This window comes from Paenibacillus sp. S150 (genome assembly GCF_019352175.1).
Classification (GTDB): domain Bacteria; phylum Bacillota; class Bacilli; order Paenibacillales; family Paenibacillaceae; genus Paenibacillus_AQ.
Window position 1 is genome coordinate 229,942 of record NZ_JACBYI010000004.1, and the last position, 57,671, is coordinate 287,612.

The window sequence follows — 57,671 nt, forward strand, 5'->3', positions numbered from 1 at the left end:
ACACTGCGCCGGCGGCTGCAGCCGGGGAACGGACAACCGTCTTTCTGGAGGATGGCAACGGCCTGCTCGCTCCGGTGTCCCTCAGCCTGCCGGAAGGCGATGCCGCCGCGATGCTGAAGGATTCGCTGACCGCGCTGGTCAGCAAGGGGGAATATGCCTCAGCATTGCCGGAGGGCTTCACGGGAGTGCTGCCTGCCGGAACGGAAGTGAAGAATGTCTCCGTAGACCAAGCGAAGCTGGCAGTAGTGGAGTTCAACTCGAGCTTTAATGATTACGATCCTGCAGATGAACGCAAAATACTTGAAGCGATCACCTGGACGCTGACCGGCCAGGAAGATATCCAGGGGGTACAGCTGTGGGTGGACGGCAAAAAGCTTACGGAAATGCCCCTTCAGGGCACTCCGCTGGACCGCCCGTTAACCCGTACCCTCGGCATCAACCTGCCGAAGAATGGTCCGCTGCTGATGAATTCGAGCGCGGTTACGGTGTATTTTTCCGCTGCTTCGCCTGACGGGACTCATCAGTATTATGTTCCTGTGACCCGCTTTGTACCCGCAGGGCAGGACACATTGGAGGCGGCGCTGAATGAGCTGATTACCGGTCCCGGCTCGGAGAACGGGCTGGAGATGGTGATGACCCAGGACACGGTGCTGGACTCCGTGGAAGCGGGCCAGAACGGGGTGGTTACCGTTTCGCTGACCGACGATATGTTCGAAGACGGCAAGGGAGTGCCTGCGGAAATGCTTGAATCCGTCGTGCTTACCGTTGCTCAGAATACGGATGATGCCCTGGTGCAAATCCGCATGAACGGGCAAAAGACTGTAACAGGCACCAATAATGTAGACTATGGCCAGCCGGTATCGGCGCCGGAATATTTGAACGTGCTGCCGCTGTAGAATCGAAAGCAAGGGCAAAAGATGCTTTTGTGCCTGCTCTTTGGTAGAATAAATCTTGCCAAGAAGAAACGGCTGCCGCTTGTGAAGACGGAATTCTCCCCAACCGGCTGTTATGCCGCAAGCGTTGCCGGCAGCTGTGGCTGAGGGAACAAGAGCAAGCCATAACGCGGGCCCTTCCCGAATCTTATATTTGAATCCAATTTGCGATGCCGTCCTGTTCTATTCGGGGACGGCATCCCTTTCTGCGTAAGAGGTAAGAGGACGGAATGCCGGTGGAGCTTGTTTTCCCTGTAGACATGCATGCCCGCTGGGAGATTGACTGGCAAGGCGGGCTGGCGCAAGGACAAGCGGAATTTACACAAACTTAGAGCAAGAGATGTAGGAGGCAGAAAAGATGAGATCAGACGGGCGCAATGCAGATCAGCTCAGGCCGCTGACGATAACGACCCAAACCAATAAATACGCCGAGGGCTCCGTAATCATTGAGATGGGAGACACCAAGGTTATTTGTACAGCAACCGTGGACGAGAAGGTTCCCCCGTTCCTGAAGGGACAGGGCAAAGGCTGGGTAACCGCTGAGTATTCCATGCTTCCCCGTGCTACGCAGACGCGCAATCAGCGCGAAGCGGCACGCGGCAAGCTGACCGGGCGGACGATGGAAATTCAGCGTCTGATCGGCCGGGCGCTGCGTTCCGTAGTGAACCTGCACGCTCTGGGCGAGCGCAGCATTACGCTGGACTGCGATGTCATTCAAGCGGATGGCGGCACACGGACGGCTTCCATTACGGGCGCTTTTGTGGCCATGGCCTTTGCGGTTAACAAAATTGCGCTGCAGCATAAGCTGGGCGTATTTCCGATCACGGATTATCTGGCCGCGATCAGCGTCGGGGTTGTCGGCGACCGGACGCTGCTTGATCTGAACTATGAAGAGGATTCCAAAGCGAAGGTCGACATGAATGTGGTGATGACCGGCGGCGGGGCTTTTGTCGAGGTGCAGGGCACCGGCGAAGAACGCCCGTTTTCCAGGCAGGAGCTGGACCAGCTGCTGGGTCTGGGCGAGAGGGGAATTTACGAGCTGATTGCCGCGCAAAAGGAAGTGCTGGGCGCGATTGCGCTCAAAATTCCTTCCGGCCAGCCGGGCCAAGAGGTGTAGCATGAAATACGGCAGCGGTATTCTGATTGTGGCGACGAAGAATAAGGGCAAGGTGCGGGAGTTCCAGCATGCTTTTGCACCGCTCGGCCTTACCGTTAAGAGCATGTTCGATTATCCTGACCTGCCCGATGTGGTGGAGGATGGAGCGACTTTTGCCGAAAATGCGCTGAAGAAGTCCCGGGCGGTCGGGGATGCCCTCGGCCTGCCTGTTCTGGCGGATGACTCCGGCCTCTGTGTGGATGCCCTGGATGGAAGACCGGGAGTCTACTCGGCCCGTTATGCGGGAGAAGATGCGGACGACAAGGAGAATAATCTGAAGCTGCTGAACGAGCTGGAGAAGCTTAAGCAGGGCGAGGACACAGGCCAGCCGCTGCTCAGCACAGCCCGTTTCGTCTGCGCTTTATCCCTGTATGATCCTTCTGCCGGACAAGAATGGACCGCTGAGGGAACCGTGGAAGGCTGGATTACCTCCGAGCAGGCGGGTGCAGGCGGCTTCGGCTACGATCCCCTCTTTTACCTGGCGGAGTATGAGAAAACAATGGCCGAGCTTACGCTGGAAGAGAAGCAGGTAATCAGCCACCGGGGCAAGGCGCTGCAGCTGCTGACCGAGAAGCTGGCGGAACAGCAGGACCAGCGGGGCAGGTAGAAGATTAAAATCAGGCGTTTGTTGCAGCGGCCTGGCCATATTTTCAAAAAAGTCTGTCCGTGTAGCTGCGGGCAGACTTTTTTTGCGGTTTTTGCGGTTTACCTTGAACGTGCTTTCCGCCTGCCGAAATAACTGGAAATTAGATGATATTCCCCCCTGACTATGGAAATTTACCCCTAGCGTAATCATGTGCTTTGTATGAGAATAAGAATTGCCTTCATCCTTTCTTTTGACAACAATTCCCTACTCCATGTACACCGCCATCCCTCCCAACCGTTTTGAGGCACAAGCATTGCCGGACAACAGCGCACAAAACGCACTTCTGAAGTACAGGATCATTTCCGCACACCGGACAACATTACTGGCACAAATGATTATTTGCCGTGCGCTTTTTTTGTGTACTTAATCTATCATCCTGTTGTTATGAATCTGCTAGAGACACAGGGTGAAGGTGAATCCGAACCGGGGGGTGACACGAGGATCTTTGCCAGTGAAGCAGGATTACAAGCATGCATAGAACTGAGGAGGTAATTGAAAATGAGGCCGAAATACAGCAGATTTCGTAAAGCCTTTGCGCTTGGCATGGCCGTTGCACTGATCATTGCACTTTTTTCAACGCTTGGAACCAGTGTCAAAACCGCAAATGCGGCTGCGGGCTACAAGCTCGTCGGTTATTATGCTTCGTGGGCTGCCTATGGGCGGGCCTATAATGTAACGGATATCGATCCTGCCCAAATGAATGTGATCAACTACGCCTTTGCCGATATTTGCTGGAACGGGGTTCACGGCAATCCTGACCCGACCGGGCCGAATCCGGCCACCTGGACCTGCCAAAATGAGCAAGGCCAGACCATCAGCGTCCCGAACGGCACGATTGTGCTGGGCGATCCCTGGATCGATGCCCAGAAAAGCTTCGGGGATGACAAATGGGATGACCCGATTAAAGGCAACCTGAAGCAGCTGTGGAAGCTGAAAGAAAAGAACCCGAGCCTTAAGACGGTTATATCCGTCGGGGGCTGGACCTGGTCGAACCGGTTCTCGGATGTTGCCGCCACGGCAGCGACCCGTGAGGTATTCGCCAATTCCGCAGTCGATTTCATCCGCAAATATCAAATGGACGGCGTCGATCTGGACTGGGAATATCCGGTCAGCGGAGGCCTCGCAGGCAACAGCTACCGTGCGGAGGATAAGCAGAATTACGTGCTGCTGCTGCAGAAAATCCGTGAGAAGCTGAATGCCGCCGGTACGGCCGACGGTAAAACCTACCTGCTGACCATCGCTTCAGGCGCAGGTCCCGCATATATTCAGAACAATAACCTTAGCGCAATCGCCGCGGTTGTCGACTGGATCAATATTATGACCTATGACTTCAACGGCAGCTGGAATACGACTACAGGACATAACGCCCCGCTCTACTACGATCCGGCGGCAGCCTCGTCGGGTCTGACCGATCCGGCCAATTACAATATCGACAAGGCCGTTACCAGCTATCTGGAGAATGGAGTCCCGGCGAATAAGCTTGTGCTGGGGATGCCGTTCTATGGACGCGGCTGGGGCGGTGCGCCGAGTACAGGGAACGGACAATATCAGGTCTCAGCCGGTATTTCGAACACAGGCACATGGGAAAAGGGAAGCTATGACTTCTATGATCTCGAAGCCAATTACATCAACAAAAACGGCTATACCCGCTATTGGAACAACACCTCCAAGGTTCCTTATCTCTATAATCCGTCTAACCAAACCTTCATCAGCTATGATGACGTAGAATCCTTCGGCTACAAAACCAGCTATATCAAAACCAAAGGGCTGGCAGGAGCGATGTTCTGGGAGACCAGCGGCGACCGCAACAAAACGCTGCAAAACAAGCTGAACGCCGATTTGGGCAGCGGGGTGGTGCCATCGCCTACTCCGACGGCATCCCCAGCCGCGACAGCAACCCCGAGCCCGACGCCTACAGCTACGGTTACGCCAACGGCAACCCCAACTTCGACTCCGGGGCAGTGTACGGCAGCGGCCTGGAATGCGGCAGCCGTCTATACAATTGGCATGCAGGCTTCGTATGGCGGTGTGCTCTATGAAGCCAAGTGGTGGACACAGGGAGAGCGTCCTGACCTGAGCGGTGCTTCCGGGGTCTGGAAAGTGATCGGGAGCTGCGGCAACACCACGCCGGCGCCAACGGCTACGGTAAGCCCGACCACAACACCGGTGCCGACCGCGACCGTAAGCCCGACCGCCACAGCAACTCCCGGGGTATCCGCCTGGGCTGCCGGAGTGGCTTATAAGGTTGGCGATAAAGTGAGCTACAGCGGCAAAACGTACACCTGCCTCCAGGCCCATACCTCACTTCAGGGCTGGGAGCCGGCGACCACACCGGCCCTATGGCAGCTGAATTAGAACAATAGTTCAGGCATCCCGCTAAAACAACGGCGTTCCCCCCGCAACTCTTCCTTCCGGCTCTGTTTTGACGGTACAGAATTTGCGCATGGAGCGCCGTTTCCGTATTTGGAAGAATGGCATGAACTGAAAATGGAGGAATGTGAGATGAAAGGGAACACAATTTCCAGGCGTAATAATATGCCCCGGATGCTTGCGGCGGTTATGAGTCTGCTGCTGCTGCTGCCCCTGTATACCGGACAGGGAACCGGCAAGGGCCACGCGGCAACCGCCGCAGGAGCTGCGCCTGCTGCTCCCCTGCCCGCTGCGGATCACCCCCGCAAGATCGTGGCTTATTTCCCTGAATGGGGCGATCAGGAGAACAAGGGCTTCTATACCGTAAGCAAAATTCCGTGGAGCAAAATCACACATATCAACTATGCTTTTGCCAAAGTCAACGCCCAGAACAAAATCGATTTCCTGGACCGCACAGCCGCAATTGAAAAGGATTATGCCGGACAGCTTGACGATGTTCCGTTCAAGGGCCACTTCAACCAGCTGATTAAATACAAACGGCTCTATCCGGATGTGCGCACCCTGATTTCTGTAGGCGGCTGGTCAGCCTCGGGCGGCTTTTATAATATGGCGAATTCGGAAGCAGGCCGGGAGACCTTTGCCAACAGCGTGGTGGATTTCCTGCGCACATATCAGTTCAACGGAGTAGACATTGACTGGGAATATCCGTCCGGTACCGCCCTCTCCGGCAATCCGAACGACTCCGCCGTGGCCGAACCGCTGCGTGCAGCCAACTACGACAACTATGTGCTCCTGATGAAGAAGCTGCGTGAAAAGCTCGACCTGGCCGGAGCGCAGGACAACCAGAAATATGATCTGACGATCGCCGCGACCGCATCCTCGTGGATTCTTGGCGGAATGAAGCTGGGTGAAGCAAACGCCTATTTGGATTGGGCCAATCTCATGACCTATGATTTCCACGGTGCGTGGAACGGCTATGTAGGACCGCATTCCGCCCTTTATCCCGATTCCCGCGATACTGAAACGGCTGCGCTGGGCACTCCGGTGCTGAACACGGACTGGGCGGTCCGCTATTATCTCGGCGCACTTCCCCCGGAGAAAATCGTTATCGGCGTTCCCTACTACTCGCGGGGCTGGAAGAATGTCAGCGGCGGGGTCAATAACACCGGTCTTTACGGTTCAGCGGCATCCACGGGCGGGGGAGCCGACGGCACCTACGGCATCTGGAACGATCCCGCTCCGGAGCAGCCCGCCGGGGCCAATCCGATCTGGCATATTCTGAATCTGCTGAAGGACCCTGCCAATCAGCGGTTTTTCGATTCTGTTACCAAGACCCCGTATTTGTACAATGCGGCGGGTAAGGTGTTCCTCACCTATGAGGACAAGGAATCGCTGGGCTACAAGCTTAATTACATCAAGGAAAAAGGCCTCGGCGGAATGATGTTCTGGGAGCTGACCGGAGATTATTCCCAGCAGGCGGACGGCACATACACCTACGGCAGCTCGCTGACCGACTATGCTTACGAGCAGCTGAAGACGGCCGCTCCACCGGGCGGACCCGTTAAGCCAGTGCTGCCAGCGCCCAGAAATTTCACTGTCGCCTTCGGCGGCACCTACGATCATCCGAACTACACCTATTCGCTGAAAATAACCAATAATACCGGCGCCGAAATCCCCGGCGGCTGGCAGCTCGAGTTTGATCTGCCGACGACCACAACGCTGACCTCAGTCTGGGGAGCAGGGGCTGTAGAGCAAATCTCGGCAGCCTGGGATTTCAACCGCTACCGGATTACCGGAACAGCCTCACAATCCATCGCGAATGGTGCGGCACTGGAGCTTCAGGGCATGATGAAGCTGAACTTCACGGGCGGCCCGCAGCGCATTACCTTGAACGGAAGCTCATCACAGGCGGAGTATGATAAGCTGTACGGTGGCGTGGCCCCAACCCCGACACCGTCCGCTGCAGCCACGCCAACGGCGACCCCGACAGCGACGCCAACACCAACACCTACGGCTACCGTACAGCCTTCCGCGACGCCAACGCCGGCACCGACCGCCACTCCCGGGCAATGTACGGCTGCGGCCTGGAGCGCAACAGCCGTATACAATCTCGGCCAGCAGGCTTCGTATGGCGGTGTGCTCTATGAAGCCAAATGGTGGACGCAAGGGGAACGTCCTGATTTGAGCGGGGCTTACGGAGCCTGGAAAGCAATCGGCGCCTGCGGGAACACTTCGCCAGCGCCAACGGGTACCGCGGGTCCGACTGCAACCGCAGGCCCGACAGCTGCACCAACGGCAACCGTTAGCCCAACCGCGGCACCGGTGCCCACAGCAACCGTGACCCCGGGAGTATCCGCATGGGCAGCGGGAGTTGCCTACCAGGCAGGCGTCAAAGTAAGTTACGGCGGCAAGACGTATGTCTGCCTGCAGGCCCATACCTCACTGCCGGGCTGGGAGCCGGCGGCAGCGCCGGCATTGTGGCAGCTTAGCTAAGGCTTTAAAGTGCACGGCAAAAAGCTTGCAGAGAAGGATACGCCTTGACTCTGCAAGCTTTTGTTCAGCCGTAATCTTCAGGCTTCCGTTGCCTAATCCAATCCTGCATGCTTCTTCTCAGCAGCCGCCGCTGTTCTTCAGCCCGGCATATTTCCAGTTCTCCTGAAAAACCTCCTGAACGTGGGCTTTAAGCTGTTCAAGGTCATTGCCGCGAATGAAATCCCAGCCGAGCCAGTTGAACGTTGCGCCCTCCGGCAGACCCGGATCAACCCCGGAATTCAGCATCACAAAATGCTGGGCCGTTGCCTGCTCTGCAAAGCTTTTGCTGGTGATAAACTCAGTTACCGCCTGTACCGCAGAGGGCTTCGATTTCCGGGTAAGCAGGAACAGCGGATTCACAAGCGCCCCGTCCTCCGGCCAGATGATCGACACATGGTCCGAATCCTTGCACTGCTGGGCGAAAATCCATGGGATCACATAGATGCCGGCACCTTCGGTATTGCTCTCCGGCGCTTCCACCGTCTTGACCATTACCCGGCCATGCCAGCCGTCTTTGATATTTGCCGCCAGCCTGATAATGCCGTCGTCGCCAAACTTCTTATACAGCGTGAGCAGCAGCAGCTCGGAAATTTTGTTCGAGGAGCCTACAGCGATAATCTGGTCGGTGTACTCGGGACGCAGCAGGTCGCTCCACGAGGACGGGACGGGAAGTGCCCCCAGCTTGGTCCGGTCGACCATGAGCACATAAGGATACAGGCCATAAATGGTGAAATCCTGCTGCGGGTCCACAAACGGCTGAGCCGCAACGCCGGCCGGCCCCTCAAGCGCCACCGATTGAAAGTGTCCTCCTGCGGCCAGACCCTCCAGAAAGGATCTGCGGAAAAAATTCCCGAATCCAAAGCCGGATACCACTGCCGGGAAGTCGGCAATCGCCTCAGCCTGCCATACGTCCGCGTATTCGCCGCCGTTGCATTTTTCCGGGAGATAGCTGTTCAGGGCCGCTCCGCCTTTTGCATTGTACTCCTGTACCCACTCTCCAAAAGCGCTGCGGAACGTTCCGCGCAGGGCGCACAGGGTATTGCCCAAAAAATCGAGCTCGCCAGCCGGAAAGGCGGCCTCCGTAAATGCCAGCGGCTGCTGCTGTACTGCTTCAACGTCACTCATATTGCTGATCGCTCCTTTTGTGCTTCATGTGATCAAGTTTATGTTTACATATAATTAGTTATATTTGATCATAGAACCATTATCATACTAAAAACAATGGTTTACCCGCTGTTCCAGCCCTCATAATGTGGAAATTTTGTGGATTTTTATGTGTGAGGAGAAAGTGATGCTCATAAGCTTCCATCCGCTGAAATATACTGGCTAAGCATACGTGTGTACGGGTTTTTAAAAACTTATGCAACGTGATGCCGTTTTTTTCGTTATAGTATAGTATATAGCGGAAGGTGGTGGGTTCACCGATGGTGGTCTGGGTGTTTTGGTTAATTGCAGCCGGTGTCCTGTTTGTCGTTGAAATGATGACGCTTACGTTTTATCTCCTTTGGTTAAGCATCGGCGCTCTGGTGGCCGGTCTCGTATCTCTGTTGCTGCCGGATGCGATATTGCTGCAGGTCGTGGCAGGCTCGCTTGTTGCCCTGGGACTGACGGTTTTTTCGAAGCCTCTGGTGGCGAGATTCCGCAGTTCCAAGGGATTTAAGGATACCGGGACGGAGATTGTCGGCAGGCAGGGCTTGGTTGTGGAGCCTATTGAGCCGGGCCGGTACGGTCAGGTTAAGATAGGCGGTGATACCTGGAGCGCAACCTCTATAGAGCCGCTGGGCAAGGATGAAGTCGTCAAAGTGGTTGGAAGAAGCTCGACAATTATTGAAGTAGTTCGATGGGGGGATATGTACTGATGCAGTGGATCATTACAGTAATTATTATTTTTGTGGTTGTCGTATTCGTGGCATTGACTGTCAAAATCGTACCGCAACAACGGGTGGGGGTTGTAGAGCGTCTCGGTAAATTCCACCGGCTGCTCACACCGGGTCTGAACATTCTCATTCCTATTATCGATCAGGTGCGCACTTACCATGATTTGCGGATTCAGCAGGCCAATGTGCCTCCGCAGACGGTGATCACCAAGGATAACGTGCAGGTGCAGATTGATACGATTATTTTCTATCAGGTAGTGGGTCCTGAACAGGCAACTTATGGAATTTCCGATTATGTATACGGGGTGCGCAACATTTCCACAGCGACGATGCGCCAGATTATCGGGAAGCTGGAGCTGGATGAAACCTTGTCCGGCCGGGAAAAGATCTCCTCGGATATCCGCCTCGCGCTGGATGAAGCGACGGAGAAATGGGGCGTGCGGATTGAGCGCGTGGAGGTAATCGATATCAAGCCTCCGCTCGATATTCAGGAAGCGATGGATAAGCAAATGAAAGCGGAGCGCAGCAAACGTGCGATTGTGCTGGAGGCGGAAGCTGCCAAGCAGGATATGATTCTGCGTGCTGAAGGTGACAAGCAGAGCAAAATCCTGAAGGCCGAGGGCGATAAGGAAGCACGCATCCGGCAGGCGGAAGGCTTGCGGCAGGCTCAGGAGCTCGAAGCGCTCGGGCAGGCCAAAGCGATCCAGGCGGTGGCGGAAGCCGAGAAATCGCGTATCCAGCTGATCAGCAGCGCAGGGCTGGATGAGCGTGTGCTGGCCTATCAATCCTTCGACGCACTGACTGAAATCTCCAAAGGCCCGGCGAACAAAGTGTTCCTGCCGACCAGTGCCGTGGAAACGCTGGGCTCTCTCGGTGCCATAGCCGAGGTGTTCAAGGCCAGCAAGGAGAGCAAGTAGACGGAATAATTTACAATTGCGGCACATTCCGTTAATGTAAAAGCAAAACGAAGCTTAGGCTTACGAAGCTGTTTTGCTGCGCAAAGCTCAAGGGTATGCTCAGGGTGCCGGTTTTGCTGCGCAAAGCTTTAAAGGAGAGAATACGGTGACGCAAAAAGAAATTTCGCCGCTGGTGGAAGCGCTGGGGCTTCAGCCCCACGTGGAGGGCGGCTGGTACAAAAGATTGTGGGAAGCTCCCTTTGTCATTCCGCAGGAGACCCTGGGTGGGAGTTACTCCGGGCCAAGAGCATCGGCCTCTTCTATTTATTTTCTGCTGCATGCTGATGAGGCCTCGGAATGGCACACGGTGCTGTCCTCCGAAATCTGGCTGTGGCATTCCGGCAGTCCGATTGTCCTGAGCCTCGGGGGCAGCGGCGACAAGCCGGAGAATGTGACCGAGGTCATTCTCGGCCTCGATGTCGCCGCCGGCCAGCAGCCGCAGGTGGTTATTCCGCCAGGCGTATGGCAGGCCGCCCGGCCGCTCGGCGAGGAGCCGGTGCTGGTCTCCTGCATCGTGTCTCCGGAGTTCCAATTCGATGATTTCAAGCTGATCGAGAAGTAGCTGTACTGAATAGAGTGCTGACTGTGGACACAGTCGCACTCTATTTTTTTGAAAATAATTAGTTTTGAAGGTTAAGAGGAAAAAGTAGAACTAATGGGCGGAATTTTGTCACGCAGCAGAGGTTAGTGGGATTTTGTATACTTAATTCAAGCGGGAATACACACAGAAACCCCTAATCGGCCGGATTAAGTATACTTTTTACCACTACGGACCATTTATACGGCAGATGGGGAGGATTAAGTTTACTTTTAGGCCTTGTACATAAGCTGTGACAAGGCAGGAAACTGGGCAGGCTCCTGAAAATGGCACAATCTATTTGAGCGGTGCAGTTTTTGGGACAAACCGCCTCTTTCGGTTGTGCTTTGGCATCGAAGGCATGAACTGCTATACTGTTTTTGGAAATGGCTGATTACGCTGCCGTTTTTAGGGTTAAAGAAAGTTAGCTCAAGGAGAAGGATGCAACATACATTCTGCAGCTGAAACGGACACTGGCCTGGTGCAGGCTGGCGGGGCAGTGTCCGCTTAATACCACTACGTTTGGAGGAATGATCATGACTGAAGCAAACGGCCCATTCTCTGGAGGACCAACGCTTAATGATGGGTTTACAATGCCATGGCTGGGAATCGGGGTGTGGCAGACCAAGAACGGGGAAGAGGTAATACACGCTGTGAAGACAGCGCTGGAAACCGGTTACCGGAGTATTGACACGGCTGCCGGATACAAGAACGAGGATGGTGTCGGACAAGCTATCCGCGAATCCGGCGTAGCCCGGGATGAGCTGTTCATTACGACGAAGCTCTGGAACCGCGACCAAGGCTACGAATCGACACTGAAGGCTTTTGAAGTCAGCCGCAAGAAACTCGGCCTGGAGGTCCTTGATCTGTACCTGATCCACTGGCCGGTGGCGGGAAAATACCGCGATTCCTGGAAGGCGCTGGTGCATCTGCAGAAGGAGGGGCTTGTCAAATCCATTGGCGTAAGCAATTTTCAGCCGCATCATCTGCAGGATATTATAGACGATACCGGAATAGTGCCCGCCGTGGATCAGGTGGAGTTCCACCCGCTGCTGACCCAGCGCGGGCTGCTGAAGTTTGCGAAGGCGCATGACATTCAGGTGGAAGCGTGGAGTCCGCTGATGCAGGGGAATCTTGATCTGCCGCTGATTAAGGAGCTGGCTGATAAATACGGCAAAACGCCGGCGCAAATTGTGCTGCGTTGGGATCTCCAGCAAGGCGTCATTACGATTCCGAAATCCGTGCATGCCGAGCGTATTGTGGAGAATGCCGGATTCTTCGACTTCACCCTCAGCGATGAGGATGTCAAGGCGATCGAGGAACTGGACCAGAACCACCGCTTTGGCCCGGACCCGGATAATTTCAACTTCTAAGCCGGGAGAATGCGGGTTGGGAAATAGGATATGTCAAAAAGCAGGTCTCCATCAACGGGACCTGCTTTTTGGCTTGAACGGATAGATTGCCTGAAGAAATTTATCCGATTGAAACGTTATACTTGCGCAGCCAGAGATTAACCTGGGACAGATAGGCGAACAGCTGCGGACCGGACATCAGCTGGCCGAACCAGGGCAGATTGCTGGAGGATTCCGGCGATGCGGCGATCTCGCGGATTTTGGACGGATCGATCAATGGCAGGATCGGCGAAGACGGATCATCGAGAATATTCAGCATCTGCGTCCGTACGGTGTTTAGGTACGCAGGGTTGTGTGTTTTGGGATATGGGCTTTTTTTGCGGTAGAGCACATCATCCGGCAGGATGCCCTCCAGCGCTTTGCGGAGTATGCCCTTTTCCCGGTTGCCTACGGTCTTGATTTCCCAGGGAATGTTGAATACGTACTGCACCAGCCGGTGGTCGCAGTAAGGCACGCGCACTTCAAGGCCTACTCCCATGCTCATCCGGTCCTTGCGGTCCAGCAGCGTTGGCATGAAGCGGGTAATATTGAGGTAGGACATCACGCGCATTTGCGCCTGTTTGCCGGTTTCACCGTCAAGCTTGGGTACTTCTGCTACCGCATCGCTGTATCTGTCGCCTAAATATTCCAGCGGACGTATCCATTCACTGACTTCGGGTGACAATAGACTTGCGCGCATCTTGGGGGCTACCGACCAGGGGAAGGTACCGGAGGACAGCATTTCCTCCCGGTGAAACCAGGGATATCCGCCAAAAATCTCATCGGCCGCTTCGCCGGAAATGGCGACGGTCGCCTCTTTTTTAATCTCCCGGCAAAATAAATACAGCGACGAATCCACATCTGTCATCCCCGGCAAATCGCGTGAGTAGAGGGCGTTGTCGAGTGCCGCCACCAGCTCCGGGGTATCAAAAGCGACGTAGTGGTGATTCGTATTCAGCTCGTCGACCATCCGCTTGATCCAGGGACCGTCTGCGCCGGGCTGGAAGGAATGGCTTTTGAAATGCTTGTCGTTGTCTACATAGTCAACGGAATAAGTATCCACCCGGCCTTGCCCGCTGCGGTTGTAATAATCCACAGCGAGTGCAGTCAATGCACTGGAATCAAGTCCGCCGGACAGCAGGGAGCAGACCGGCACGTCGGAGACGAGCTGGCGTTCCAGGGTATCCTGCAGCAGCTCGCGCACTCTGGCGGCGGTTTCCTCTTCATTTTCCGTGTGCTTGCAGCTCTCCAGCTTCCAGTAAGCATAGCTGCGGAGACCCTCGCGGTTATAAATCATGGCATGACCCGGACGAAGCTCGAATATATCTTTGTATACCCCCTGTCCCGGTGTGCGGGCCGGACCGATGATGAAGATTTCCGCCAAGCCTTCCGGTCCGACCTTCGGCTGTACTTTGGGGTGCTGCAGCAGCGCTTTGGGTTCAGAGCCAAAGACAAATACATCGTCTACCCGGCTATAGAACAGAGGCTTGACGCCCAGACGGTCACGTGCCAGAAACAGATGCTCGCGCACGCTGTCCCAGACGGCAAAGGCAAAGATTCCGTTCAGCTTCTCGGTGCAGTCCGGCCCCCACTCCATGTAGGCGTGCAGCAGAACTTCGGTGTCGCACTGGGTCTGGAAGTGATGTCCCCGCTGCTTGAGCTCGCTTTTCAGCTCGCCGGCATTATATAATTCGCCGTTATACACTAGTGCATATACACTCTCGTCATGGCGGGCGATCATCGGCTGTGCGCCGTTCTCGGGATCGATTACGCTTAATCTGCGGTGTCCGAGGGCACACGGTCCTGAAATCCAGGTTCCGGCGGCATCCGGTCCGCGGTTGGATAAGGTCTCAGTCATTTTTACGAGCAGTTGCGAGTGCTGGGTAAGGTCGCCGCGCCACTGGATAAATCCGGTTATTCCGCACATGATGTTTCATCCTCTCTTTTGTGCGTATTGTTGTCCTTTCTTTTTTGCCAAGTAATACAGATATATGCCGAAGGAAGGGATAAAATGTATGTCCTTATCCGAACACTAGGGGAGAGGGAAATTTGCCAGGAGGGATGATGACCAGTGTATTACATTAAAGACGCCAAAATCCGCAGAATGACCGAATATGACGGCGCGCCATGCGCAGAGGTTGGCGTATTGCCGGGGGCTGTGGGCGATTCCGCACTTTTGGTGTACATTGTTGAGGACCAGCGCGAGGAAGGCTATGAAATTGTGCGCATTTTGACGAATGACGCAGATACCGCAACCGATTGGTTTGACAACAATTTGCATGATGCGTTTGAGGATGTGACGGTCAGCGCGTTCGCCGGCAGCGCCATCATGACTCCCGAGGATGAACGGTCGAAGTTCCAGCGGGAGCTGCTCATTTTTGGGGATTTGAAAAAACAGCTGGAGGCGCATTTTCAGAAGCTGTCCTGAGCTAACTAAAGAGCGGCATCTTGTGCCGTTAATATCTGCCCCGGAGGCGGTTATTGAAGGAAGCGGCGGCTGGATTGCGGCTGCCTCCGCTCCGGGGGCAGAAATGCCGGGAAAGTATGGCGGACGGGCAAACTTTTGAGCAGCCTCTTGAAAATTTTGCCGGATACGTTATAATAAATAACGTTGCGTTAATACATATGGCTTAAAAGTTTTCCATTTTCACATTTGTCCCGGTAGCTCAGCTGGATAGAGCATGCGCCTTCTAAGCGCACGGTCAGGGGTTCGAATCCCTTCCGGGACGTCACAAAGCAGCCTCCTTCGGGAGGCTGCTTGTGCGTCCGGGGAAGAGCAGCCCCCGGTGGGGTTCGTTGGAGCATAGGCATCGGGAGCCAACGCATCGCAATCAGCCCGTGAGGGCTGCATCCCTTCCGGGACGTCACAAAGCAGCCTCCTTCGGGAGGCTGCTTGTGCGTTCGGGGAAGAGCAGCCCCCGGTGGGGCCGCGGCAGCCTGTGTTCCCTGAACTTGAGTTACGGAAGTCCCCGCAGCAGCCTTCGCAACCAGAGATGCTAAGTGGATTTTGTACCACTAAATTCTCCGGAATTCATGCCACAACGGGATTAGTGGGATTTTGTACACTTAATTCGGGGGAGTTCGGTGCTTGATGGCTAATTGAACCGAATTAGTGTTACTTTTTCCACTTCATGCTGCTAAGGGAGCTGAAGAAGCTTCGATTAGTGTTACTTTTTCCACTTAGAGTCTGGTGCAGCTCGTGTTACTAAAATCCGACGCAGCAAGCTGCGGGAAATTGAACCCGCAGCGATTAAACTAGGTGAGTGATCCTCAGGTTTTTGTTGTATGAAATGCAGTTACCTGGCTCCTTGCTGCCGGTAAAGGTCTAGTCTTGCCTGGATTTACTTCCTGCTTTGCCTTGCTGACATATTTCCGGCTCTCCCGGCCAATTATATGCCCCCGGCAGTATGCTCCGCTTACATCCGCTCCGGCTTTGGCAGCCCGAGCACCTCAAGGACTTCACCCAGCGTGTTCCGGAAGCGTAAGGTCAGCCAGAGGCGGAAGCGGATGGAGGCGGCCTCACCTTTTAGAATCGGACATGCCGAATAAAAGTTATTGAACAGCGAAGCCAGTGTGTGAGCAAAGTTACAGATGACATTTGGCGTCAGCTCAAGGCTCGCCGAATAAAGGGTGTCCTGCCAGGTGCTGAGCTGTCTCAGCAGGGCAAGCTCGGCTCTGTCCAGCTGTGCGGGGAACTGGGGAGGCGCGTCTGCTTTTGCCACAGTGTCAGCGGCTTTGCCGAGCACGCTCCCTGCACGCGCATAGGTGTACATCAGATACACTCCGGTGTTGCCGGAAATCTCTGTGGCCTGCTTGAAGTCGAAGACAATCTCTGTGCCCAGATTGAAGCGGAGCAGGTAATAACGGATTGCTGCGGTGGCGATGAGCCGGCTGGAGAGGCCGGTTTTGTCGGAGCGGGTAGCCTCGATGGTATTCTCCATGAGCTGAACCAGATCCGTTACCTTGACACCGATCCCCTGGCGGCCGGACATGGCGTAGGAGCTTTTGCCATCCGAGGTATCAATGCCGAGCTCGGCGGCGGAAGCCGGACTGAGTGAAACCACACCGTAGCTGACATGATGCAGCTTCTCTGCCTGCGCTGTGAACCCAAGAACCTCCAAAGCCTGCTTCACCATGGCCTGCGGATACTCCTGGCGGCAGTCGATAACGTTGACCACCCTGTCCGCTTTGCCAAAAGGCAGCTGTGCTCCGGTCAAGCCGGTTGTCCACAGGCCGGTGCTGAATTCGCTGTAGGCGAACTCCTTGTCCAGCAATCCGAACTTCCAGAGATGATAGGCGATATCCTTGGCGGTGTAGGTCAAAATCCCGTTTGAACGCACCAGCACCTTGTCCTTCTGATGATCCTCCGCATCGCTTTCTGCTCCCTCAGCCGCCGGTTGTTTCAGAACCCAGCAGCCTGCCAGCTTGCCCTCCGGCTCCTGGATGAATACGGCTGTCTGCTCCAGCAGCGAACAAGCCGAGGACCAGAAGCCCTCCTTTAAAATATTGCTCTCCCAGACCAAAAGATCGTACGCGATGCCGAAGCTCTTCATTTCCTCGACATGCTCTCTTACAATACGTTCAGCTACCAGATTGCCCAGCCAGGCAGTGTTGCCGTGACCTCCCTCCAGCTCATGGAGAATCTCCGTCCGTTTATGGACCATGTCCGGCTGCTGTACATATTCCTTGTTGATGGCGGCGTAAATATCCCAGCAATAATCCCCGAACCGGGTATGCTCTCCAGCCAGCGGCACATGCAGCAAGCCCGCTACCGTATCCGCCAGCTGATTGCCAAGATCATCCACATAGTTGTGGACTTCCACGCTGTAACCGGTTTTCCGCAAAATCCGCACCAGCGCATCCCCGATGCAGGAGTTTCTGAGATGCCCTATATGCATGGATTTGTTCGGATTTACGCTGGTGTGCTCAATGATGACTTTTTCCCCGCTGCCCGGAGGAAGCTCAAAGGAATGCGCTGCCCACACCTGCCAGTTGATGTATATGTTGATGAACCCGGGAGCCGCAATCCCGGTCCGCTGCAAAATGCCTCCAACTGCGCCCATCTGCTGCATCTCCGCGGCAATCAGTCCGGCGATGGCCATGGGGGCTTTGCGCAGTTTTTTGGCCAATTGCATGGCTATGCTGCTTGAATAATCGCCGAAATCGGCATTGGCAGGCTGCTCCAGCGAAACGGTTACCGGCTCTGCAGAGTCAGGACCGAGAGTGTTGATTACGTTGTGTACGCTTTGTTCCAAATGGCTTGTGATCAGCTGACTTAACAATGGGTTACCCTCCTTAAATGATGCAGCTATATTGCCCGCACAAATCACGTTCGTGTTCAGGTTCAAATCCTCGGCTCCGGTAAACACCAAAAAACCCCGTCTCTAAAAGAGACGAGGGCATAAGCGCTCGCGGTACCACTCTCGTTGCTGAACGCAGGGTTCAGCCGCCTCACAGGTTAACGGCCTTCAGCCGGGACTTCCTACTGCCAGTTCAAAAGTCCATCTCCCGGGTGCGCTTCATGACAGGCTCTGTACCGGCTTACACTCTCCCGGCTCGCTGGGACTAGGGTCCTGGATCACTACTTTCCCGTTCATTGAATGTAGATTTATTTTTATCAGTATAGCGAATTTATGGAAGAAAGCAATAGCGAATGTCTTGGAAGCAATTATATAGATCGAACTTAAAAGCATCATCGAAAAAGGAAGAGTGGAAGAGTGGCGGAAGGGGAGTCTGGAACTGCAGGAGCGGAAGCGTCCGCCTTTGACTGCGGATTTCCACCGCGGACAGCGGTATTGAATCGAGAAATCTGCAGGGCGGGCAGCGGCCGGAAGTCCAAACATTCTCTGGAGTCACGGCCGAACCTAAATTATAACAATCACAAGCTCAATCTATATAGTTTGAAAAATACATTTTCTATAATTATGCGTTTAAAGGAGTTTTGTCCACACGGCTGCTTCACCCTTTGAATATTAGTATGTTGATAAATCAATAAATATTTGAAGGGAGAGTTGAAAAAAATGAGTTTTTTATCTACAGGGCCGATAGAAAACAATTTAACAGGCGGCCTGAGACCTACCCAGGAGATCACGGTCAAAATTGACAACCGCAGCAATGATACGGCCTCTATAGTAACGATTCATGGTTACTTTCTTAATGGAGCACGAACGTTATACGTCGATGAAACCCTGAATTTGTCGCCTAATCAAGTGCTGACCAGAACTTATTATGCCAATCTGGATGCACTCGAATTCAATTTTATAACCTCAGGCCTGACAGATGATCCAATCCAGATTTCTGTTTGGGGAAAAACCAGCACAGGCCAGCTTGTCACAGCCCATCGGCTGGTCTCCGCTGAACTGCTGGGAGCGACAGCAACGGGAGGGACCGGGGCAACAGGGTCGACCGGGGCAACGGGTGTGACTGGAGCGACAGGAGAGACGGGAGCAACGGGTGTGACCGGGGCGACCGGGGTGACGGGTGCAACGGGTGTGACTGGGGCGACCGGGGTGACGGGAGCAACGGGTGCGACTGGGGCGACCGGAGTGACGGGAGCAACGGGGTTGACCGGGGCGACGGGAGAGACGGGAGCAACGGGTGTGACTGGGGCGACCGGGGTGACGGGAGCAACGGGTGCGACTGGGGCGACCGGGGTGACGGGAGCAACGGGTGCGACCGGGGCGACCGGGGTGACGGGAGCAACGGGTGCGACTGGGGCGACCGGAGTGACGGGAGCAACGGGTGCGACTGGGGCGACGGGAGAGACGGGAGCAACGGGGTTGACCGGAGCGACCGGGGTGACGGGAGCAACGGGTGCGACTGGGGCGACCGGGGTGACGGGAGCAACGGGTGCGACCGGGGCGACCGGGGTGACGGGAGCAACGGGTGCGACTGGGGCGACCGGGGTGACGGGGGCAACGGGTGTGACTGGAGCGACCGGGGTGACGGGAGCAACGGGTGTGACTGGGGCAACCGGGGTGACGGGAGCAACGGGTGTGACGGGTGCGACCGGGGCAACAGGAGCCATTCCTGCAGGGCTGTCCGAGTATGCGTACATTTATAATTTAGCGGCTCAAACTGTTCCTTTGGAGACAGATGTCACTTTTAGTAATAATGGATTAATTGTTGGAGCAATTACCCATACTGCCGGAGATTCGGTTATTACTATAGGTACTGCCGGAGATTATGCGATCTGGTTCAATGCGACCGGTGTTGAAGTGAATCAATTTGCACTTTTTCAGAATGGTTCATCAGTTGATGGAGCTATTTATGGTTCCGGTGCGGGAACACAGGCAAACCCAGGGATGGTAATTATCACTGCGGCAGCAGGAGATGTTATTACGCTGCGGAATCATTCAAGTGCTGCGGCTATCACATTGCAAACCTTGGCAGGTGGAACGCAGACGAATGCCAATGCTTCCATCCTGATCCAAAAGATAGACTAGCTCATCTGCATCAGTCTCATACAGGCAGATAAGATTGCCGTCCTCAACGCTGCGGAGCTGGCAACCGGCTAAGCAAGATAGCTTGTCTCCAATATCTTCCCTTCAGCACTATTCTCATAGAATCATCTTATTAATACACAAATTTGCAAATGCGCTTCTGCTGATATTGATGAATGGCGCCTGTCCTCTGTCCACACGTTAGCGCTGTATCCGAATATAGTAAATTGTGCGATTAATTATCAAACACTGCTAGAGTCTGAGATTCTCAGGCTGCAAATGGATGATTGATAAAAGAAGGAGGAATGGAAGGATGGCCATATTATCAACTGGACCGATAGAAAACAATCCAGTTCTCGGAGTTAGACCAACACAACAGGTTACGATTAAATTGGTATGCCGGGATACTGTGGATTCTGTCATGGTGTCCATTCAGGGTTATGTGCTAAGCACAACAAGAACGTTATATGTAAATGAAGTGCTCAATATTGCAGCTAATGAAGTAGTGACCAGAGACTATTTTGCGAATATGGATGCCTTCGAATTTATTTTTACAACGGATTCTGCGGATCCGGAAGCGATAGGAATTTCATTGTGGGGCAAACAAGCCTCGGGGCAACTGGTTGATGCGCACCGGGTGGTGGAACAAGAGAACACAGTTGAGGATGCTTAGTGGAAGATAGAGTAAATCATCCAACAGAAAAGGAGAGCTGGAGCCATGAGCTTTTTATCTACTGGACCGGTAGAAAATAATGCCGTTAGCGGTGTGAGACCCACGCAGTCAGTTACAGTCAGAATTGATAACCGCAGCAACGCGGAGGCCTCAATCGTGCAGATGCAAGGGTATTATATGAGTGGCGGAATGAGAATCTTGTATGTCAGTGAATCACTTAATATCTCGCCGAATCAAGTGATAACCAACAGCTATTTTGCAGATCTGGATGCCTTCGAATTTACCTTTACAACATCAGCGGCGGTGGATGATCCCATTCAAGTTTCATTATGGGGCAAGAGCAGTACCGGCTCGCTGGTAACGGCCCACCGTTTGGTTTCCTCTGAATTGTTGGGCGAAGTCCCCAGCATTACCGGAGCAACAGGCGCAACCGGGGCAACGGGAGATCCGGGGGCAACAGGTGCAACCGGGGCAACAGGAGACGCGGGGGCAGCAGGTGCAACCGGGGCAACAGGAGACGCGGGGGCAGCAGGTGCAACCGGGGCAACGGGAGATCCGGGGGCAACAGGTGCAACCGGGGCAACAGGAGACGCGGGGGCAGCAGGCGCAACCGGGGCAACAGGAGTTCCGGGCGCAGCAGGTGCAACCGGGGCAACGGGAGATGCGGGGGCAGCAGGTGCAACCGGGGCAACGGGAGATGCGGGGGCAGCAGGCGCAACCGGGGCAACGGGAGATGCGGGGGCAACAGGTGCAACCGGGGCAACAGGAGATGCGGGGGCAGCAGGCGCAACCGGGGCAACGGGAGATACGGGAGCCACAGGTGCAGGAGCGATTATTCCTTATGCATCAGGGCTTCCGGCCGTGTTGACGACTGTACTGGGCGGACTTTTGAATACCTCCAGCTTGATCGGTTTTGGCAACAGCGCTACAGGAGTCAGTGTTGCCGGAGGGATAATTGATCTCACAGGCGCTGCGGGCACCTTGCTCAACTTTGCCTTCTCGGCTCCGCGTGACGGAACAATTACTTCACTGGCCGCTTATTTCAGTACAACAGCGGCGCTTAGCCTGGTTGGCTCAACAGTAACGATTACGGCCCAATTGTTCCAATCAACCACCCCCGACAACACCTTTACAGCCGTACCGGGTGCGGCTGTAACGCTGGCTCCGCCACTGACCGGCATTTTGTCCCTGGGCACTATAAGCAGCGGATTAACTACAGGACTGAGTATTCCGGTAGCCGCCGGAGACCGTCTGCTGATGGTCTTCTCGGCATCAATAACGGCCGGACTTGATGTGGCTGCAACCCTTGCAGGGTATGCCAGCGGCGGCCTTACTATCACCTAGCAGCTTGCCGCTTTTATAGAACCAAAATACAGGAACCCCTTGCCTTATGGGCTGAGGGGTTCCTGTTTCTGTGCAGTCATGCAAATATAATATAGCTTTATACCAGGTCGCAGGCTTCGGCAGGCATCCAGTGGGCATCCTGGCCGTCCCATTTCACATTGCAGCCGATCGGGTTGGTTAGAGGCTCGCTGACGGGCTTGCCGCTAACCAGCTCTGTGAGCGCGTTATCCAGATCGTTGACGGTCATTTTACCGGCTTCCCGGGGATTATCAATGCCGCGTCCGGTATAAACCAGCTTGCGGCTCCCGTCAAAGACAAAGAAATGGGGTGTGCGCAGCGCACCATAAGCCCGTGCAGTCTCCTGAGTGTCATCACGGAGATACACCCATGGAAATTTGTGCTCTTCCATGCGCGCAACCATATGCTCATAGGAATCGTCAGGATGCGTAGTTTCGCTGTTGGCATTGATGCCTACAAAGGCCACGCCTTGTTCGCGGAACTTGTCCGCTGTACTGCGGGTCACTTCATCGGACCCGACCACAAAAGGGCAATGATTGCAGGTGAAGAAGACAACCAGAAATTTACTTGAACCAAAGCTGTCCAGGGAATAGAATTGTCCATCCGTCGCTTTCAGGGAGAAGTCGGGCGCCTTGGCACCCGGCTCTAAGGTGAAGCTCATAGAAAAGCACCTCCATGAATTAGGTTGTGATGCCAGAATCACTACTATTATAGCGGAATTGCGGCTAGAACCAAAATGGGGCTGTAGGTCAGAGCATCAGAATCTCGCGGATATCTTTTTCTGTGAGGGAAGACAAGGCTTCCTGCCCCGGCTCTATCACTTCATCTATCAGATTTTTTTTCTTTTGCTGGAGCTCGTACATTGTATCTTCCACCGTGCCTTGCGCGATCAGCCGGATTACCTGGACCACTTTTTTTTGCCCAATCCGGTGTGCACGGTCAGCGGCCTGCTGTTCGACGGCGGAATTCCACCATAGATCATAGAGAATGACGGTGTCCGCACCGGTTAGATTGAGGCCTGTGCCGCCGGCCTTGAGCGAGATCAGGAACAGATCCCGCTCCCCTTCATTGAAGCGGCTGCAAAGCTCAACCCGCCGGGAGGATGGGGTCTTGCCGTCCAGATAGAAATGCGAAATCCCCAGCAAGCCCAGCTCGCGGCTGATCATGCCAAGCATCTCGGTGAATTGCGAGAAAACCAGCATCCGTTTGCCGGAGCTGCGGCACTCCTCAATAATCTCCAGCAGCTGCTCGAATTTGCCGGAGCCTCCCGTATAGCCGTCAACAAACAGCGCAGGGTGGCAGCACAGCTGGCGCAGCCGCGTAAGCCCGGCGAGCACCTTGATTCTTCCATTGCCGAAGCTGTCGCTGTCCAGATGCTTCAGCGCTTCCTTCCGCAGCCGGGCAAGATAGGCGGCATACAGCTTCTTTTGCTCCGGCAGGAGCTCCGAGGCCTGCAGGGACTCTATTTTGTCCGGCAGCTCTTTGAGCACATCGCTTTTGAGGCGGCGCAGCAGAAACGGCCGGATTCGCCTTGCAACGGTCTCTCTGGGCAGATCATGAAAGGCCTTTTTGCCCGGAAACAATCCAGGGAATACTACGCCGTAAATAGACCACAGATCCTCCAGCGCATTTTCCACCGGCGTTCCGGTAAGGGCGAAGCGGTAGCGCGCCTGCAATGCTTTTACCGCCTGTGCGGTCTGGGTGGCATGGTTCTTGATCATCTGCGCTTCATCCAGGACGAGCGTATGGAAGGACGACTTGGCATACAGCTCTGCATCGCGGCGAAGCAGCGGGTAGGAGGTGATAATGACATCGCAGCCTGCGGCATTACGCAGCGTCCGGCTCCGCTCGGTCACGCTCCCGTCAGCGATAGCCGCCTTGAGCTGCGGAGCGAAGCGCTTCAGCTCATTCTGCCAGTTGTAGAGCAGGGAGGCCGGAGCGACAATGAGCGCAGGCACTCCGCCATGGCGGATATCAGCGAGCTCCGAGAGCAGGAAAGCGATGCTTTGCAGCGTTTTGCCGAGTCCCATATCATCTGCCAGAATCCCACCGAAACGGTAGTGGGCCAGCGTCTTCAGCCACTGGAAGCCATACTGCTGGTAATCCCGCAGCACAGGAGCGAGCGTATCCGGTACCGGGAAATCAAGATTCTCCGGATTATGCATATTGGCCAGAAGACGGCGGAAGGAACGGCCAATGCTGACTGCATCGGTCCCTCCTTTTTCCGTGTCGGCGTTCAAATGCAGCCCCCGGACCAAAGGCAGGGAGAATTCCGCACTCTGGATATCTGCGGCAACAACCCCAAGCTCGTTCATTAACGCAATGATTTCCTGCAGCTCGGCGGTTTCCAGCGGCAGCAGCGCCCCGTCCGGCAGGCGGTAATATTTGCGTTTCTCCTGCAGCGACTTCAGCACCAGCACGATGTCAGACTCCGGAATGCCGTCCATGCCGAATTTAAAATCAAGCCAGTCGGTTTTTTCATTCCAGGTCAAGCTGGCTTTGGGCGGGGGAGTGCCGGTAAGCAGCCTCCCCTTGACGGCAGTGGTTGCATAGACCTGCAGCAAGGGCTCCAGCCGTGGAATCGTATGATACAGGAAGTCATATTCCCCTTCCTCGTCATTCATAATATAGCCGCTGTCCGTCCTGGAAAAAGATTCATGGGCCATCAGCTCCAGAATCTGCCGCTCGGCTTCACCGTCCCGCATCAGGATGACTTCATGGCCGCGTTCGCAGGCCTTTTCCGCCAGCGGGTTGATCACAATGCTGCCATATTGAAATTCCAGCCCGGTGAGCAGCCGGTCCCTCACCCGGTCCAGATAAAGTCTGGCTTGCAGCTGCGTCTGCACAACCCGGTCAGCGATGGCATCAGCGATATGCACCTGTCCCAGCTTTTGGAGGCCGGGAATGACCTTGTCCATAAAAGGCTCCATTTGCCCCGGGGCGATAACGATCCCGCTTGTTCCGGATTCGGCCAGCATCTTCTTCAGCTCAGCGAGCCGCCTGCATTCCTGCACCGGCAGCTTGAGCAGCCTGCCTTCGGCCAGTACAAGCCCGTAATCCTCCAGCACCGTAATTTGCACCAGTCCCTGAATGTCCAGCCGGTAGCCGCCTTCCTTGGCCTCATCGAACCGAAAGCTCAGCGGCGGCAGCCCGCCTTCAATTGGAATACCCGCTGTGAGGGTATCTCCGGCCTGCAAATGAACGGAGGGCGATCCGGCCAGAACAGGGAGAAGAGGCTCCCAGAAAAAAGGCGGAATGGCCAGTATCCGCTCCCCGCCGGTACTTCCCGAATATGACGGGTAGGGGCTGATATTGTCACGGTATACCCGTTCATTCTGAAGAATCTCAATCAGTCTCAGCAGTACCGCATTATCCTCCTTCTTGAAGCTGTGCAGGGCAGGATCATAGATGAAATGCTTGGAGAATTCAAAGGGCTCGCCACGGCGGACGCGTTCCAGGAACGCTCTTATTTTCTGGACAATATACAGGCGTTTCGGTCCGGCCTTCAGTTCAATGCCGAGCATCCGGCTGCCGAAGTTATAGGAAAACGGCTTGCAGATGAATTCCACCTGCAGCGGTATCCTTATATCCATATAGGTTCCTGCTCCGCTTGGCTGCCCGCGGCTGTTCCCGAACAGCCCCAGCATGCTGCTCACAAGATGCCGGTCGTTCGGAGCGGCGGCAGGGCTTAACGGCCCCCTGTCCGAATGGCGGGGAACCAGTCCGCGCGGCCCGCTGCTCCCGCCGGAGGACGGCTCCGATGGATACAGCCCATCCCCAGCCTCCTCCCCGGTATACAGGATAGCCACCAGACTTCCGGCGATATGCTTGCAGAATGGTCCGCCGCGGGTATAAGCGGGACAGGAGCATTTCCCGTTTACATCCCCATCACTGTCTATGGTCAGCGAGATATCGTAAGTTTCCAGTCCGCAGTAAGTGGCGTGATACCTTGAATATTCCAGCCCCCCGTTATTCTCCACGGCGTCCAGCCGGACTTTTCCCGCTTCGTAATCCTCTGAGCCCCGTTCAAAAGCAGACTTGCCGCACAGCAGCCTGATTACCCGTTCCGGTACATAAAAGCTCAATGCGTGATCACTTCCTTATAACATTTCCTTGAATCCTGAGTTGCTATAGTTCCCATATTAACAGAACATGCGTACGCCTACAAAACCAAAAAGTGGCGGAAGCCCCACACCTCATGGAGAGATGTTAAGGCCTCCGCCGCTTCCCGTCTGGTTATTGATCCTCCCGCCGCAGAGACGGTCCGCTGATTCCATGCAGGATGAAATCGATGGTCAGGTTAATTTCCGCTTCATCGTCCCAGTCCTTGTCGGGCATCAGCAGCAGCCGTGTCAGCAGATAACCGATCACCGAGGAGATGGTGAAACGAATGATCGAAGGCGCAGGCGCATCAATAACCTCGCCCTTTTCCTTGAAGTGCTCCGTAATCGCCGTTACGCGCTCGAGCACCTGGGCAAGAACATTTTCAATGAATTGTTCTCTGAGCACCGGCTGGAAGGGGATTTCCTGAATGAAAATCCGGAGGATTTTGAAGTTGTTGCGGGCGAACTCCAGGCGGTTTATCATAAACGCCCGCAGAAACGCTTCATAGCTGTCAAAAGGAAGATCCAGCACACCGTCAAATTTGCGCATTACGAAAGGGGCGATCATCTTGGTCATCGCCGGACTTACGATAGACAGCAGCAGTTCCTTTTTGGTCTTGTAGTAGCGGAATATCGTACCTTCGGCCACTCCGGCCTTTTGGGCAATTTCACTGGTGGCGGCGGCCGCATAGCCCTTCTCGGAAAATACTTCAATGCCCGCTTGCAGAATGGCCAGCTGCTTGGGCGTCATTTTTTCTTCCTCACTGATGGACAGCAGCTCTTTAATCCACTCTTCCTGCCCCTGCTGCTCTGCCGTTCTGTTCTTCTCCATCCGGTTATCCTCCCAACTCTGTTCCTTGCATGTAGTCTACCACAGGGAACCTGAAGTTTACATTCTGCGGTGCTTGCGCAGAGCCAGCACATTCAGCAGCATGAACAGCAGGGAGAAGCCGATCAGCGCGCAGACATCCAGCGCGATGGCACTCCAGCCTTTGCCGCGGAGCATGATGTTCATCAGCGCCTCCGAGCCGTAGTAGATTGGCGTTGCCAGTCCGATACGCTGCAGCCATAGCGGCAGCGTATCCAGCGGGAACAGTCCGCTCAGAAAGATCTGCGGCACAATAATCAGCGGAATGAACTGGATCATCTGCAGCTCATTGGCGGCAAAGGCCGAGAGCAGCGTGCCCAGGGTCAGCGCCGAGATCGAGAGCAGAAGGGTCATCAGCAGCACGAAGCCGAAGCTTCCGGCCATCATGATGCCGAGAACCCGGACGGAGAACCAGGATATCAGCAGTGCCTGGAACACGGTGAATATTCCGAAGCCGCAGACATAGCCGAGCACAATCTCCCAGCGTTTCAGCGGCGTGGAGAGCAGGCGCTCCAGTGTGCCGGTAGTCCGCTCCCGCAGGAAGGAAACCCCGGCAATCAGGAAGACGAAGAAAAAGACGAATACGCCGATCATAATCGGCCCGAAGCGGTCGATGGTCTTCATATCCTCAGCGCCGTACAGATAGCTGATCTGCGGCTGCGCCTGGCCTTGCCCGGCAGCTGCAGGCTGCAGCGTCTGCACTGCGGCTGTCAGGGCCATCATCACTGCCCGGTTCGCTGCCGGATTACTGCCCTCAAGCACCACTTCGGGTGTCGTTCCGTTCAGGGTAATCAGAGCATCCAGCCCGCCCTCCCGAAGGGCGGCATTGCCCAGGTCCGCTGTCTTATACACTATAACCGCGGCGTTCTGCGCTTCGAGGCTGCTTGTGAAGGCTGCTGCTGCTCCGGTGACACCGATCTTTGGCTCGTAGGCCTCCCCGTTAAACACCAGGCTCATCAGGCTTAGCACCAGCAGCGGGGCAATGAACATCAGCGCCATCGTTCTTTTATCATGGATGAATTGCTGCAGGATCCGCAGGGTAATTGCGCGTACTCTCATCGCCGGGCACCTCCATAATATAGAAAAGCTTCCTCCATTGAAGCCGCTCCGGTGCCTTGCAGCAGACCGGCCGGTGTATCCACTGCCAGCAGCTGTCCGTCCCGGATCATCGCCAGCCGGTCGCATTTTTCCGCTTCGTCCATCACGTGGGTGGTCAGCACAATGGTGGTGCCTTTGCCGTTCAGCGCCCGCAGCTCCTGCCAGATCGACTGGCGCAGCACCGGATCGATGCCGACCGTAGGCTCATCAAGAATGAGCAGCGGCGGCTCATGCAGCAGGGCGATGGCCAGCGACAGGCGCCGCTTCATGCCGCCGGAATATTGGTCCACACGTTTATGCAAATGCTCCTGCAGGTCCACAAGCTCCATCACGTCGGCAATCCGGCGGGTGCGGTTCCCGCCCCTCAGTCCGTAGAGGGAGGCGAAGAACTGCAGATTTTCTTTGGCGCTCAGCTCCGTGTAGAGCGCATCGGACTGCGCCATATAACCGATCTGCTGCAGCATGGAGAGCTTGGGCATCCGCACACCCAGCACCTCTACCTCGCCGGAGGTCACCTCATCGATGCCTGTAAGCAGCTTCACGAGAGTGGTTTTGCCCGAGCCGGAGGGGCCGAGAATGCCGAAGGTTTCTGCCTGCCCTACCTGGAGCGAGACATCCTTCAGCACCTCTTTGTGGCCGAATGCTCGGCAGACATGGCTTGCGGCAATCACAGGCGTTCCCTGATTCATGTCAATCTCCCCGTTTCATATTTTATGAGTGAGTACTCACTCATTATTGTAATTCAAGTCTCACCAGATGTAAATTGCTTTTTTAATTTTCAGGTTGAAGTCCGTTCGATAAAAATTTTATTTTTAAAATTTGTATAAACCATGTTTGATTCCGTGGAAGTACAGGGTAATTATGGGTATAAGTACATAACCTGAAATTTTACAATCATGGAGGAGGGTTTGGATGATGGCAGACAAAAAGCATGCTTTTTCCCTGCTGCTGCTTGTGGCTGCGGCGGGGCTAAGCGCATGCAGCAATCCCGGCAATGAAGCCGGCGGCGGGCATTTCCGCACTTTGGCGCAAGAGAGCTTGGACAAGCCCCGGTATCTTCCCGGGGATTTGCCGATTCCGGCCGGCGCGGGCATCACCTTTACCGAAGGGGAAGAAGTGGACGGGAAGAAGTCCTCCATGCTGATCTATGAGACGCAGGAGAGCCTGGACGAGCTCGGCAGTGCCTATCAGAAGTATATCAGCGACAAGGCACTGAAACGCGGGACACAGATTGTGGACAGCAACAACATTATTATCAGCGGCAAAGTCCCCGATGCCTATTCTTATTCCATTATTGGCAGCAGCTCGGCCTTGAATCCCGGCAGTGCCGAAATTATCGTGACATGGATTCAGAATTAACAATCCGCCGCTGCTTTTGCCGGCCGTTTTCTCTTTTAATTTGAATGTTACCTTAAGACCGGCCTTGTTTGTTCAGGGGCGGTCTTATTTGCATATCGGCACAGTTAATATTTCCATAACATTCCTCTTGAACGGAATTGACACTCATGGATGAAAATAGCATTAGCAGTTACCTAGAGGAAAAGGGTGAATATAATTGAGAAACAGTAAATGGTTCAGCGCGGCTTTGGCTTCAGCACTTCTTGTAACAGGAGGAGCAGGAAGTATTTTGGCAACAAGCAGCAGTGTTGCTGCTGCCGCCGTCAAGACCGCAGCCGTCAAGGAAGGCAGCACGACCTGGACTGTGAACGGAACGCCGGTTGCCCTCAGCACAATCGACAGCAGCGGATACAAGCTGTATTCCTTAAGTCAAGTGGCCGGAGAGCTTGGCGCCAAGCTGATCTTAACCAGCGGCGGGTATGAACTGAACGACAGCAAAGGATTACATACTGTACGGATTGGGGCAGGCGCAAAAAGCTATGAAGCAGATGGTGCAGCTCAGCAATTTACCGTTGCTCCTGTTATTCATAACGGCAAAACCTATGTAGAGCTGACTAAGCTGGTTACCGCGCTTGGCGGCGAGCTGGAGGCTGAAGACCAGACGATTCTAAGCTTTGCCCGTCCGGAAGGCCAGTACGATACGCTGCACTGGAGTGCAGACGGAAGCATCATTGCGAACAAAAGCGATTCCGAAACAGCCCAGCTGTTCAAATTCAGCGCTTACCCTGGCGGCTATGAAGTGTTCTCTTCCAATGACAGTGCACTGGACTTCGCTGTTTCTGCAGATCAGAAATGGGGCGCGTTCACGGATGAGACAGGCCAGCTGAAGCTGATCAGCCTCACCAGCGGAGCTATCTCCCCCCTGGGCACCGACACCAGCGTGAAGACAGATCTGGTCTGGTCGCAGGACGGCAAGACCATCTTCTTCATCCAGGGGGACAAGCAGGAAAAGGTTGCCCAAATCTCTGTAGAGACCGGAGATGTCAAAACCGTGCTTGACGATAAAGTGGAGAACAAATCCGAACTGCGCCTGTCTTCCGATGCCAAGAGCATTGTCTACATTGTTAACATAACGGGTGTGGCTAAAAATGATGCCGACAGCACGGAAGATTCACTGACCGTAGATTTCAGCAATGCCGGAGAGCAGCTGTACAAGCTGGACCTCGAAACCAAAGATGCTAAACCGGCAGCTCTGACCACAGCGCTGGACAACAAGCTGTATCCGGAAATTCTGGCAAGCGGTGGCGTAGTATACCTGAGCGCAGACCCGGACGGCAATACAGTGAATACACTGAAGTCCATTGGAGCTGACGGTGCAATGACCGACATCGCTCTTGACGTTGAAGCTGCATGGTCTGCCGCCGTAGCCACAGGCCTGATCGTATCCGGAACGGCGGCGGACGGCAGCATATCAATCTATTCCATCGACGCGGGCGGCAACAAAACGTTGCTGTTCCACACCACCGAGGATGTCTCGGAAGTGTCGGTTTCGAATGACGGCAGCAAGCTGGCTGTTGTAAGCGACGGCAGAGTGCTCCTGATCCAGAACGGCAAGGCCGTTCAGCTCTCCAAATAAAACGACCGGGAAGCACCCGCACAATATAACGGCGCTACCGCCGAGAGGAGAAATTTTTCATGAAGGCTTTCAAAAAATTAACAGTCACAGCGTTGACCGCTGTCATTGCGATAACCGCATCTTTTGCCGGAATTGCGGCAGCTGCCGGCACACTTCAGGGCAAAATTACAATTAACGGATCGACCGCGCTGCTTCCGCTGACGCTGCAGGCAGCCAAGGAATTTCAGAAGCTTCATCCGAAAGTCAAAATCGCCGCTTCCGGCAAAGGCTCCGTTACCGGACCGCAAGCCGTGAAGAAAGGCATTGCCGACATCGGTGCGTGCGACTGGGATGCCAGCATTGATGTTCCCGGCTTCAAAGCCTTTGACGGACAAGTAGCCAACAAGGTAGCGGTTATTCCTTTTGCCACTATCGTCAACAAAAATGTGACTGTGGACAACCTGACCACCGCACAGCTGGCCGGCATTTTCTCCGGTAAAATCACCAACTGGAAAGAGGTCGGCGGATCGGATGCCAGCATTGTGGTCATCACCCGCGCCTTCGGCTCCGGTACCCGCGTTAACTACCAGGCCAAGGCTCTGGCTGGCGGTGACATCACGAAGAAAGAGAAGAACTACAAGGAAACGGGTTCAAGCGGCGATATGAAAACAGCGGTTGCCACAACGCCTAACTCCATCGGCTATATTGACCTTGTCTATGTAAGCGGCAGCGACATCAAGGCCGTGAAATTCAACGGTATCGCAGCGACTACAGATAATGTTATCAACGGTTCCTACAAGATTTGGGCTTACGGCTATTACATGACCAAAGGCCAGCCAACCGGCGCCACCAAGGAATTCATTGAATATGTACAGAGCAAGAAGTTCCAGCAGGGTTCTCTGAAGAAGCTTAAATTCATCCCGATTGCAGCCATGAAGGGCTAAGTGTAAAGGTTATATAGAACAGTACATTATATTGAACGGCAACAGCGGCCAGCTCCGGATTTCATACGGGGGTGGCCGCTTACAGGAGGGAAAGTATGGGGGCACCGGTCCAGAACCTGGCATCGCAGGCACAGAAGGACAGCCTTGCAGGAGGCGGCGTAAGCGCCAAGCGCCACAACAGGCATTTGTTCAGCAATATCTTGTTCCGCTATTATTTTCTGTTCAGCATCCTTGCGCTGTGTGTGGTGCTTGGACTTGTTATTGTATTCATCGGCAAAACGGCGCTGCTTCTGTTCGCCCGTATCTCGCCGCCGGATTTCTTCTTCTCGTTCAACTGGACGCCGGAAGAGGAAGCCTTTGGCGCCGCCGCCTTTATTGTAAATACATTGTCGCTGACAGCCCTGACGCTGCTCATTGCGGTACCCGTCTCGGTGGGAATGGCTGTGCTCTGTGCGGAAATCGCTCCGGCTTGGCTCAAGAGCTTTATCCGGCCGGTGCTGGATCTGCTTGTCGGTATCCCTTCCATTGTCTATGGCTATGTCGGGTTGACTGTTCTTTTGCCCTTTCTGCGCAGAGTCAGCGGAGAGGGTCTGGGGGACGGCTTGCTTGCCGCTGCACTTGTGCTTGCCCTGATGGTGCTGCCGACCATTTGCCGGATCAGCGATGATGCAATCATTGCCGTTCCCCGCAAATACCGGGATGCTGCCTATGCTCTTGGCTCCACCCGTCTGCAGGTCATTATGCGTGTAGTGCTGCCTGCGGCGAGCAGAGGCATTATCTCGGCGGTCATTCTCGGCATGACCCGTGCAGTGGGCGAGACAATGGCTGTGGTCATGGTAATCGGCAACACGCCGCAATTGGCCAAAACCCTGTTCACCCCCTCTTCGGTGCTGACCAGCAACATCGTGATGCAAATCTCCAATGTGGAATTTGACTCCGCCTGGAACTATGCCCTGCATATGATGGCCTTTCTGCTGCTCCTGATCTCATTTGTGCTGATCCTGATTATCCGCGTATTGGGGCGGAAAAGGGGGGATGCGGCATGAATTTCAACCGTACGCGTTATACGGCCCGTTCGCAGCGCCGCAATAAAATCGCCACGTTCGCCTTCTATACACTCGGCGCACTGGTTATGCTGCTGGTTTTTTGGCTGCTGTTCTCCATTCTCAGCAAAGGCCTGCCTTCGCTCAGACCCGATTTCCTGATCAGGCAGCCGGAAGAAATCGATCCCGGAGGCGGAATTGGTCCGGTGCTGTTCAATTCCTTCTATGTTCTGTTTATTTCGCTGCTGATTTCGATTCCCATCGGCACCGGAGCCGGAATTTATATGGCAGAATATGCGCCGGATAACCGTTTTACCGGCGCGCTGCGCATCTGCGTGGAGTCGCTGTCCTCGGTGCCTTCCATTGTGTTCGGGCTGCTGGGGCTTGCGATCTTCGCCGAATACTTCAACATCGGCTTGACCATTATCGGCGGGGGCGTCAGCCTGGCGCTGCTCAATCTGCCGATGCTGGCCCGGGTCACGGAAGAAGCGGTCCGCGCCGTTCCCGGCGAAATCCGCGAAGCCGGCTACGCGCTCGGGATGACCAAATTTCATGTCATCCGCAAGGTGGTGCTGCCGGTGGCTATGCCGGCCACCGTTACCGGTGTCTGTCTGGTGGCCGGACGCGCCTTCGGGGAGTCGGCGGTCATCATTCTGACCGCGGGCCTCAGCACCTCCGGAGAGATGTGGGACTTCAACCTGTTCTCGCCGGGCGAGACGCTGGCTGTGCATTTGTGGTACGTGCAGTCCGAGGCCATCGTTGAGGATGCGCGCCAGATTGCCGACAAATCGGCAGCGGTGCTGGTATTTGTGGTGCTGCTGATCAATTTCGTCTTCCGCTTTCCGCTGTGGCTGGGACGCCGCCGGAGCCGCTGAAGGACCGGCAGATGCCCTCCTTCCCGCTCCCGCTGAAGCGGATAAGGGTGCCATTCCAATCTTGGGGATGGCACCTTTTTCTGTCGTTATATCGGGTGAATTGATGATTGATTAAAATTCTTAATAATACTAAAATGAAAACAATTCCAAACTTAATCTTGTTCAACAGCAGCCCTAATCAGGAGGTGCGCAAGATGCCCAACCGTATGTCCGAGCAGGAGCTAAGCAAGCTGATCAACATGCTGGAGCTTACACTGAATGATAACGGAGAGGAGTTTGTGGCGGGAGAAGCTTTTTTGGATGACGGATACCCCGACAATGATCTTGGCGGGCGGCTGCTCGTGCGGGCAGGCAAAATATTTGTTCAGGACCCGCTTCCCGGGGGATCGCCGGCAGTGATTTCGGCAGTCCGCCCGGTGGTCCTCCTGGTTAATGGCCGAGCGGTTACAGAGCCGACGCCTGTTACCTCACAGGATGTTATTGATTGGGAGCTGTCGGAGGCTCCACTGTATGCGATTACAGTTTCAGAGGACCGGCTGATGGCTTTTTTTACCTTATATTCCCCCAAAAGCTTTCTCTGGACGCTGAACGATAAATACTCGACCAATATGCTGGAAGTGGATGCTTCGATCGACGTGGAGACGGTGACCGGACAGCTGGGCCTGAAGCAGATTGTTGCCGATTTCGAGCAGCGGGGAATCATTCAGAATCTGAATATTTCCGGCATACACGGAGAGCTGCAGAATCCGACCTACCAGCCCATTCCCGCAGCCGTAGGCAGAGCCGCAGTCCCCGGGGAGAACGCGCATCTGGATTTGTTTTTCTCCGAAACGATTGAGAATGAATTCAATGAAATAGAAGGCCATGTGGATTACCGCAGCCATCTCCACATTCCATCGGCAACCCGGGGAGAGGTTATCGCCCGCAAAACACCAATTGTTGAAGGTATTCCCGGCTATGATGTATACGGAGAAATTCTCTACCCGCCATCGCCGAACGACATCATTGTGCTCGCGAGGAACAACACCGTGCTGCTGGTTAATAACGAGGTCCGGGCGCTGCGGGAAGGAAGGCCAAGGGTTACGGGGGACAAAATCAAAAGCTTTGACATCTGCACCTCCTACATCGTTCCCGGCAATGTGGATATCCAATTAGGCAACATTGTCTTTTCGGGTGATGTAGTGATCCGCGGGAATGTGGAAGATAATATGATCGTTGAGTCGCTGGGCAATGTGTATGTGGCGGGCGGCATCTATAATTCTACAATTACGGCTACCGGCAGTATTCTGGTCAAAGGAAATGTGGTCAACAGCAACCTCTACTCGGGTTACTTTGGCGTAATGTATAACCGGATCTACAACTGCTCCAAGCTGCTGATTAATGAGGGCAGAATTCTGCAAAAAGCGGTCCGTATGCTGACCCAGGCTGTGGAGAGCCGCAGGCAAAGCGTGAAATACGGACAAGCCGTGCTGCTGCTGCTGGAGAGTAAATTCCAGAAGTTCCCCCAGCTTATCAAAGAGCTGCTGTCAGTGCTGACCACCGTGAAGTCCAGCTATCATCAGGACTTGGAGCAGACGCTGCATTTCCTGAATATGTTCCTGAAGCCGGTGCAGCTGGTGGATTTCCTGACAGACGATTTAATGAGCGGAGTGATAGGGATGCTCGAAGAGCTGCACTCGGGTGTAGCACGGATGCAGGAGTCCAAGGTGGAGGTCAACATTGGCAAATGCCAGAGCAGCACTATCAAATCAAACGGCGATATTCTGATCCACAGAGACGGGATTATTCAGAGCGAGCTGCTTTCCTCGGGAAATATTTCGTTTCTAAAAAGCTTTTCGGTCTGCCGCGGCTCCAAGCTGGAGGCGGGCGGCAGCATTTCGGCCTGTTATGTCGGCGGTGAGAGCGGAGCGCAGTCTTACCTTAAGGCGAAGCAGAGCATTGCTGTGCGCAAAATGTATCTGGGCCGGATTACCATCGACCGTGTGACCGCTGACATAACGGAGCCGGTAGAGAACACCGTCTTCGATTCCGACTCGATCCGGAGCTTTAAGCCCGGTTATGGAAACGGGGCATAAGTGAGACAGGCCGGCCTGTCCCTCGGGATATTGAATATATATAACCGCTCTTTTCGGGTAGACTGGGCCGTGTCTCCGATCTGTCCATGAGCGGTTTTTTTGAAAGATAAGAATTTATATGTTTCGGGGTCCCCGCAAAGTACCTGAGTCATCATCGAAGCCAAGGCCCCACTTTTCTGGGTTATTTTGAAAAGATAAGAAATTTTTATATGATTCACGTTAAAAATTAGCCTGATCTTTCCCGCCGAAACGGATACCGTCCTTATAAGGACGGCGTAGCCGTTTCTGCTTGCGTAAGATATACGCAGGCTTTTGGAGTAGACGCTTCGCGAACGGAGCGTTGTCCGGGTCGCTGTGCTCTCCAGATTTATTTCATTCCCCTTAGGAGCTGCGAGGAAATGAGCAGCCGCTTTTGTTGACAAAACCTCCACGGTTTTGGGAGTTTTGTCAACAATGTAGCGGTACTTTATTTCGTCGCAGTCTCTTAGCGATGAAAATCCGGAGACCCAGGCGGCCGCTGCCGCTGTTCCGCGGGTCCGACCGTCCGCTCCGCTGTATAAGCGGGAGGTGGCTCTGTAGTAAGAGGTGATAAGAGTTGGCCAGCTCCGCCTTAACAACGGCATTTCTGCCGTTATTTCGGTGCCCGCGGCAGTAATCTTGCGAATAATCTCACACAGTGAGAAAGAGTAAGCGAATGAGTGTGGAAGTAAGTGTTGGGAAGGGAGCTGCCGGCATGGAACTATGAAGCCTTGCTTCATTTCACCTGCGCACAGATCATTTGGAGAAGCGTACAATCCGTTCATTCCCGATAACTTATTTTGGGATAGGTTCTTAATGTATAGGAATGAAACCGGCGAACCTGAACAAGCTGATGGAACGCAAGGAGGTTCATAGGGAACGGAAGCGAAGTGGAAAAAGTAACACTAATGGGCTGGAATTCTGGCTTCAACGGGCTTTAGTGGGATTTTGTACACTTAATAGAGGCCCACTCTATCCATACGGCTGATTTCAGCCGGATTAGTTGTACTTTTTCCCACTAGGGATGATCCAGTCTCCGAAGGCGGTGGATTAGTTATCCTTTTTACCACTAAAATGGCTGCCCTTTTGATTAATGTGTTTCCAGTTCATCTTAATGTAGGCGTATTCCTCTGCAAGGGAGAAACGGATCGATTAGGGATCCTTTTTCCCGCTAATGCAAGCGAAAAAGGGTAGTGGGGATTAGCCAGGGGAGCTGGGGAGGAGCGGCTCTCCCGGGCCGATGAATTTTGCATTGCCATCTGCAGGTTGGGTGTGCTAAAACTCAAAGTGAACCAAACAGCAACCGGGTAGGGGGGCAAAATGAATATACACAAGTTTCCATGGAGAAAAAATGTGCTGCGCCGGCTGATATTTTCGTTTATTTGTATTCTGCTGCCGCTGTTCATCCTCAGCATGATCATCTACAACTGGGGGGTGCATACGCTCAAGCAGGAGATATCGAGGTCCATGAGCTCACAGGTGTCGCAGTATTTCGGCAATCTGGAGCAGGAATTCCGCCGAATCCAGCTTCTGCAGTATGATTGCCTGACCGATGACAACCTGAATGCGCTCGGCTCCATTCCCGAGTCCATGAACAATATTGAACGGATGGAGAGCATCCTGCAGCTGCAGCAGCGGCTGAATGCGATCCGGAACAGCAGCACTTACATTGTTGATGTGTACGCTTACATTCCTTCGATCCAAAAAACGGTCTCCGCATTGACCGTGGCCGCGCTCAGCCAGGAGGAATACAATGCGCTGAGGGATGCCCAGGCTTCCCACGGCTCCCAGCTGCGGGATAGCGGCGGCGTGCTATACCTGAGCGCAGCCTATCCCACGACTTCGCCGGGCAGCGTGAGAAAGCCGCTGTTTATGCTGACTGTGGAATTCTCCAAAAATAAACTGAAAGAAAATCTGTCGAAGATGGTCAATGCTTCCGATGAGCTGCTCATTCTGAGCAATCCGGAGTACAGCATTGCGACAAGCGGCGAAATCAGCTCCGATCCCGTAATTGCGGACTTGCTGTCAAACCATCCGGACAGCAACAGGACCAGGACGATTGATTTCAAAAATACCCGTTATCTGGCGGTGTATTCCTATTCCCCGTTTTTTGATTCGGTGCTGAGCAAGTATGTTCCGGTCAGCGGTGTCTTCAGGCCCCTGGAGAAATTCAAGAGCTGGTTTGTGATGCTGGCGGCTGTGTCCGTGCTGATTATTGTGGTCTATTCCCTTTACGCTTACAAATACATCCACAAACCGTTGTTCAAGCTGGTCAAAGCGTTCCGAAGGGTGGAGCATGAGGACTTCTCGGTCCGGATCGCGCATGGTGTCGACGATGAGTTCCGGTATATTTACGCCCGCTTCAACAGTATGCTGGGGAATCTGGAGTCCCTGGTCGACCAGGTCTACAAGCAGCAGATTCTGACCCACCGGGCCGAGCTGAAGCAGCTGCAATCCCAGATTAACCCCCATTTTTTGTACAACAGCTTTTTTATACTTAACACGATGGCCCGGCTGGGAGACAACGAGAATCTGGAGCAGTTCACCAATCAGCTGGGAGTCTACTTTCAATTTATTACCCGCAGTCATGCCGAGGAAGTGCCTCTGGCCGAGGAAGTGAGGCATGCGAAGGTGTATACGGATATTCAGAGCACGCGGTTTTATGGCCGCAACCGGGTTGAATTCGGCGAGCTTCCGGATCAGGCGGGGCAGCTTCCGGTGCCGAGGCTGATTTTGCAGCCCATTATTGAAAACGCGTTCAACCATGGATTGGAGCAGAGAGCGGCGAACGGAATTCTGCGGGTTTATTTTCGGCATACGGCCGATGAGCTGCTCATGATTGTCGAAGACAACGGCAAAGAATTAACTGGGGAGCAATTAGCGGGCCTTAACCGTTCCCTGTCGGGCAACGACGTGGAAACCACCGGACTTTTGAATATCCACCTGCGGATCAGGCTGAAATTCGGCGGGGAAAGCGGGCTGTTCCTGGAGCGTAGCGAACTTGGCGGGCTGAAGGCAACAATCCGAATTTTGAACGCAGATAAGGAGGCATTATATGTTTAGACTACTGGTGGTAGACGATGAAATGATCATTGCCGACGGGCTGCATGAGGTTCTGCAGGGGCTCCCGGAGCTGGAGCTTGATGTGTATAAAGCCTATTCGGGGGAAGAGGCGGTCCGTCTGTTCGACCGGACACGCTTTGACATTGTCCTTACGGATATACGGATGCCGGGCATCAGCGGCTTGCAGCTGCTGGACAGGATCAGGGAGAGATGGCCGACCTGCAAGGTTATTTTTCTGACAGGCCATAACGAGTTCTCTTATATCTACTCTGCCATTCAATATGACGGCGTCAGCTATCTGCTGAAAACCGAAGGCTATGGGAAGGTTATCCAGCTTGTGGAGCAGTCCGTCAGGGAGATTGAAACGGAGATGAAGGCGGAAACGCTCCTGAAGCAGGCCCAGGAACAGCTGGACACCACCCGGGAGTTAAGGCAGAACGATTATATCAAAGGCCTCCTGAACGAGCAGCTGAATATCCGGGAAATCAACCAGAAGCAGCTGGACGAGCTGGGTATCCCGCTGCGCTCGGATAAATCCGTGCTGATCCTGCTGGGCAGGGTCAACAGCTTTCAGAATAAGTCCATGTATGCCTACCGCACCAGCCAGCTGTACCGGATCAAGCTGATTGCAAGGCAATACATTTCCGTACATGCCGTCTCTGTGGAGACAGTGAATGAGCAGTCCGACCTCATCTGGTTCATCCAGCCTTTGCCGGGACAGGCTGCGGAAGAGGAATGGGGCAAGCTCCTGACCTATATCAAGGGCAATCTTGAGCTGATTCAGCTGGCCTGCCGGGAATCGGTGGGCGAGGTGCTGTCCTTCGTGCTGGACGACAGTCCGGTCAGCTGGGAACAGGCTGCGGGGCGGTTCTCTGTACTGGAAATGATGATGAACTACCGGATTGGGCAAGGCAGCGGCATGCTGCTGCTGGACAAGCAGCTGATCCGGCAGGAGATGCTGCAGGCGGAGAAACCGGGAACCAGAAGAATTTCTCTCCGCCATTCCCGGCTGGAGCTGCTCGGCGACCAGCTGGAGCACGGGCAGCGCGAGGAATTCGGGAAAACTCTGCAGGAGTGCGCCTCCGCCTTTGCAGCTGTAGACAGCATGCACTACACACCGGCCATGGAGGTCTATTATGCGATTGGACTGGTCTTTCTGACCTATATGAACCGCTGGAATCTGGTGGATACCGCCGCAGCCAAGGCGGGCCTGCACAAGCTCATGCAGCCCGGCGAGCACCCCTCCTGGCAGGAAGCCTTCGGGTATCTGATTCAGGTAGGCGAGCTGCTGTTCAGCCTCCAGAGCCAGGAGGAAGCCCGGAGGGCGAAGGCGGTGGTCACGATTATCCAGAAGCATATACTGGAGCATCTGCATGACCCGGATGAAACCTCGCTGGTCCGCCTGGCAGAGCTTGTCTACTTCAATCCTTCGTATCTTTCGCGGCTGTTCAAGCAGGTGACCGAGATCAATCTATCTGAATATATCACCGGTGCGCGGATGGGCAAAGCGAAGCAGCTGCTCGGTAATCCGGACATCAAAATTCAGGAGGTGGCAGAGCTTGTCGGCTATGGGACGGCCACGAACTTCACCCGCTCCTTCCGCAAGAGTATGAATATGACCCCCCAGGAATACCGTTCCCTTGTGCTTAGCAGGTAAACAGGAGATTCAAATGTAAAGAGATGAATATTGAATGAAAGCGGTAACAGAACTATCATTGAATTACCGGGGGCCCAGGTAGCAGCATATCCATTAGGGAGGTTCAAATGAAGACAAATCATAGAATTCAGAGCTTGGCGCTGCTTGGCGCGGCGGGAATGCTGATGCTGTCCGCATGCGGCAACGGCGGCGGCAATTCAGCGGCAACAGACGGCAAGGGAGCAAACGGAGAGAGCACTGTCATTGATATCAATGCCAAATATGATCCGCCTGTCGACATCTCGGCCTGGAGATATACGGAATCCACCTACAAATATGAGAACGGCGATACCATAGAAGACAATATCTACACCCGCACCTATGCCAGCGATCTGGGCATCAATCTCAAATACGACTGGACGGTGCCGATTGAACAGTTCGACCAGAAAATGAACGTTTCAATCGCATCCGGGGATTTGCCGGATATCATGTGGCTGAAGAACAAGCAGCTTACCGATCTGGCCGAGAATGATATGCTGTACGATCTGACCGACCTGTTCGAGAAATACGCCTCGCCATTGTCCAAGAAAATTATGCTGCAGGATGAAGCCAGCTTCAATACGGCCAGGATCGGCGGAAGGCTGATGGCGCTGCCGCGCACTTCCTCTGCTGTAGACGGACTTCCAATCCTGTATGTGCGCACCGACTGGCTGGACATGCTGGGGCTTAGCGAACCGGAGACCATGCAGGAGGCGGTTGCGGTTGCAGAGGCCTTCACCAAGAATGACCCGGACGGCAACGGCAAAGCGGACACCTTCGGGCTGGCGCTTACCAAGACCTTTTTAACCGACTCGCATTTCGGCACTTCCGGCTATTTCGCCGGGTATCATGTCTATCCGGGCAAATGGGTGAAGGACGCTTCCGGCCAGCTCGTATACGGCAGCACTCAGCCGGAGGTCAAAACCGCGCTGAAGCAGCTTCAGGATATGTATGCGGCGGGCATGCTTGATCAGGAATTTGGCGTCAAGGACCGGGCCAAGGTAACGGAGTCGGTAGCCGCAGGCAAGGCAGGGCTGTTCTATGGCTCGATGTCCGCACCGCTTTCGGTTATCCAGAAGAATGTGGACAATGATCCGAACGCCGAATGGAAAGCGCTGCCGCTGGTGTCTGTGGACGGGGAGCCGGCAACGCCGGTCGGAATTATGCCAATCACCACGTATTATGGGGTCAGCAAGGAGAGCAAGCATCCGGAAGCGATCTTCAAGCTGCTGAACTTCGGCATGCAGGGCTATGATGAGAATGCGGAGGCCAATTCGGAATTCGGCATCAGCGAAAACAATATACCGGTCTACCTGTACAACTTCATCGCCGCTGATCCGGCTAAGAAGAATTTGAATGCGCATAACAACGCGATTAAAGCACTTGAAGCCAATGATCCATCCGGTCTGTCCGCCGAGGAGAAGGGGTACTATGACCGGATCGTGGCTTACCGCGGCGGGGACAGATCAAATTGGGGAACGGAGCGCGTATTCGGCACGCCGAGCAGCTTTGATGTGATTGACAAGTATGTAAATGATGACAACTATATTTTCGACGCCTTTTACGGCTCGCCTACAGCTGCGATGGTCGAGAAGAACGCCACGCTCCAGAAGATGGAGGAGGAAGTGTTCACGAAGATTGTGATGGGCCAGTCCATTGATACCTTTGATAAGTTCGTGGAGGACTGGAAGAAGCTCGGGGGCGATCAAATCACCAAGGAAGTCAATGAATGGGCAGAAAAAAATAAATAAGCAATCCCGGGTTCAATCCTGCAAGGGGGAAGGGCCGCCTTTCCCCGGATTGAAAACGGGTGCGCAGAAGTGGAGGTTTTGGAAACGGGTATGGGAACTAAACTGAAGACCTTGCCGCTGCATTTGATGCTGCTCCCCGGGGTGATTCTGACGCTGGTGTTCAGCTATATCCCGATTATGGGGATTGTGATTGCCTTTCAGAAATTTGCCCCTTCCAAGGGAATCTTCCATTCCAAGTGGGTCGGGCTGGATAACTTCCGCTACATGCTGGACATGCCGAACTTCACCAGTGTGCTGTGGAATACGATTTTTATTGCCGTGCTGAAGATTGCGGCGGGCCTTGTAATTCCGATTATATTCGCTCTTTTGCTCAATGAGGTCGCCGGTGCCTGGTTCAAGCGCACGATTCAAACGACCATCTATTTTCCTTATTTTCTGTCATGGGTCATTCTGGGCGGAATTCTGATCGATATCCTCTCTCCTTCCAGCGGCATTGTGAACCAGTTCCTGGGCTGGTTCGGGGTGAAGCCGATTTTTTTTCTCGGCAGTGACAAATGGTTTCCCTATACGCTTGTCCTGACAGATACCTGGAAAGGGTTCGGTTATGGCACGATTGTCTATCTGGCCGCCCTGACGGGGATTGACCAGAGCCTGTATGAAGCGGCAACCGTGGACGGGGCGAACCGCTGGAAGCAAATGCTGAATGTGACCCTGCCGGGCATGCTGCCGATTATTACGCTGATGACGGTGCTGAGCCTCGGGAATGTGCTGAACGCGGGCTTCGAGCAGGTCTTCAATCTTTACAGCCCGATGGTGTACAGCACCGGCGATATTATTGACACCTTTGTCTACAGGCTGGGTCTGGTGGAAGCGCAGTACGGGGTTGCCACGGCAGTCGGACTGTTCAAATCGGTGATTTCGCTGATCCTGATTGTGATCTCCAACAGGCTGGCCAACCGGTACGCAGGCTACCGGATTTTTTAAGAGGAGGAGAGAACGTGCACAAACCAACTGCCAGCAGAAAAGCATTTCTGCTCATAAACTACATTGTCCTAAGCCTTACCGCCATTGCCTGCATTCTGCCGCTGATCAACGTGCTGGCGATTTCCTTCAGCTCCAGCAGTGCGGCGGCGGCGGGCTATGTGAAGCTGTGGCCGGTGGATTTCACCATAGCCTCCTATAAATTCGCCTTGACGAAGCATGAGTTCCTCGACGGCTTTCTTGTATCGCTCCAGAGGGTTGCCCTGGGCTATGCCATCAGCATGACGGTGAGCATCCTGATTGCCTATCCGCTGTCCAAGGAGAAGCAGACGCTGCGCTCGCGCAATGTCTATGCCTGGTTCTTCATTGTCACGATGCTGTTCCACGGCGGCCTGATTCCGACCTACATGACGATCAAGTCCGTAGGCCTGCTGGATTCGCTCTGGGCCTTGGTGCTGCCGACTGCCGTCTCGGTGTTCAATGTGATTCTGCTGATGAATTTCTTCCGCGAGCTGCCGAAGGAAATTGAAGAGGCGGCCAATATCGACGGTGCCGGCCACTGGCGGACGCTCTGGAGCATCTATCTGCCTTTATCCAAGCCGTCTGTGGCGACCATTACCTTGTTCATCGTTGTTTTTCACTGGAATTCCTGGTTCGACGGACTGATCTACATGAACTCCACCTCCAATTACCCGCTGCAGAGCTATCTGCAGACGATCATTATCAATGTAGATCCGAGCACAGCCACTGCCAATGATCTGCTGGATATGTCGGCAATCTCGGACAGAACCTTCAAGGCGGCCCAAGTGTTCCTGGCGGCATTTCCAATCCTCCTTGTATATCCGTTCCTGCAAAAGTATTTCATGAAGGGGCTGGTGATGGGCAGTGTCAAAGGATAAACGCCCAGACCCGCAGGAAGACAACAGGCTGAGCCTGCCGCATAACTTGGCTGTACTGCCCGCCTGGGGAGATTTAGGCAACGGCTATTATCGCAACCCCGTGCTGAATGCGGATGTATCCGATCCGGATGCCATTCGGGTGGGGGAGGATTTCTATATGGTGTGCTCGGATTTTCATTTTATGGGCATGCAGGTGTTCCATTCGAAGGATCTGGTGAACTGGCGTCTGATTGGAAAAGTATACGAGCGGCTGGACATCGATCCGGCCTATGACGAAATGCGCGCCTATGCCAAAGGAAGCTGGGCGCCGGCGCTCCGTTATCATGGCGGCCGCTGCTATGTCTACTTCTGCACGCCGGACGAAGGGCTGTACATGAGCTCCGCCGCTGATCCGGCCGGACCCTGGGAGCCGCTGCATGAAGTGGCCCGGGTCAGCGGCTGGGAGGACCCTTGCCCCTTCTGGGATGAGGATGGCCAGGCTTATCTCGGGCACAGCACTGTGGGGGCCGGCCCGATTATCCTGCACCGCATGAGTGCCGACGGCAGACAGCTGCTGGATGCCGGAAGCGTTATATATGTAGGCAAAATTGCCGAAGGCACAAAAATCTATAAAAGGAACGGCTATTACTACTTCGTTATTCCCGAAGGCGGAGTGGAGACGGGCTGGCAGACTGTGCTGCGCTCCCGCAGCCTGTATGGCCCGTTCGAGCGGAAGGTAGTGCTCCGCCAAGGGGCTACAGCGGTGAACGGCCCGCATCAGGGAGCGCTGGTGGAGCTGGAAGACGGGGAAACCTGGTTTCTGCATTTCCAAAGCGCCGGCGCTTTGGGCCGGGTCTGCCATCTCCAGCCGGTGCGCTGGGAGGAAGACTGGCCGGTAATCGGCGTACATGGAGAGCCGGTCAGTGTCTATGCCAAACCGGCGGTAACCGGGAGCCACCCGCCGCTGCTGCCCGCCACATCGGATGACTTTACCGGGCCGGAGCTTGGCCTTCAGTGGCAATGGAACCATAACCCCGCCGACAGGAACTGGTCGCTGACAGGGAACGGCTTGCGGCTTGCGGCTCAAGCGGCCCCGGATCTGCCCGCAGCGCGGAACACGCTGACCCAAAAGCTCATCGGACTCCGGGGGCTGGTCAGCACCAGGATGTCCATCGGCGGCATGAGAAGCGGCCAGAGAGCCGGACTTGCCTTTTTGTGCGCCCGTGAGGAGAACTGGATCGGGGCCGCTGCGGAGCCGGACGGCGGCGTTTATCTGCGTGCCGTTACAGGCGGGACCGTATTCCACGGGCCTAAGCTTGCAGGCGGGACGCTCTTACTCGGCAGCCGCATCGATCTGGACGGGGAGACGCGCTTCTTCTACAGCCTGGGCGGGGACTGGCAGCCGCTGGGCGGTCCCTGCCGCATGGCTGCAGGCTTCTGGAAGGGAGCGCGTCTGGCACTGTTCAGCTATACCGGCGGAGAAACAGGCGGCAGCACTGATTTCCACTGGTTTCATTACAACGTGCAGAGAGGAGGAACACAAGCATGGAAGAACTGCTCGAACGGCTGAGAAGCCTGGATACGGCTGCTGTCATCGGAGATCTGAAGAAACCGTCCGATGAACAGGTGCTGAAGCAATGGCTGAACTCCGGAGTGAAGTTCGTCTCCACGCCGGGCGGCCTGGAGCAGGTCTATTACAGCGCGGTCCGCAAGCTGCTGGACTGCATCGTTCCGGTCCATGAAGGCGCTCCGGTGCTCCATGAAGGAGGCGAATACCGCGGCACCTGGCTGGAGAGTACGGGAACAATCAACGCTGAACTGCTGTCCCGCTATATGCCGGATGTTGCAGAGGCCACATTTCGCCTGTTCGCTGTGCACCAGCGGGAGGACGGCCTGATGCCGTACAAGGTTACCGGCCAGGGACCGGCATACAGACAAATCCAAATGGTCACTCCGCTCGCCAGAAGCGTGTGGAACCATTATGCGCTGAACGGGCGCGATCAGGAGTTTCTGCGGGAAATGTATCAGGCAATGGCCGGATTTGACAGCTGGCTGGAGCTGTACCGCAACACCCGCGGTTCAGGCTGCGTGGAAGCCTTTTGCACCTTCGATACCGGCCATGATTTGTCCCCGCGGTTCTGGCATATACCGGATACCCCGCATTTGGAGGACCCGCGCCGTTTCAGCCCGGAGTCGCCGGTCCTGCCGCTGCTGGCGCCGGATCTCACGGCGAATGTGTACTGCCAGCGCAAATATTTGGCCCGCATGGCGGACATCCTGGGAGAGGACGCCTCCGGTTGGGAGCGCAAAGCGGCACAAAGCCTGGCCAGCCTGTTTCAATACTGCTATGACGAAAATGACGGCTTCTTCTACGATCTGGACCGCAATGACCGCTTTGTCCGGGTCCAATCGGATGTGCTTCTGCGCGTGCTGGCCTGCGGGGTAGGCGACCGCCCCCTGTTCGATCAGGCATTGCAGCGCTATCTGCTCAATACGGCCAAGTTCTTCGCCAAATATCCGTTGACCTCCATTGCGCTGGATGACCCGCGTTTTGACCCATCATCGGCCTATAACAGCTGGGCGGGGACCACGAACTTCCTGACCCTCATCCGTACACCGCATGCGTTCGAGGCCCACGGCCGGGTTGTGGAGCTGATGTGGATCATCACGCCGGTTCTGAATGCGGCAGCAAGAATGCAGCGCTTCTCCCAGACGCTCAGCCCGTGGACCGGAGCGGAGGGCTATACAGACACGTATTCCCCGGCCATTCTGTGTGTGCTGGATTTCGTGGAGCGGGCCTGCGGCATTCTGCCCGCTCCGGAAGGCGAGCTGTGGTTCACCGGGCTAGTGCCGTATCCGCTGGATCACGGGGAGGAGATTGCGCAGGAGACTGCGTATTCCCGCACGGTCGGAGATGATGTCTATGAGCTGGTGAATACCCGGGCAAGTGCCAGGTTATACAGAAACGGCCTGCTTCATCTCGCATTTCCTTACGGGACAAGGGCGCTGACAGACCGCAGCGGGCAGCTTAAAGGGCTGGTGGGCATGACGGCACAGCCTGCGGAAGGCCTGGTGGAGTGGAAAGGGAGAACGTATCCCGTAACTGTTAAGGGAAACGAACAGCTTGTATTCAAGGACGGAGGTTTTGAAAAGGGCCTGGACATCGGGGTTGTTGCTCCAAGCTATGAGGCCCGGCCCGCGTATGCCGTCAACCACTAACCGGGCTGCACGCCCGAAGAACCCGGCCCCGCTTCAAGGGGAGCCGGGTTCTTTGGTTGCAGGCCGGTTCTTATTGCCGCCCCGCAAAGACGGAGTCCGCCAGCCAGAGAGAAGCCCGGCGGACAGCGTGAAGACCTCAATCAAATTTTCCGCAGGCACACGGATTGGAAGAAGGTACGCCTACTGCAGCGCCCCGCGCACGAAGCCGTCCGCATCCAGCAGCCTTTGCCGTGCCGCGGCGGCATCCAACCCGGCCAATATCATTATAATTGCTGTTTTCACATGTCCTTCTGCCTCGCGGTAGGCTGTTTCAATCTGCCCGTCAGGAGCGCCCGTCGCCAGCTTAATGATGCGTTTCGCCCTGTAGACCAGCTTCTCATTGGAGGGGTTCAGATCGACCATCAGATTGCGGTAGACCTTGCCGGTCCTGATCATGGCGGTTGTCGTCAGCATGTTCAGGATCATTTTCTGGGCTGTGCCGGATTTCATCCGGGTAGAACCCATGACAACCTCCGGTCCTACCACGGCCTCAATCGTCAGTCTGCCCAGCCCGGCCATCGGTGTGCCAGTGTTATTGCACAGTCCGATGACGATAGCCCCCAGCTCCCCGGCGCGCTTCATCGCGCCCAGCACATAAGGGGTGCGTCCGCTGGCGGCAATTCCGACCACTACATCGTTCGCACTGACGGCATTGTCATCGATATCCTTTGCTCCAAGCTCCTCGCTGTCTTCCGCGCCTTCCACCGGGTCCTTCACTGCCCGGAAGCCGCCTGCAATGAGTCCCTGCACCATGGAGGGATCGGTTCCGTAAGTGGGCGGGCACTCTGAAGCATCCAGAATGCCGATTCTCCCGCTGGTTCCTGCCCCGATATAGAACAGCCTGCCGCCCTTCTGAAAGGCATGGATGATGTATTCGGCTGCTTCCGCAATCTGCGGGATAAGGGCTTGAACACACTCGGCGACCAGCCGGTCTTCATTGTTGATCAGCTGTATGATTTCAGCAGAGCTGAGGTGATCGATTTCAGTTGTTTTATCATTGGGCTGCTCTGTCACCAGATTGGCTAAAATATAGTTCATGAGGCTTTGTCCTCCTGCCTGTCTATTGTTGTCTGTGAGATTCTTTCCATTATCCGGCTTGCCCGCCAACCAGCCTGCGGGCGAGCTGCGCCGCTCCGGCGGATGGCGGGGCTCCGAGGCTCCCGTCCACAATCGCAAGTTTCCCGCCGGATTGCTGCAGTCTCTCGCAGAACAGCCCGCGAAAGACTGGAGAGTGCCGGAACACCGAACCGCAGAGCACTACGGGAAGGCGCGTAAGCTCCGGATTCCGCCGCAGAAGCGCAGCCGCCGTCCCGCCGAGAGCCTCCGCTTCTTCTGTGAGGATAACGGCCGCGGCGCCGTCTCCAGCTTCTGCGGCCTGTATGCAGAGCTTGGAGAATGCAGCGATCTGTGATTTGGCGGCGGAAGAATGATAAATATATTCCTTCAAATCACTGATGCGCTGTAAATGGTATTCTTCCATAATCATACCGGTCATTGCGGTAGCGGGCAGAACAGCATCATAGCTGCGCATAACCGATTGAAGCGCACGGAGACCAATCCGGTAGCCGCTGCCTTCATCGCCCAGAATATGTCCCCATCCGCCCGTGCGGTGGCAGGAGCCATCCGGGCTGTAGCCGTAGCAAATCGAGCCTGTTCCCGAGATCACCAGCGTTCCGAAGCTGCTGCCCAGTGCAGCCATCAATGAGATTTGTCCTTCGGATTGAATGAACACCGGAATGGGCAGGCTTCGCTTCAATAAATGCTGTTGAACAGCATCCTTAAGGATAGCTTGCTCCTCCATTGTCGAAAAACCTGACACCGCGAGACAGATTGAGACGATGTCCGCAGCAGCTTCCCTTATTCGCTCCAGCAATCCGTCAATAGCTGACATGACTTCTGTAAGCGCTGTATCCCAGGAGACGCTATGAGGGTTGGAGGGGCCGCCGGTATAACGCGCAAGCAGTTCCCCCGCCTCATCCAAAGCGGCAGCATCGGTCTTTGTGCCGCCACCATCAAGGCCTAAGTACACTTTCATCGATCACTCACCACTTTGATTTTTTTCTAATTATATGAGAATCCCCCGATAAAGTAAAACAAAATTTCAAAAATAAAAAAGTTGTTGAAATTTTATTTCACAGCTCATATAATGAATTCATTCCAAACCGACTTGGGAGAATATCAAACGGATCAAGTCATTTTATCTAACATCAATTTGCGGATTGGGAAGTTTCGGGTTGGCGATTATATGGGGGGTGCTTGGATTCAATGAACGGCGGATTAATTCGGCTTAGGGAAATGCATGACGCATTAAGTCCCTCTGAACAGAAGATTGCTGCATATATCCTGCAGAATCCGGATGAGATGATTCATCTTTCTATCGCGGACCTGGCCGCGAAGAGCGGGTCCAGCCAGGCGGCGATCGTAAGGCTGTGCAAGACGATTGGTTTTAAAGGCTACCAGGACCTGAAGATCAAGGTGGCCGGCGATTTGCAGGGCAGAGATCCGGCAATTATCGGCTATCAGGAAATCCGCCCGAATGATACCGTTGCGGCGATCATGCAGAATGTATCCAATAACAACATTCAATCGATCCGGGACACGCTGACGATTCTGGATGAAGCCATGGTGGAACGGGCTGTGGAGGCCATTGACTGCTCCAAGCGAATCTATTTCTTCGGCGTGGGCGCTTCCAATCTGATTGCCATGGATGCCCAGCAGAAATTTCTGCGGATCAACAAGACCAGCTTTTCCTTTGCCGACCCGCATGTCCAGCTCACGAGCGCGATAACCGCTACGGAGGAAGATGTGGCTGTATGCATCTCCTACTCGGGGGAGACCAAGGAAGTCATCCGGGCCGCTTCCATTGTCAAGGAGAATGGCGGCACCGTGATCAGCATCGCCAAGTACGGCAGCTCCACTCTGAGCAAGAGCGCAGACATTCCGTTATGCACCTCCGCCACTGAAAATGAAATCCGCAGCGGAGCGATGGCTTCCCGGATAACCCAGCTTAATTTGATTGATATTTTATATCTTGCCGTCGCAAGCCGGAATTATGAGCAGTCCGTTACTTATCTGGAGAGAAGCAGACAACATATCAAGCGGCTGTAGCCGGAGAATAAAGGGGAGACAGGATAATGAAGAAAAGTTTATGCATAAGTATGGTTCTGGTTATGATGCTGATTAGCGCATGCGGCAATTCAGGCGGCAAAGAGGCGGCGGACAGCCCCGATGCCAAGGACACCATTACCGTCTGGACTTATCCGGTTCACGGCACCTATGAGGACGAGCTTAAAGGGCTGGTTGCCGATTTCCAGAAAGAACATCCGAACATCACCGTGAAGACGGAGGTGCTGTCGTGGGCGGAAGGCCCGAAGAAATTCGATGTCGCCCTGAACGCCGGCAGTCCGCCTGACCTGTATTTCCACAGTGTGGATGGAACCTATGTCAACACCGGGCTAGCACTTGCGCTGGACCCGTACATGACCGATGAGATCAAGAATGACTACCTGCCGGGAACACTGGAGCTTGCACAAATCGGCGGCAAACAGTATGGTCTTCCGCTGTATCAGTTCCAATGGGGCTGGGGCGGGAACAAGCGCATCCTTGAAGAAGCGGGCATTGACTGGGCTGCCATTCAGAAGAACGGCTGGACCTGGTCCGAATTCGAAGCGGCGGCGGCCAAGCTGACCAAGACGCTTGCCGACGGCTCCACGCAATATCCGCTGGTAACCGACGGAACATCGCTTGACTTCATTGAAATGCTGTCCCGCAATAATAATATGCCGGATGTTCTGGACGAATCGGGTGCTTTCCAGTGGAACGACGACCGTATCCTCGGTACGCTGGGCTTCATCAAAGGCCTGCTGGATAAAGGCTATCTGCCCAAAGAGACTGCGGCGATTGCTCCGGCCAAACGCTCCGATATGTTCTATGCCGGACAAGCGGCCATAATCTCCAAAGCCATTCCTTATTACGATGTGATGATCCAGAACCGCAACAAGGAAATTGACGCCGGTACTGTAAAGGGCGAGAAAATCGACTTTGTTCTGCTTCCGGTTCCGCATAATGATGATGCTCCGGCAAAAACTACTATGGGTGCGGAAGGCTATATCGCTTTTAAACAGAAGAACGATAAAGGCGAGCAGCACGCCAAGAATACCTTCCTGGTGCTGGATTACCTGAGCGGCGCCAAAGCCGGCAATTCCTCCAATGAGCTGGTGCTGCCGTTCGTACGCGAGTCCCAGGCAGAAGAATTCGCAGGCAAAGCGCTGGGCACGGAAGAAACCATCCAGGCATCGGAAATTATGGCCAAGAATATGGCAGTGCCGGTTACCTTGAAGCTGGATACCGCCATTGCCGCCAAGATGAAGCAATTTAAAGAACAAGTGGTGACCCCGAACATGCAGGCGCTGTATTCGGGAGAGAAAACGCCGGAAGCCATCGCAGAGGATTTCAAGAGTAAAGGGAGCCAAATGCTGGGCAATTAGTTCGCACTCAATAAAACTAATCATAACGCGGCTGATTGATCCGCAATATAAAGTTTGCAGGCGTACTAGACTTGCAGCGGGGGCGTCCTTCGGAATGCGGCGGGGCGCCCCCGCCAATATGGAGGAGGGAAAAGGGATGACAACAATCGCGCCAAAGCGGGTGCGCCGTTCCGCCGGCAGAGTATGGCGTGAATACGGCTGGGCCTACCTGTTTATCCTGGCGCCGGTCCTGCTGTTTCTGGTGTTTACGCTGTATCCGGTCGTGTCGGCTTTGATCATGAGCTTCCAGCAATACAATATTATGGATTCCGCCTGGATTGGCTTCGACAATTATGAACGTCTGCTTCAGGATGATACCTTCTGGAAATCGATGCGCAATACCGTTATTTTTACGGTCTGCACGGTCCCCGTCAATATCATCATCACCTTTGTGCTGTCTTACCTGATCTATCAAATGAAGACCAGATGGCAGACCTTCTTCAAGGCCACCCTGTATCTGCCGGCAGTCGCTTCAGGCGTAACGATTTCCATCGTGTGGCTGGCGATTTTTGATCCGACCAATGTCGGGCTGCTGAACCGGTTCCTGGAATGGTTTGGACTGGACCCGGTAATCTGGCTGGGCCAGTCCAAAACCGCATTGTTCTCGCTGATTCTCATGAACTGGCTGGGCTCGCACGGAGCGGGAATCATTCTGTATCTGGCCTCGATGGGCGGGGTTCCGAAATCGCTGTATGAGGCGGCCGACATTGACCATGCCAGCGGCTGGACCAAGTTCACCCGCATCACCTGGCCTTTGCTGAAGCCGACCACGCTGTATCTGCTTGTAACGGGAGTCATTACATCCTTCCAGGTGTTTATCTCCGTATATATGATGACCCAGGGCGGACCTAACTTTGCCACAACGACCATTGCTTATCTGATCTACCAGACGGCGTTCCAGTTCTATGAATTCGGGCTGGCTTCCGCGCAGTCGTTCGTGCTGGCCTTTCTGATTATCCTGGTCTCTGTCATTCAATTTAAATACTTCTCGAGTGACGTCGAGTATTAGGGCGGAAGGAGCGAACCTGTTATGAAAACCAGATCCAAGACCATTTTTCTGCTGATCGCGGCCGCGTGCCTTATTGTGTGGAGCATTGTCACGATTATTCCGCTGTACTGGATGCTAGTCGGCTCTGTGCAGGACTCGGCGGCAACTGCCAGCTTCCGTCCCAGCATGCTTCCGGAGGCCTTCTCGCTTGCGCCGTATGAACGCTTTTTTGCCAAAACCGCGGCCTGGCGCTGGCTGCTCAACTCTCTGTTCATTTCCTCGGTGCTGACGGTTACCAATGTCTTTTTTGCTTCCCTTGCGGGCTATGCATTTGCGAAATTGAAATTTCCCGGAAGCAATGCGATTTTCTGGGTGCTGCTCAGCACGATGATGATCCCGGCCCAGGTCACGCTGATTCCGCTCTATATTCTGATTGTCAATGTGTTCAATCTCGGCGACAGCTATACCGCGATTATTCTGCCTACGGCCATTACGGTCGGCAACATCTTTTTAATGAAGCAATACATGTCTTCGCTTCCGACCTCGCTGATACATGCGGCGCGGATTGATGCCTGCAGCGAATTCGGGATCTTCCGGAAGGTCATTCTTCCGCTGGCGAAGCCGGGGCTTGCCGTTCTGGCAATCTTCACTTTTGTTGCTTCCTGGAACGAATTCTTCTGGCCGTTTCTGATTACCAACTCGACGGAAATGCGGACCATTCAGGTCGGGCTGGCCTCCTTCGTATTTGCGGAATCGACAGATTTCGGAGCGATCATGGCGGGGGCGAGCGTGGGGGCTCTGCCGATGCTGATTCTGTTCTTCTCCCTGCAGCGGTACTTCCTGCAAGGCATTACCATCGGAGCCGTCAAAGGCTGAGTCAATATTCAAATGAAATGGAGGGGAAGCGCAATGGCACGAGTTGAATTCCGCAATGTGCGCAAGCAATTTGACGATCAGAACAAGCAGACCTTTACGGCGGTGGCGGGTTCGGATTTTGTGATTAATGATAAAGAATTCGTTGTGTTCGTCGGACCCTCGGGCTGCGGCAAAACCACCTCGCTGCGGATGATCGCAGGGCTGGAGCAGCAGACCAGCGGCGATATTGTGATCGGCGAACGCATCGTCAACAATCTTCATCCCAAGGACCGTGATATCGCAATGGTGTTTCAGGATTACGCGCTGTATCCGCATATGACAATCCGCGAGAATTTATCCTTTGGCCTGAAGAATCTGAAGAAGCCGAAGGCTTATATTGAACAAAAGGTCCAGGAGGCCGCGGCGATTCTCGGACTTGAGGACATGCTGGAGCGCAAGCCGCGCGAGCTGTCCGGGGGCCAGCGCCAGCGGGTGGCACTCGGCCGGGCGATTGTGCGGGATCCGCAGGTATTCCTCTTCGACGAGCCGCTGTCTAATCTGGACGCCAAGCTCCGCATTCAAATGCGGGTGGAGCTGGGTGAGCTGCACAAGCGCCTCGGCGCCACCATTGTCTATGTTACCCATGACCAGGTGGAGGCGATGACCCTCGGCGAACGGATTGTGGTCATGAATAAAGGGGTCATCCAGCAGGTGGCTTCTCCGGCAGAGCTGTATGCCAATCCCCGGAATATGTTCGTGGCCGGCTTTATCGGCTCCCCGGCGATGAATTTCATCGATGCCCGGGTGGACCGGGACCGCATCGTGATTGACGGTGCCGAGTTTGTCCTCTCCCGTGAAGCGGCGGAGGGTCTGCGGAGCTACAATGGCCGCGGGATTATCCTTGGCGTCCGTCCGGAGCATATCTATGGCGAAGACTTCGCGCCGGGTGTGTCGGCGGAGCACCGGATGCAGGCGCATATCAAGGTTGTCGAGCATCTGGGCTCGGAGAACCTGGTCTATTTTAAAATAGGCGGCAGAACCGTTACCGCAAAGGTCCATCCGGAGACCAAGGCGTACAGCAATCTCGATAAGCAGTTTATCTTCGATCTGAGCAAGGCGCGTTATTTCGATCCGGCGACGGAAGAGAGAATCGTCTGGTAAAAATAACGGATTAAATCAAAGAAGGGGAGACCAGTCATGCGGAAACTGAATCAGGTATTGGTCAGTACGGGAGCGGAGTCATTCCGGGAGATTGTACCACTAACGCTGCTTAGTCTGGCCAGCTCGGCCATGCTGGTGCCGGTGGTGATTTTTACGCCATTGGCGCTGTCGTTTATCCTTATTCCGCTTCTATATATGCCTTTGTTTTTTGGGGCATTCTATGCGTACCACCGCAGAACGGAAGGAAAGAAGCTGTCGGTCCGGGAAATGCTGGCGGGAGCCCGCAAGGGCTTTGTCCCGGCCGTAGTGTCCGGCCTGTTCTGCTCCCTGCTCGTCCTTATTTTAGGGTCCACCTGGTGGTTCTACGGCGGCCGGGACGGAGCGGTGAATTGGACGATAGCCATTTTCCAGACGTATTTTGTGGCTATGGCTTTTGTCTCCCAATTCTATACGCTGCAGCTGGTGCTGCAGAACAAGCTGGGCATCTTCAAGGCCATGGGGGAGAGCGTCAAGCTCTTTCTCCGCTATCCTGCCTATACCATCGGAGCCTTCTTTCAAGCGCTGGTAGTGGGTGTAATGCTCCTGGTTACAGTGGTGGGGTTTGCCGCGCTGTTCAATGGCCTGCTTGCGGTCTATCTGCATAAGTCGGCCAATAATGTGCTTCATCCGGATGAGGCTGCCGAAGCTGAGGGCGTTCCCGAGACGAGCCCGGCCTATGCGGAAGGCAGGCTGATATGACCGGGAGGGCAGGCGGCGGAGCAGACCGGAGTTCCGGGGACGGGCAGTGTATACCCGGAAGCGCGGCTCCGGTTAAGGGGGCTGTCCGCAGCGGAGCGGACCGGCTTGCCGCAGGTCTTTCCCATCCCCTGCTGGAGGGGCGGCGGATCGGGCTGGTGACCAACCCGACGGGAATCACGGCGGACTTCCGTTCTACCGTGGAGGTTTGCCGCGGGCTTGCCGTCTCCAGGCTTACCGCTCTTTTTGCCTGTGAACACGGTATATACGGCCAGCATCAGGCGGGAGTAAGGTTCGGGGATGAAATCGACCCTGTGCTGGGCATTCCCGTCTATAGTCTGTACGGAGAGCATAAAAAGCCGGATTCTGATATGCTGGCTGATTTGGACACAATTGTTTTTGATATTCAGGATTTGGGGATACGCTTTTATACTTATCTATCGACACTTATGTATGTCATGGAAGCCTGTGCGGAGAATGGCAAAAGCCTGCTGGTGCTGGACCGTCCTGCTCCGCTTGGCGGCGCTGGCTGTGAAGGCGGGATTTTGCAGGAAGGGTATCAGTCCATGGTCGGTGCCTGGCAGATGCCAATCCGTACCGGAATGACGGTCGGCGAATTTGCGCGGATGGCTAATGACAGAAAGGCACTTCACTGTGACCTGGATGTGGTTCCGCTTGCGGGCTGGAGCCGGGAGATGGAATTTACCGATACGGGTCTGCCCTGGATGCTGCCTTCGCCCAACATACCGACTCTGGAGACGGTGCGGGTATATGGCGGCACTTGTTTTTTTGAAGGGACCAATCTGTCCGAAGGGCGCGGGACGACGATCCCGTTCCAGTGGCTTGGAGCACCTTGGCTGGAGGTTGACCGCCTTGCTGAAGCGGTGCGGAAGCATGGGCTTCCGGGTGTGCATTTTCATCCCCAGTATGCAGCTCCGGCGTTCTCGAAGCATCAGGGCGAGCTATGCGGCGGGGTGCGCCTATTCGTGACGGACCCGCAGAGGTATGAGCCGGTCCGTACAGGACTTACTCTGCTGCATGAGGTAAGCGCGCTGTATCCCGGGCAGTTTGAGTGGCTGGCTCCCCCGGAGGGCAGGACGAGATATTTCATTGATTTGCTTACTGGCGGAGAGAAGGTCCGCCGCCTCATCGGCACAGTGGAAGGCTTGCGGGAAATCGCTGAGGAATGGCGCCTTGACAGCGCGAGGTGGCTGGCGATGCGCCGGCCTTATCTTTTGTATTCCTAGCCCGCGACATTTGGACAGACGCGCAAATACAGCGGATTTATCAAGCCTGAAACGGCGGATGGAAACCCCTAACCTGCCGTAGGAAACGACAAAATCACCACACTTTTAGACAAACTGAATTAAGGGGGCGCAGTGATGGCAATCTTTTGGAGCGAAGTGGCAAGGCGGGAATCCGTACTTGATGCGGCGGTTGCCGCAATGAGTCTGAACGACAAAATCGGCCAGATGCTGATGTGCGGCTTTGAAGGAACCGCTGTCACGGATGAAGTGCATAGGCTTGTGGCGGACAGGGGGATCGGCGGCGTGATTTATTTTGCCCGCAATGTGGAGTCCCCGGAGCAGCTTGCCTTGCTGACTGCGGATCTGCAGAAAGCGGCAGCGGAAGGGGGCAAGGCTCCCCTATGGGTTTCCATTGACCAGGAAGGGGGGATGGTTGCCCGGATTACGGAAGGCATAGCCCTTATGCCTGGCGGGATGGCCATATTCGCTGCCGGATCACTGGAGGACGCCTATGAGGCGGCGCTCATCAGCGGACGCGAACTGGCCGCGCTTGGCATTAATTTGAACTATGCCCCTGTGCTGGATATCAACAACAACCCGCAGAACCCTGTGATTGGGGTGCGTTCCTTCGGAGAGTCGCCGGAGGGGGCAGCCGATTACGG

At 54.8% G+C, this 57,671-nt stretch carries 44 protein-coding genes, 1 tRNA gene and 1 other annotated feature (2 of these 46 only partly in view); of the genes, 35 read left to right on the plus strand and 10 right to left on the minus strand.

Annotated features, from left to right (window positions below; all coding sequences use genetic code 11):
• From HYD27_RS06915 to HYD27_RS06935, 5 genes are all read left to right on the plus strand, one after another.
• On the plus strand, positions 1 to 896 hold the 3' portion of the coding sequence (locus HYD27_RS06915) for a GerMN domain-containing protein (protein ID WP_219212904.1). It extends 229 nt beyond the left edge of the window; only the last 896 of its 1,125 coding nucleotides appear in the window; its start codon lies beyond the left edge, outside the window; it ends in the stop codon at positions 894 to 896.
• Positions 897 to 1,290: 394 nt separating this feature from the next.
• Positions 1,291 to 2,049: a ribonuclease PH gene (rph, locus tag HYD27_RS06920; RefSeq protein WP_219212906.1), complete on the plus strand. Its 759-nt coding sequence runs from the start codon at positions 1,291 to 1,293 to the stop codon at positions 2,047 to 2,049.
• A gap of 1 nt (position 2,050) precedes the next feature.
• Positions 2,051 to 2,695, plus strand: coding sequence for an XTP/dITP diphosphatase (locus HYD27_RS06925; RefSeq protein ID WP_219212908.1), 645 nt, complete (start codon positions 2,051 to 2,053; stop codon positions 2,693 to 2,695).
• Between the two features lie 537 nt (positions 2,696 to 3,232).
• Positions 3,233 to 5,089, plus strand: coding sequence for a glycosyl hydrolase family 18 protein (locus HYD27_RS06930; protein ID WP_219212910.1), 1,857 nt, complete (start codon positions 3,233 to 3,235; stop codon positions 5,087 to 5,089).
• Between the two features lie 147 nt (positions 5,090 to 5,236).
• Positions 5,237 to 7,597: a glycosyl hydrolase family 18 protein gene (locus tag HYD27_RS06935; protein ID WP_219212912.1), complete on the plus strand. Its 2,361-nt coding sequence runs from the start codon at positions 5,237 to 5,239 to the stop codon at positions 7,595 to 7,597.
• Between the two features lie 117 nt (positions 7,598 to 7,714).
• Here HYD27_RS06935 and HYD27_RS06940 read toward each other — a convergent pair whose 3' ends face one another.
• Entirely contained in the window at positions 7,715 to 8,761 is a 1,047-nt protein-coding gene (locus HYD27_RS06940) for an ABC transporter substrate-binding protein (RefSeq protein WP_219212914.1), read from the minus strand.
• Between the two features lie 299 nt (positions 8,762 to 9,060).
• Here HYD27_RS06940 and HYD27_RS06945 point away from each other — a divergent pair, with 299 nt between their 5' ends.
• From HYD27_RS06945 to HYD27_RS06960, 4 genes are all read left to right on the plus strand, one after another.
• Entirely contained in the window at positions 9,061 to 9,495 is a 435-nt protein-coding gene (locus HYD27_RS06945) for an NfeD family protein (RefSeq protein WP_219212916.1), read from the plus strand.
• On the plus strand, positions 9,495 to 10,430 hold the full coding sequence (locus tag HYD27_RS06950) for an SPFH domain-containing protein (protein WP_375373897.1): 936 nt from the start codon (positions 9,495 to 9,497) through the stop codon (positions 10,428 to 10,430). Before HYD27_RS06945 ends, HYD27_RS06950 begins: the two co-directional genes overlap by 1 nt.
• A 145-nt stretch (positions 10,431 to 10,575) precedes the next feature.
• Positions 10,576 to 11,031, plus strand: a complete 456-nt coding sequence (locus HYD27_RS06955) for a cupin domain-containing protein (RefSeq protein ID WP_219212917.1) — start codon at positions 10,576 to 10,578, stop codon at positions 11,029 to 11,031.
• A gap of 551 nt (positions 11,032 to 11,582) precedes the next feature.
• On the plus strand, positions 11,583 to 12,419 hold the full coding sequence (locus HYD27_RS06960) for an aldo/keto reductase (RefSeq protein WP_219212919.1): 837 nt from the start codon (positions 11,583 to 11,585) through the stop codon (positions 12,417 to 12,419).
• Between the two features lie 100 nt (positions 12,420 to 12,519).
• Here the strand turns inward: HYD27_RS06960 and asnB are convergent, their stop codons facing one another.
• The gene (gene asnB / locus HYD27_RS06965; protein ID WP_219212923.1) at positions 12,520 to 14,364 is read right to left on the minus strand and encodes an asparagine synthase (glutamine-hydrolyzing); all 1,845 of its coding nucleotides are present in this window, start codon (positions 14,362 to 14,364) and stop codon (positions 12,520 to 12,522) included.
• A 144-nt stretch (positions 14,365 to 14,508) separates the two neighbouring features.
• Between asnB and HYD27_RS06970 the strand changes: the two genes are divergently transcribed.
• Positions 14,509 to 14,865: a hypothetical protein gene (locus HYD27_RS06970; RefSeq protein WP_219212925.1), complete on the plus strand. Its 357-nt coding sequence runs from the start codon at positions 14,509 to 14,511 to the stop codon at positions 14,863 to 14,865.
• 227 nt (positions 14,866 to 15,092) lie between these two features.
• Positions 15,093 to 15,166, plus strand: a tRNA-Arg gene (locus HYD27_RS06975).
• Between the two features lie 687 nt (positions 15,167 to 15,853).
• Here the strand turns inward: HYD27_RS06975 and HYD27_RS06980 are convergent.
• Positions 15,854 to 17,719 (minus strand): arginine--tRNA ligase, encoded by a 1,866-nt coding sequence (locus HYD27_RS06980; protein ID WP_219212927.1) that lies wholly within the window; start codon positions 17,717 to 17,719, stop codon positions 15,854 to 15,856.
• Positions 17,720 to 17,823: 104 nt separating this feature from the next.
• Positions 17,824 to 18,043 (minus strand) — a binding site (T-box leader).
• Positions 18,044 to 18,457: 414 nt separating this feature from the next.
• On the opposite strand from HYD27_RS06980, the gene HYD27_RS06985 reads away from it, so the two are divergent.
• The 3 genes from HYD27_RS06985 to HYD27_RS06995 all read left to right on the plus strand — a co-directional run bounded on the left by HYD27_RS06985 (position 18,458) and on the right by HYD27_RS06995 (position 21,896).
• Entirely contained in the window at positions 18,458 to 19,882 is a 1,425-nt protein-coding gene (locus tag HYD27_RS06985) for a collagen-like protein (RefSeq protein ID WP_228745015.1), read from the plus strand.
• Between the two features lie 310 nt (positions 19,883 to 20,192).
• Positions 20,193 to 20,552: a hypothetical protein gene (locus HYD27_RS06990; protein ID WP_219212929.1), complete on the plus strand. Its 360-nt coding sequence runs from the start codon at positions 20,193 to 20,195 to the stop codon at positions 20,550 to 20,552.
• A 45-nt stretch (positions 20,553 to 20,597) separates the two neighbouring features.
• The gene (locus HYD27_RS06995; RefSeq protein ID WP_304623694.1) at positions 20,598 to 21,896 is read left to right on the plus strand and encodes an exosporium glycoprotein BclB-related protein; all 1,299 of its coding nucleotides are present in this window, start codon (positions 20,598 to 20,600) and stop codon (positions 21,894 to 21,896) included.
• Between the two features lie 97 nt (positions 21,897 to 21,993).
• Here the strand turns inward: HYD27_RS06995 and HYD27_RS07000 are convergent, their stop codons facing one another.
• The 5 genes from HYD27_RS07000 to HYD27_RS07020 form a co-directional block, all read right to left on the minus strand.
• A complete protein-coding gene (locus tag HYD27_RS07000; RefSeq protein WP_219212931.1) occupies positions 21,994 to 22,575 on the minus strand; it encodes a thioredoxin family protein in 582 nt (193 codons plus the stop codon).
• 88 nt (positions 22,576 to 22,663) lie between these two features.
• On the minus strand, positions 22,664 to 25,999 hold the full coding sequence (locus HYD27_RS07005; RefSeq protein ID WP_219212933.1) for a DEAD/DEAH box helicase: 3,336 nt from the start codon (positions 25,997 to 25,999) through the stop codon (positions 22,664 to 22,666).
• A 151-nt stretch (positions 26,000 to 26,150) separates the two neighbouring features.
• Positions 26,151 to 26,849 carry a TetR/AcrR family transcriptional regulator gene (locus HYD27_RS07010; RefSeq protein ID WP_219212936.1) on the minus strand — a complete coding sequence of 233 codons (699 nt, stop codon included), beginning with the start codon at positions 26,847 to 26,849 and terminating at the stop codon, positions 26,151 to 26,153.
• Between the two features lie 57 nt (positions 26,850 to 26,906).
• A complete protein-coding gene (locus HYD27_RS07015) occupies positions 26,907 to 27,944 on the minus strand; it encodes an ABC transporter permease (RefSeq protein ID WP_219212938.1) in 1,038 nt (345 codons plus the stop codon).
• On the minus strand, positions 27,941 to 28,672 hold the full coding sequence (locus HYD27_RS07020) for an ABC transporter ATP-binding protein (protein WP_219212940.1): 732 nt from the start codon (positions 28,670 to 28,672) through the stop codon (positions 27,941 to 27,943). The genes HYD27_RS07015 and HYD27_RS07020 overlap by 4 nt, the downstream gene beginning before the upstream one ends.
• Before the next feature lie 223 nt (positions 28,673 to 28,895).
• Here HYD27_RS07020 and HYD27_RS07025 point away from each other — a divergent pair, with 223 nt between their 5' ends.
• From HYD27_RS07025 to HYD27_RS07085, 13 genes are all read left to right on the plus strand, one after another.
• Positions 28,896 to 29,342, plus strand: coding sequence for a hypothetical protein (locus HYD27_RS07025; RefSeq protein WP_219212942.1), 447 nt, complete (start codon positions 28,896 to 28,898; stop codon positions 29,340 to 29,342).
• 268 nt (positions 29,343 to 29,610) lie between these two features.
• A complete protein-coding gene (locus HYD27_RS07030) occupies positions 29,611 to 30,957 on the plus strand; it encodes a stalk domain-containing protein (protein WP_219212944.1) in 1,347 nt (448 codons plus the stop codon).
• A gap of 59 nt (positions 30,958 to 31,016) precedes the next feature.
• Positions 31,017 to 31,880: a phosphate ABC transporter substrate-binding protein gene (locus HYD27_RS07035; RefSeq protein ID WP_219212948.1), complete on the plus strand. Its 864-nt coding sequence runs from the start codon at positions 31,017 to 31,019 to the stop codon at positions 31,878 to 31,880.
• Between the two features lie 95 nt (positions 31,881 to 31,975).
• Positions 31,976 to 32,926 (plus strand): phosphate ABC transporter permease subunit PstC, encoded by a 951-nt coding sequence (gene pstC, locus HYD27_RS07040; protein WP_219212950.1) that lies wholly within the window; start codon positions 31,976 to 31,978, stop codon positions 32,924 to 32,926.
• Positions 32,923 to 33,798, plus strand: coding sequence for a phosphate ABC transporter permease PstA (gene pstA, locus HYD27_RS07045; protein WP_219212952.1), 876 nt, complete (start codon positions 32,923 to 32,925; stop codon positions 33,796 to 33,798). Before pstC ends, pstA begins: the two co-directional genes overlap by 4 nt.
• Before the next feature lie 194 nt (positions 33,799 to 33,992).
• On the plus strand, positions 33,993 to 35,873 hold the full coding sequence (locus tag HYD27_RS07050; protein ID WP_219212954.1) for a FapA family protein: 1,881 nt from the start codon (positions 33,993 to 33,995) through the stop codon (positions 35,871 to 35,873).
• A 1,338-nt stretch (positions 35,874 to 37,211) separates the two neighbouring features.
• Positions 37,212 to 38,954 (plus strand): sensor histidine kinase, encoded by a 1,743-nt coding sequence (locus HYD27_RS07055; RefSeq protein ID WP_219212957.1) that lies wholly within the window; start codon positions 37,212 to 37,214, stop codon positions 38,952 to 38,954.
• Positions 38,947 to 40,611 (plus strand): response regulator, encoded by a 1,665-nt coding sequence (locus tag HYD27_RS07060; protein ID WP_219212959.1) that lies wholly within the window; start codon positions 38,947 to 38,949, stop codon positions 40,609 to 40,611. Before HYD27_RS07055 ends, HYD27_RS07060 begins: the two co-directional genes overlap by 8 nt.
• A gap of 107 nt (positions 40,612 to 40,718) precedes the next feature.
• Positions 40,719 to 42,380, plus strand: coding sequence for an extracellular solute-binding protein (locus HYD27_RS07065; protein WP_219212961.1), 1,662 nt, complete (start codon positions 40,719 to 40,721; stop codon positions 42,378 to 42,380).
• A gap of 90 nt (positions 42,381 to 42,470) precedes the next feature.
• Positions 42,471 to 43,364: an ABC transporter permease gene (locus HYD27_RS07070; RefSeq protein ID WP_219212962.1), complete on the plus strand. Its 894-nt coding sequence runs from the start codon at positions 42,471 to 42,473 to the stop codon at positions 43,362 to 43,364.
• 14 nt (positions 43,365 to 43,378) lie between these two features.
• Positions 43,379 to 44,260: a carbohydrate ABC transporter permease gene (locus HYD27_RS07075; protein WP_219212964.1), complete on the plus strand. Its 882-nt coding sequence runs from the start codon at positions 43,379 to 43,381 to the stop codon at positions 44,258 to 44,260.
• Entirely contained in the window at positions 44,247 to 45,809 is a 1,563-nt protein-coding gene (locus tag HYD27_RS07080; RefSeq protein WP_309242027.1) for a glycoside hydrolase family 43 protein, read from the plus strand. Before HYD27_RS07075 ends, HYD27_RS07080 begins: the two co-directional genes overlap by 14 nt.
• Complete coding sequence (locus tag HYD27_RS07085) at positions 45,785 to 47,458, plus strand: MGH1-like glycoside hydrolase domain-containing protein (protein WP_219212966.1); 1,674 nt, start codon at positions 45,785 to 45,787, stop codon at positions 47,456 to 47,458. Before HYD27_RS07080 ends, HYD27_RS07085 begins: the two co-directional genes overlap by 25 nt.
• Before the next feature lie 180 nt (positions 47,459 to 47,638).
• On the opposite strand, the gene murQ is transcribed toward HYD27_RS07085, so the two are convergent.
• Positions 47,639 to 48,535, minus strand: a complete 897-nt coding sequence (murQ, locus tag HYD27_RS07090) for an N-acetylmuramic acid 6-phosphate etherase (protein WP_219212968.1) — start codon at positions 48,533 to 48,535, stop codon at positions 47,639 to 47,641.
• Positions 48,536 to 48,584: 49 nt separating this feature from the next.
• Positions 48,585 to 49,532: an N-acetylglucosamine kinase gene (locus tag HYD27_RS07095; RefSeq protein ID WP_219212970.1), complete on the minus strand. Its 948-nt coding sequence runs from the start codon at positions 49,530 to 49,532 to the stop codon at positions 48,585 to 48,587.
• A gap of 230 nt (positions 49,533 to 49,762) precedes the next feature.
• Between HYD27_RS07095 and HYD27_RS07100 the strand changes: the two genes are divergently transcribed.
• The 8 genes from HYD27_RS07100 to nagZ all read left to right on the plus strand — a co-directional run.
• Positions 49,763 to 50,605, plus strand: coding sequence for a MurR/RpiR family transcriptional regulator (locus tag HYD27_RS07100; protein ID WP_219212972.1), 843 nt, complete (start codon positions 49,763 to 49,765; stop codon positions 50,603 to 50,605).
• A gap of 26 nt (positions 50,606 to 50,631) precedes the next feature.
• Positions 50,632 to 51,984, plus strand: a complete 1,353-nt coding sequence (locus tag HYD27_RS07105; RefSeq protein WP_219212974.1) for an ABC transporter substrate-binding protein — start codon at positions 50,632 to 50,634, stop codon at positions 51,982 to 51,984.
• Positions 51,985 to 52,120: 136 nt separating this feature from the next.
• Positions 52,121 to 53,032, plus strand: a complete 912-nt coding sequence (locus HYD27_RS07110) for a carbohydrate ABC transporter permease (protein WP_219212976.1) — start codon at positions 52,121 to 52,123, stop codon at positions 53,030 to 53,032.
• A gap of 21 nt (positions 53,033 to 53,053) precedes the next feature.
• Entirely contained in the window at positions 53,054 to 53,887 is an 834-nt protein-coding gene (locus HYD27_RS07115) for a carbohydrate ABC transporter permease (RefSeq protein ID WP_219212978.1), read from the plus strand.
• 33 nt (positions 53,888 to 53,920) lie between these two features.
• A complete protein-coding gene (locus HYD27_RS07120) occupies positions 53,921 to 55,027 on the plus strand; it encodes an ABC transporter ATP-binding protein (protein WP_219212981.1) in 1,107 nt (368 codons plus the stop codon).
• A gap of 36 nt (positions 55,028 to 55,063) precedes the next feature.
• Positions 55,064 to 55,765: a hypothetical protein gene (locus tag HYD27_RS07125; protein WP_219212983.1), complete on the plus strand. Its 702-nt coding sequence runs from the start codon at positions 55,064 to 55,066 to the stop codon at positions 55,763 to 55,765.
• Positions 55,762 to 57,009: an exo-beta-N-acetylmuramidase NamZ family protein gene (locus HYD27_RS07130; protein WP_219212985.1), complete on the plus strand. Its 1,248-nt coding sequence runs from the start codon at positions 55,762 to 55,764 to the stop codon at positions 57,007 to 57,009. Before HYD27_RS07125 ends, HYD27_RS07130 begins: the two co-directional genes overlap by 4 nt.
• Positions 57,010 to 57,144: 135 nt before the next feature.
• Positions 57,145 to 57,671, plus strand: the start of a protein-coding gene (nagZ, locus tag HYD27_RS07135) for a beta-N-acetylhexosaminidase (protein WP_219212986.1). 1,375 nt of this gene lie beyond the right edge of the window; 527 of the gene's 1,902 nt are visible here — the first part of the coding sequence; its start codon is at positions 57,145 to 57,147; the stop codon falls past the right edge of the window.

Excerpts from the sequence above, each read along its gene's own strand:
- HYD27_RS06930 (WP_219212910.1), top strand. The coding sequence starts at position 3,233 with ATGAGGCCGAAATACAGCAGATTTCGTAAAGCCTTTGCGCTTGGCATG.
- HYD27_RS07015 (WP_219212938.1), bottom strand. The coding sequence starts at position 27,944 with ATGAGAGTACGCGCAATTACCCTGCGGATCCTGCAGCAATTCATCCAT.
- HYD27_RS06985 (WP_228745015.1), top strand. The coding sequence starts at position 18,458 with ATGAGTTTTTTATCTACAGGGCCGATAGAAAACAATTTAACAGGCGGC.
- pstA (WP_219212952.1), top strand. The coding sequence starts at position 32,923 with ATGAATTTCAACCGTACGCGTTATACGGCCCGTTCGCAGCGCCGCAAT.
- asnB (WP_219212923.1), bottom strand. The coding sequence starts at position 14,364 with ATGTGCGGAATAACCGGATTTATCCAGTGGCGCGGCGACCTTACCCAG.
- HYD27_RS06940 (WP_219212914.1), bottom strand. The coding sequence starts at position 8,761 with ATGAGTGACGTTGAAGCAGTACAGCAGCAGCCGCTGGCATTTACGGAG.
- HYD27_RS07050 (WP_219212954.1), top strand. The coding sequence starts at position 33,993 with ATGCCCAACCGTATGTCCGAGCAGGAGCTAAGCAAGCTGATCAACATG.
- HYD27_RS07035 (WP_219212948.1), top strand. The coding sequence starts at position 31,017 with ATGAAGGCTTTCAAAAAATTAACAGTCACAGCGTTGACCGCTGTCATT.
- HYD27_RS07110 (WP_219212976.1), top strand. The coding sequence starts at position 52,121 with ATGACAACAATCGCGCCAAAGCGGGTGCGCCGTTCCGCCGGCAGAGTA.
- HYD27_RS07120 (WP_219212981.1), top strand. The coding sequence starts at position 53,921 with ATGGCACGAGTTGAATTCCGCAATGTGCGCAAGCAATTTGACGATCAG.
- HYD27_RS07095 (WP_219212970.1), bottom strand. The coding sequence starts at position 49,532 with ATGAAAGTGTACTTAGGCCTTGATGGTGGCGGCACAAAGACCGATGCT.
- HYD27_RS07025 (WP_219212942.1), top strand. The coding sequence starts at position 28,896 with ATGATGGCAGACAAAAAGCATGCTTTTTCCCTGCTGCTGCTTGTGGCT.
- rph (WP_219212906.1), top strand. The coding sequence starts at position 1,291 with ATGAGATCAGACGGGCGCAATGCAGATCAGCTCAGGCCGCTGACGATA.
- HYD27_RS07055 (WP_219212957.1), top strand. The coding sequence starts at position 37,212 with ATGAATATACACAAGTTTCCATGGAGAAAAAATGTGCTGCGCCGGCTG.
- HYD27_RS06945 (WP_219212916.1), top strand. The coding sequence starts at position 9,061 with ATGGTGGTCTGGGTGTTTTGGTTAATTGCAGCCGGTGTCCTGTTTGTC.
- HYD27_RS06960 (WP_219212919.1), top strand. The coding sequence starts at position 11,583 with ATGACTGAAGCAAACGGCCCATTCTCTGGAGGACCAACGCTTAATGAT.
- HYD27_RS07085 (WP_219212966.1), top strand. The coding sequence starts at position 45,785 with ATGGAAGAACTGCTCGAACGGCTGAGAAGCCTGGATACGGCTGCTGTC.
- HYD27_RS06935 (WP_219212912.1), top strand. The coding sequence starts at position 5,237 with ATGAAAGGGAACACAATTTCCAGGCGTAATAATATGCCCCGGATGCTT.
- HYD27_RS07065 (WP_219212961.1), top strand. The coding sequence starts at position 40,719 with ATGAAGACAAATCATAGAATTCAGAGCTTGGCGCTGCTTGGCGCGGCG.
- HYD27_RS06925 (WP_219212908.1), top strand. The coding sequence starts at position 2,051 with ATGAAATACGGCAGCGGTATTCTGATTGTGGCGACGAAGAATAAGGGC.
- HYD27_RS07100 (WP_219212972.1), top strand. The coding sequence starts at position 49,763 with ATGAACGGCGGATTAATTCGGCTTAGGGAAATGCATGACGCATTAAGT.
- murQ (WP_219212968.1), bottom strand. The coding sequence starts at position 48,535 with ATGAACTATATTTTAGCCAATCTGGTGACAGAGCAGCCCAATGATAAA.
- HYD27_RS06990 (WP_219212929.1), top strand. The coding sequence starts at position 20,193 with ATGGCCATATTATCAACTGGACCGATAGAAAACAATCCAGTTCTCGGA.
- HYD27_RS07125 (WP_219212983.1), top strand. The coding sequence starts at position 55,064 with ATGCGGAAACTGAATCAGGTATTGGTCAGTACGGGAGCGGAGTCATTC.
- pstC (WP_219212950.1), top strand. The coding sequence starts at position 31,976 with ATGGGGGCACCGGTCCAGAACCTGGCATCGCAGGCACAGAAGGACAGC.
- HYD27_RS07000 (WP_219212931.1), bottom strand. The coding sequence starts at position 22,575 with ATGAGCTTCACCTTAGAGCCGGGTGCCAAGGCGCCCGACTTCTCCCTG.
- HYD27_RS07115 (WP_219212978.1), top strand. The coding sequence starts at position 53,054 with ATGAAAACCAGATCCAAGACCATTTTTCTGCTGATCGCGGCCGCGTGC.
- HYD27_RS07010 (WP_219212936.1), bottom strand. The coding sequence starts at position 26,849 with ATGGAGAAGAACAGAACGGCAGAGCAGCAGGGGCAGGAAGAGTGGATT.
- HYD27_RS07130 (WP_219212985.1), top strand. The coding sequence starts at position 55,762 with ATGACCGGGAGGGCAGGCGGCGGAGCAGACCGGAGTTCCGGGGACGGG.
- HYD27_RS06950 (WP_375373897.1), top strand. The coding sequence starts at position 9,495 with ATGCAGTGGATCATTACAGTAATTATTATTTTTGTGGTTGTCGTATTC.
- HYD27_RS07060 (WP_219212959.1), top strand. The coding sequence starts at position 38,947 with ATGTTTAGACTACTGGTGGTAGACGATGAAATGATCATTGCCGACGGG.
- HYD27_RS07020 (WP_219212940.1), bottom strand. The coding sequence starts at position 28,672 with ATGAATCAGGGAACGCCTGTGATTGCCGCAAGCCATGTCTGCCGAGCA.
- HYD27_RS06995 (WP_304623694.1), top strand. The coding sequence starts at position 20,598 with ATGAGCTTTTTATCTACTGGACCGGTAGAAAATAATGCCGTTAGCGGT.
- HYD27_RS07070 (WP_219212962.1), top strand. The coding sequence starts at position 42,471 with ATGGGAACTAAACTGAAGACCTTGCCGCTGCATTTGATGCTGCTCCCC.
- HYD27_RS07105 (WP_219212974.1), top strand. The coding sequence starts at position 50,632 with ATGAAGAAAAGTTTATGCATAAGTATGGTTCTGGTTATGATGCTGATT.